The following is a 56400-nucleotide window of genomic DNA, read 5'->3' on the forward strand; positions in this document are numbered from 1 at the left end:
CACCGCTGGGCAGTTCTACTGGCCGTCAGTGGGCAATTACGTGGCCGCCTATGGGCAGTTTTTCATGGCCGCTTACACCCGCTGCGGAACGGTGAATCCTTTGCCACGGCCTCGTTCTTGAAGAGCCCCATCACGGTCTCGGCGGCTGCATTGTCATAAGCATCCCCCACGCTGCCAATGGACGGTTCCAGGCCCTCCAGGGCCAGGGTGTCCGTGTAACGGATGGAGGTGTACTGGCTTCCCGCATCTGAGTGGTGGATCAGTCCCGCCGGTGCCGGACGGCCGGTGTGTTCGCGCCGCCACAGGGCCATCCGCAGGCAGTGCTCAACGAACGCGGTGTCCTTGACGGTTGAGGTTTCCCAGCCGACGATTGCCCTGGAGTACAGGTCGATGACCAGGGCGACGTAGGCGAATCCGGAGTAGACCGGGACGTAGGTGAAATCAGTGACCCAGATCCGGTTCGGGGACGGGGCGGTGAAGTCCCGATTCAGCAGGTCGCCGGCTCGGCGGCCGTCCTTGCCCGGGATGGTGGTGCGGGTCTTGCGGCCTCTGATAAGGCCGTTCATGCCCTCTTCGCGCATGAGCCGGTCCACAGTGTGTTTGGAGGCTTCCGGGAACCCGTTACGGCGCAGCCACTGCGTCATTTTCCGCCGCCCGTAGATGATCTCGGGCCGGGGCGTCCCTGCGCGTCGAGGACTTGCAAGGGCCCGGAGCGCATTCGTGATGCGGGCGTATTCGATGGTGCGCAAGGCCGGCAGGCGTTTCTTCCACGCCCGGTAGGTTCGTGCGGCGACCTGCACGCCCTGCTCCCGCAGGACGGCACAGATCGACTCGACCGCATAACCAACAGCGCGCATTTCGTCGATGAATCGACAAATCAGCGCCGGCGAGGGTCGAGCTCCCTCGCGAAGAAAATCGAAGCCTGTTTCAGGATCTCATTGGACTCTTTCAAGTCCCTCACCTCAGCCCGGAGCCGCTTGATCTCCTCCAGCTCATCACTGCTCGGGCCGGTCTTCTCACCGGCGTCCACCTGGGCCTGGACAACCCACCGGCGCAACGATTCAGCGCCGACCCCGAGCTTCGGCGCCAGTGCCTTGCAAGCAGCATAGACAGACGGGTATTCGGACAACCGATCCATGGTCATGCGAACTGCCCGGTCACGGACTTCGGGCGGGAACTGCTTGGGCACAATCACTATCTTTCTCACAGAAGATAGCGGCATCAAACCCGGGACGGTTCAGGGTGAAGACCTCTTAGGTTGGTGGTTACCACACACAGCCAATGACTAAGAGGTCTTCATGTTCTACCGTAATGCCCGTCTGACCCTGACCGGTAGACGGATCCTCGTCAAACGCGTCCTGGCCGTCCGCCCGATTGCGCATGTGGCTAAGGAGATGGGTATCTCCCGGACCTGTGCCCGCCGTTGGATCAGCCGGTACCGTGCCAACGGCTGGGACGGCCTTCAGGACCGTAGCTCCAGAGCAGAGTCATGCCCGCATGCCACCCCGGCGGAAGTCGTCGCCGACGTCCTGACCCAGCGCGTGAAGCACCGGGAGGGGCCAGCCAATCTGGCAGTGCGCTGCGGCACCAGCGCCCGGACGGTCTCCCGAATCCTCGCCAGGGCCGGCATGCCCAGGCTGTGGGACCTGGACCCGATCACCGGGGCACGGATCCGCGCCGCCCTAGCGACCGGTCGCCGCTATGAACGCCACGCCCCGGGGGACATGATCCTCGTCAGCGTCAAGAAACTCGGCAGGATCGCGGACGGCGGAGGCTGGCGGGCGGACCCGGCCCGGAACCTGGCCAATCACCGCACCTCACACCAAAAGCTGGGCTTCGACTACGTCCACGTCGCCGTGGACGACTACACCCGCTTCGCCTACGAGGAAGTCCTGCCCGATGAAAAAGGCCCGACCTGCGCCGCGTTCCCCACCCAGCACAATCCCGCGTTCATCTGTTTTAGAGACTAGGACCGATTCGCTGGGAACTTTTTCGCTGGTCGTGTCCATCGTCCTTCTTGCGTGCCTACAGCATTATTACTCGTTGGCGCTGATTCTGGTTGCCATACGTTTAACGCAGAGTGCCGAACATCGATCTTTTCAAGTGACTCGTGATTGTCGTTTCTGTAATAGCTGTACGAGTATGCATCCGGGCCCTTGGCCGGTAAGCGGTTCAGTACGATTCCGAGGATATGAGATCCCACCATCTCTAAGGCACTAAGAGATCGTTCAAGCTCCTGGTGACGCAACTTTTGCGAGCCAACAACTACGATGACCCCGCCGACATGCTGGGATAGAACCGCGGCGTCAGTAACCGGAAGCAATGGAGGAGCATCGATAATTATGGTGTCGAAGACTTGCTCCAAGTCTTCAAGCAGCTGTTGCATGGCCATCGAGCCTAGCAACTCACTGGGGTTCGGGGGAATCTGCCCAGAAGCTAAAACGAAGAGCTCGTCATCACCCCACGGCTGTAGCAGTTCCCTCACATCCGCCTGACCTATGAGTGCCGTCGTCAGGCCAGCGTTGCGGTCTAAGCCTAGGTATTCACTCACCATGGGTCGACGTAGATCTGCATCAACCAAGCAGACGGCTTGCCCTGCTTGCGCCAAAGCAATGGCCAGGTTGGTAGCGGTGGTGCTCTTTCCTTCCCCCGGCACTGAAGACGTGACCAGAACGGTCTTCGCCCCTTTTGCGACGTTGGCAAATTGCAGATTTGTGCGTAGCTGGCGGAAGGACTCTGCCCTTGGACTCTGCGCGGGGGTCTGGGTCAGGAGTGGCGTCCGGGTTGCATCGCCATCGAACGCGATTCCGCCTAGGACCGGCGCATCCGTGATATGGCGGATATCAGCTTCACCACGGACCTTGTTATCTAACCGCGTCCGAACTATGGCGGAGGCAAATCCAGTACCAAGGCCGAGCATGAGGCCGAGTATGAGGTTTAGACGAGTATTGGGCGAGGAAGGGCTGGAAGGAGCCACCGCGGGCTTGATTACGGATACGTTGAAGGGCGAACTTCCGCCATTCTTGGGTTTCTCAATGCGTTCAATAGCTTCTATTAGGCTGTTCGCAACGCCTTGGGCGATAGCGGCCGATCTTACCGCCGAGGAATCGCTTGCTTCGATATTGATCAGAACTGTGTTTACGTCTGTTGTGCCCTTTACTGACTTTGCAAGTTCATCAGCGGTCACTTCCAGACCGAGACTGTCAATGACAGGTTGGAGCACAATTGGTGAATTGACTGCCTTCACATATGACTGAACCCGGGCTTGACTGAACGTGTTGCCTTGCTGGAGTTCTTGCACAGAACCGGAATTTTGGATAGCGACAAACAGTTGCGTTTCCGCCGCGTAGGTCGGCTTGGTGGCGATGGAATATCCACCTCCAAAAAGAAGGCCGACCAACGTACAGCCGACGATCAGAAGCCAATTACGGCTAAAAATGCGCAAGTAATCGCGTAGGTCCACCGGGGTCCCCCTGTATAAGTTTCTTGGCAAACGCGCCAATACGGCTGCCGGTGTGGCAAACCATGCTATATGGTCCAGTCTACCGGGCTGTGACCGGCTCAAGTCTCCGCCCCTGTGATGCCCACCGGTACCTGGGACACTCCTTGCCCACAACTAGCATTGACGATCAGTGGGGGGCGTTGAACAAGCCCCAACGGCTTAGCGTCTGGCAACAATTATCGTACTTGCGCCGATACTCCTAAGATGGCTTCATGAAAATCTTGGTTACCGGGGGCGCCGGATTCATAGGGTCTCATACGGTTTTGACACTGCTGGAAGCGGGACATGAAGTCGTTGTGATTGATAACCTCGTCAACTCGGTGGTGGACTCTCTTGAGCGTATCGAGGAGTTGACGGAGAAGAAGATAATGTTCAAGGAGATGGACCTTCTCGACTACGAAGGTCTACTTTCCGTGTTCGCTGAAGGACGTTTCGATTCTGTAGTTCACTTTGCGGGCCTGAAAGCGGTAGGGGAGTCGGCCACGGAGCCTCTTCGCTACTACCGAAATAACGTCGCAGGCACGCTCAATCTCTTGGACTGCATGCAGGAGACTGCAGTCCATCGCCTGGTTTTCAGCTCCTCCGCCACCGTCTATGGAGCGTCTGAGGCCGTACCCTTGACTGAAGATTCGCCGCTTGAGGCGATGAATCCTTATGGTCGGACAAAGCAACAGATCGAAGAGATTCTGTCAGATCTCAGTGCTTCCGATCCGCGGTGGGGTATTGCGGTGCTTCGATACTTCAACCCTGTCGGAGCGCACGAATCTGGCCGCATCGGCGAAGACCCCAAGGGTATCCCCAATAACCTGCTCCCTTACGTTGCGCAGGTTGCAGCGGGCAGGAGGGATAAAGTGACTATCTTCGGTGACGACTACATGACGGAAGATGGTACCGGGATAAGAGACTACATCCATGTCATGGATCTTGCGGCTGGCCACATAGCAGCCCTAGATTTTCTTGTACCGAGAACCGGGATTTTCCGGTGGAACCTCGGCACAGGTCGAGGTTCGTCAGTTATCGAAGTAATTTCTGCTTTCGCCGAAGCTAGCGGCCGTCCAATACCTTACGAGGTTGGTCCCCGGCGCCCCGGAGACGCCGCTGTTAGTTACGCTGATCCAACGGCCGCCTTCACGGATCTAGGCTGGCGTGCTCATCGCAACTTGTCTCAGATGTGCACTGACCACTGGGGCTGGCAAGAAGCCAACCCGGAGGGCTACGCGAAGACAGCAGACCATGCGCCTCCTGCATCTTGCCTTTAGGGCTGCGCTGTTTGCTAGCCGGATTCGAACTCCTAACTCTTGCGAATTTGATGGAGCGCGCCCTTCCGAGAACGATATCTGGGCATGCCTTGATTCGAATTAGAGTTTGGCCGTCCAATGCGACAAATTCTTCAATTTCCAGGGCCATATCGAGGGTGACGTCATGAGGCTCCTCATGCGGGGAAGTAGCGCGCGGACAGCGGGAAGGCACTGTCTACGCTTAGTGGGCAAGCTGAGGCATCACGGTTCTATTGCCAGGGAAGGGTCAACCTATGGCACAGGTGCCTACGCCCAAGGGCCTATTTCGGACGGTGGCGCCCACTGTCAATATGTCCGAATAAGTTTGTTTGCGCATGATCGGTGGCATTGCTGGCCCGGCCCCCTCTCTTGACAAGCCGAAGATGTGCTCTTGAAGTATGACATCTGTCAGCGTTCGAAGTTGCGGCCACTACGAGTTGCACGGCTCGTGGATCGGGACAAAGCGGGACTCGCTTTCGTTCTGCATTGGTGCCCAGGCAGGACGCATACTTTGCTACCTATACGCGGCTACCACGTTGAACCGCCAGCGGCTTTAGTCCATGTGCTGCTGGAGTGCTGTGGGTACAGTCGGTCATCAGGACAGACACACGCTCCATGCCGGAGGTACGGAGAAACAATGCCGAAATGGCTCGAAGTCGGCATGGACAACTATGTACTGGTGACTGAAGGCTCCCTGCTGAACCGGGCCTTATCGTCGGCGCCGAGCGCGCTATGGTCATCGACACCGGTTTGGTCCCCGCCAAGGGCGCGAGATCCTGGACGCGGTCTGGCAGAAGACTGCCCTCCTCCTCGTCGTCGTCAACACCCACGCCGAACTACGACCACTTTTTTGGCAAACCCGTATTCGCCGAAGCCCGGCGTCATGGTATTTGTGGGCCCACCAGACCTGTGCCACAAAGAGATCGACCAGCGGCTGCAGCGCCGGCACGTTGGAACCGGAGATGTCATCCAGTGCGGGTTTTGACGTCGAGCATGTTGTCCCCAATGCCGTCGTCAAGGACCAGCCGGTCCTAGTCGACCTGGGTGGTCTGACGTCAACTCTGTTCTACCTGGGCCGTGGCACACTAACGGTGACCTTTTGGTTGGCACGCCAACCACTCTTTACGTAGGTGTCCTCGTGGAGCGGGGTGCCCACCCTCCAAGGCTCCTACCCGGAAGAGTGGGCGAACGTGCTCCGGCAAATCTCGGCGCTGCGACACCGCTACGAATTCCTTATCCCGTGCACCGGAAAGCCGTGCAGTGACAAGTTCGTCAAAACCATGACCACGGCCGTCCGCCAGGCCCGCCAGTCCATTCGGGATACCCCCAACGACGCCACCACGGCGATTCTCGTCCTGCCATGCGGCCCCCGAGCAGTCCCGGTGGTTCATCAAGCGGCTGCAGGAGAACCGGCTCAGGCCCCAGGAAGCCTCGTAATAATACGTCTTTCTTAAGGAAATCTTGAGGTTTGCCCACCCGCTTTCCAGGCGGTTAGCCCTTGGTGATAGGCGCGCGGGCCAGGATCGGTGAAAGTAAAAGATAAGGCTGCTTTCCTTTGTTTTGCTGATTGTCCTCGCGCGTTAATGCCGATGGGTGCAGTGCTGATTGTCGAAGATCATGGCTCTAGAGGCTTAGGTCGCGCTTTTCGACGTGACTTGTGAATCGATATGTCACGTGATTAGGTTCGAGGCGATGGGGATCACTTGACCAATGGAGGCTGTTGTGGCTTTTTCGGACTACGCACTGGCGCTTAGCGCTTTGCTAGGTACCCTGCTGGTTCCCTTCGCTGTCCTGGACCAGATGCTGCGGCTCAAGCGCCGCGCACTCCGGATCCCCGTCCGGCCCGCACCCCGAGGTAACCAACGCTGACCATGCCCTACGTTGACATTAATCCCCACAAGGTCCGGCCCAAGTGGCAGGGGTATGCGGTTATTGCAGTTCTCCTGGTGCTCACAGCTGCCGTGGTAGGCGCCGCCCTGCTTCGCGTCTGAGCCGGACTTTCTGTTCAAACCCCTAGACTTACTGTTTGAACCAGTGCTGCCGAACTTTTGCCGAACGTCCTGGGGGGACAGACATGCCCGATCCGGCGGATCAGAACGCACGCGCCCATGCAGAGGATGCAGGGCAGCCGCCGCTGCGCCGACGCCGCGACCTTCGTCGCGCCGATGGCGAGCCCAAGGATGCCCGGACAGGAACCATGCCAGCCGTACCACCCACCCCTTCCAGCCCGCCTGACGTTGGACAGGCGGTGACGCACCGGACTTCCTGGGCGGAGGCAGCAGCCGCAGCCGACGCCGCACAGCCTTCCTCCCCTGTGCCCGCTCCAACCCGACCGCCGGCCTCCTCGCGGCCAGCGCTGCCGGACACCATCACCTCCATCCGGGACGCGGCGGCCGCGGAAGCCGCGCCGGCCCCGTCGGCCGCGCCTGCGGAAACCCCCGCCTTCCGCCGCGTCCGGCCTACTGTTGCCGACAGCATCGCCGAAAGCCCCATGCCCGACTTCATCAGCTCACCCGGGCTGTTCGTGAAGGAGCAGAAGCCGCGGCCCGTCGGCGGCATCCGGGGTGCGCTCTACAGCATGACTGGCGGCGCTTGGAACCTGGGCCCCAGCGCCAAGCAGCGCCAGGAGGATGAGCTGGCCCGCCGCATCTCGCGCCAGCTCCAGGGCAGCTACAACACCGCGATCCTGAGCCTAAAAGGCGGCATCGGGAAGACCTCCACCACCGTCGGCGTGGGTCTGACCCTGGCTGAATACCGCGGGGACGCCCCCTGCGCCATCGACGCCAATCCGGACTCCGGAGACTTGGTGGAACGTGCCCTGGGCGAAGGCATTTACCAGCAGTCCAGCCCGCGGACCATTACGGACCTGCTGGAAAACATCGAGTCCATCGAATCGCTCACGGCCCTGGCCCGGTACATGCACCACGCCGGCAGGCTCCACCTGATCGCGGGGGAGCAGGACCCGGAGGTCTCGGACTCACTGACGGCTGCTGAGTACCTTCGGATCCGCAAGCTCATTTCCAGCTACTACTCCGTGGCACTGACGGACTGCGGCACGGGGGTCACCCACAACGCGATGAGCGGGATCCTGCAGTCGGCGGACAACCTGGTGATCGCCGCTGGCTACGCCGTAAGTGGTGCCAAACGCGCCCGCAGCACGCTGCAGTGGCTGGCCAGCCACGGGTATGAGGACCTCGCCCGGAACGCCATCGTCGTGATCACGGACAAGGACGAAGTCTCCTCCCGCGTTGACAAGGACGCCATCGAGGAGCACCTCGCCGGGATCTGCCGGGAACTCATTGCTGTTCCCCATGACCGCGGCGTGGCCGACGGGGACCTCGTCACACTGGATGTGCTCAAGTCCGAGACCCGGCGTGCCTACAAGGAGATCGCTGCGGCGATAGTGGACGGGTACCAGTAGGGGCTGTTGCCCTTGAGCGGTGACGTCGTCCCCAGCCCCTCCTGTCGTGCCCAAATCTTGACCAAACCCTCGCCGTGCCTGCGGCCAATGCTGAGCTTCCGGGCGTAGCTTGGGCCCATCAGGGCAGGACAGCAGGGGAGGGGCAACGGAAATGACGATCACCGAATACGCCGTAGCACTGGGCGGCATGCTGGCATCACTCGCGGGGATGGGGCTCCTGGCCGGAGGACTGATCCGGGCAAGAGCCCGCCACTAGGATCTACCGCGTATCCAAATCCTCGAACACCAAAAACGTCTGGGTATCCAGCACGCCCGGCATGGACTGAAGCTGGTCGAAGATGACCCGCCGCAGGTCGATGTTGTCCACGGCGCGGACCAGGAGGATCACGTCGAAGTCGCCGCCCACCAGGGCCACGTGGTGCACCTCGGGGATCACGGCGAGCTGGTCGCGCAGCTCCCGCCAGGCATCCTGCTTCAGCTTCAGCGTCACGTAGGCGGACGAGCGGAGCCCCGCCTTGATCGGGTCCACCAGCGCCGTGAACTTGGACAGCACCCCTTCAGAAGTGAGCCGGCCGATGCGCGTGTAGGCGTGCGCCCGGGAGATGTGCACATTCTCCGCCACCTGGGTGACGGACATCCGGCCGTCCCGGGTCAGCTCGGCAATGATCCTGCGGTCGATCTCGTCCAGCGGAACGGGTTCCGTCCCGGCATCCCTGGCTGCCACTTGCTCCACGGCCCCCGTCAGTAATCCGGCCCACACTTACAATTCGTCTTCCAGTGTAGGCAGAATCGGGCACGATCGTTGCAGTTCACGGGATGCCGGATGCGAAAACCCGGCCAAAGGCCCGGCTACAGAGACTTGCGGCTATTGGCATCCTGCAGCTGCGACGCGGTGCGGAGGAAGTCGCAGTCACTGGGGGAGAGGGAACTTTCCCCGTGCCTGTCCTGTTCAACCTGCACCCCGGTGGCCTTGGTGATCGCCGCCACGACGGTCCGGGGAAGGATCCTGCATCCGGGATTGTCCACCAGCCACTGCCGCGTTTCCGGTTCGAGCCGGTCCCACAACTTCTCAATGTCCATTACAGTTGCCCCCACTTTTTGTAATTCCTCGGTGTAAGAGATGCCGCCCTGCCCACAGCGGTTCCGGGGCAGAAAGGACTGCACTGTCCCTCCGCACCCTGCGCACCTTCCGAGTGTGGTCCCGCATGAAGGAGAGGTCAAGGGACTTTTGGCACGGGCTATCAGCACCGGACCTGGTCGAGGAAAGAGCGTGGTCACCGGGGCCCGGCGGCCCCGGCTTCCATTTTGTCCACGCACCCTGTCAGTAATCTGGCTCACACTTACAATTTGTCTCCCACAGCAGGCAGAATCGCGCAGCTTCTCCACGATTCCTCCGGGAGCTGGATACGAAACCTGCCCGGGGCGGATACTGGGAAGGAATAGTGGCAACAGAAGGACGGAACAATGACGATCTCCGCAGACCACACCGCGCCGGAACACACCGGCACGGCGCCCGCCGGGAACGACCTCTCGGAAACGGCCAAGAAGTTCGGCATCAGCGCCGAGGACTACATGCTCCCGGCCCGGCACCAGATCCAGATGGTGGACCCGGCCGGGCGGCTCCTGCCGGACAGTGAGCAGGGCACCGAACCCGGCCACGAATACCCCCTGCCCGGCGACGGCGAACTGCTGGCAGCGTACGAACAGCTCGTCGTCGGCCGCCGCGTCAATGACCAGAACTCCGCGCTGGTCCGGCAGGGCCGCATGGCCGTCTACCCGTCCAGCCACGGCCAGGAAGCCTGCCAGGTGGCCGCCGCCCTCTGCCTCTCCGACGGCGACTGGATGTTCCCCACCTACCGCGACGCCGTCGCCGTCATGACCCGCGGCGTGGACCCCGTGCAGGTGATGACCATCTTCCGCGGCGACTGGCACAGCGGGTTCAACCCCCTCCAGCACAAGGTGGGCATCCAGTGCACCCCGCTCACCACCCAGCTGCTGCACGCCGTGGGCGTGGCCCACGCCGCCAAGCTCCGCGGCGAGGACACCGTGGTGCTGGCCATGTGCGGCGACGGCGCCACCAGCGAAGGCGACTTCCACGAGGCCCTGAACTTCGCCGCCGTCTTCCACCTGCCCGTCATCTTCTTCGTTCAGAACAACAAGTACGCCATCTCGGTGCCGCTGGCGCACCAGTCCGTGGCGCCGTCGCTCGCGCACAAGGCCGTGGGCTACGGCATGGCCGGCGAACGCGTGGACGGCAACGACGTCGTGGCCCTCCTCGCCGTCCTGGACCGCGCCGTGAAACTGGCCCGCGAAGGCTCCGGCCCCCTGCTGGTGGAAGCCAACACCTACCGCATGCAGGCCCACACCAACGCCGACGACGACACCCGCTACCGCGAAAGCAGCGAGGTTGCGGAATGGCGCGCCAAGGACCCGGTGAACCGGATGCGGACCTACCTGACGGACCGCGGCCTGCTGGACCCCTCCGTGGAAGCGCGCATCGCCGGGCACGCCGAAGCCGTGGCCACGCAGCTGCGCGACGGCCTCAGCGAGGACGTCCCCGTGGACCCGCAGGAGCTCTTCCGCCACGTCTTCGAAAAGTCCACGCCCCAGCTGAGGGAACAGTCCGCCCTGCTCGCCGACGAACTCGCCCGCGACGCAGCATCATCACAGGAGGCCGGCAAGTGAGCCCCACCATCACCACCTCGTCCGAGGCCAACGGCAACGTCAGCGCCGCCACCGCCCGGGCAGCAGCCTCCGCCGCCGCCACCGCGGAAGCCGCGGGACCGCAGCCGGTCACCATGGCCAAGGCCCTCAACACCGCCCTGGCCGACGCCATGCACGCCGATCCGTCCGTGCTGGTGTTCGGCGAGGACGTGGGCATGCTGGGCGGGGTGTTCCGCATCACCGACGGGCTCACCGCCACCTTCGGGGAGCAGCGCTGCTTCGACACCCCGCTGGCCGAGTCCGGCATCGTGGGCATGGCCGTGGGCATGGCCATCAACGGGATGCGCCCGGTGATCGAGATGCAGTTCGACGCGTTCGCCTACCCGGCCTTCGAGCAGATCGTCAGCCACGTGGCCAAGATGCACAACCGCACCAAGGGCGCCGTGAAGCTGCCCATGGTGATCCGGGTGCCCTACGGCGGCGGCATCGGGGGAGTGGAGCACCACTGCGACTCCTCCGAGTCCTACTACGCCCACACCGCTGGCCTGAAGGTGTTCACCCCGGCCACCGTGGCGGACGGGTACCGGATGCTCCGCGAGGCCATCGACTCCGATGATCCCGTGATGTTCATGGAGCCCAAGAAGCTCTACTGGTCCAAGGACCTGGTGGACCTGGACGAGCTCCGCCGCCTTCACGCGGAAGGCACGACGGCGGGACGCACCACCGAAGGCCGCGCCGCCGTCGCGCGTCCCGGCACGGACGCCACGCTGATCGCCTACGGGCCCTCCGTCCCCACCGCGCTCGCCGCCGCAGAGGCCGCAGCGCTGGAAGGGCGCTCGCTGGAAGTCATCGACGTGCGCACCATTGTCCCGTTCGACGACGAGACGGTCAGCGCGTCGGTGCGGAAGACCGGCCGGGCCGTGGTGATTGCCGAAGCCCACGGCTTCGCGTCCGTGTCCTCCGAGATCGTGGCCCGGGTGCAGGAGCGCTGCTTCCACCACCTGGCCGCCCCCATCCGCCGCGTCACCGGGTTCGACATCCCGTACCCGGCGCCCAAGCTTGAGAAGTACTACCTGCCCGGCGTGGACCGCATCCTCGACGCCGTCGACGACCTTCAGTGGGAGAACTGACCATGAGTGAAACGCGTGTGTTTTTGTTGCCGGACCTGGGTGAGGGCCTCACCGAAGCCGAGCTGGTGTCCTGGCACGTTGCTGTTGGTGACGAGATTTCCGTGGACCAGCCGATTGCCGAGGTGGAGACTGCGAAGTCCACGGTTGAGGTGCCCTCCCCGTACGCCGGGATCGTCGCTGAGCTGCACGGGCAGCCGGGCGAGACGCTGGACGTGGGGAAGCCGCTGATCTCGGTGACGCCTGTCTCCGTGGCTGGCACCGCCGCGGATGATGCCGCCCCCGCCGGGCCTGCCGGGCCGGTGGTGGAGCCTGCGGAAACCGAGCTGGGCGAGCCTGCGGCGGAGCCCGCCAAAGCCCACCCGGAAGCGGAGGCGTACCGCGAGGAGGAGAAGGCCGGGTCCGGCAACGTGCTGATCGGCTACGGAACCCCGGGCGGACACGGCGTTGCCCGGCGCACCCGCGCCCGCAGGTCGTCCGTTGCCTTGGCTGAGCCTGTCGACACCAAGCCCGCCGAAACTCCTACCGAGGACGATCTCTCCCTGCTGCGCACCCGCGTCCCCGGCAAACTGGGAGCCGTCATTTCCCCGCTGGTGCGGCGGATGGCCCGGGAGCACGGCGTGGACCTCGGCGAGCTCCCCGGCTCGGGCGAGGGCGGACTGATCATGCGCCGCGACGTGGAGAAGGCCATCCATGCCCCGGTGGTTGAGCCTGCCGAAACCAGGCCCGTCGAGACCAAGCCTGCCGAACCTGCAGCGGCTCCGGAGGGCGTCGACGCCCGGACCGGGCTGCCCATCGCTGCCCGGACGCCGGTCAGGGGCGTGCGCAAGGCCGTCGCGGCCAACATGGCGCGCAGCCGTTCCGAAATCCCCGAGGCGACCGTCTGGGTGGACGTCGACGCCACCGGTCTGTCGGAGCTTCGCGAAGGGCTCAAGGCCGGCGGCTCCCAGGTGCCGGGCCTGCTCGCGTTCATCGCGCGATTTGTCACAGCCGGGCTAAAAAAGTACCCGGAGCTGAACACGCGGATCGAGACTGCGTCCGATGGGTCCCAGGAGATTGTCTCGTTCGACGGCGTCAACCTCGGCATCGCCGCCCAGACCGACCGCGGCCTGGTGGTCCCGTCCGTCCGCGCCGCCGAGAAGCTGACCGCACGCGAACTGGACGCCGAGATCCGCCGGCTCACCGACGTCGCACGCCAGGGCAAGGCGACCCCCACCGAGCTCGGCAGCGGCACCTTCACGCTCAACAACTACGGCGTGTTCGGCGTGGACGGCTCGGCGGCAATCATCAACCACCCCGAGGTGGCCATCCTGGGCGTCGGCCGGATCATCGACAAGCCGTGGGTGGTGAACGGCGAGCTGGCCGTCCGCAAGGTCACCGAGCTGACCCTGACCTTCGACCACCGGGTCTGCGACGGCGGCACGGCCGCCGGCTTCCTCCGCTTCGTGGCCGACGCAATCGAAAACCCAACCACCCTCCTCGCGGACATGTAGCCCACATCGAGGAGACGTAGGACTCCCACGGAGTGGCTGCCCTACGTCTCCTTCAGTAGTGGGCGTTTATTTTAGGGAGCCTCCTTAGAGTGGTAACCACTCGTTAGCCGAAGACAACGACACTTAACCGGTCTTATTGACCCCTTATCATTGGGGCTAGGTCTCAACAGGGGGAATCTATGTCTTCAACCAGTACGGGCATTCGGCATGCCACAAATTCGAAGCCAAAGAAGGGTCATGGATTGCGCCCTGACATTCAGGGCTTGCGTGCCCTGGCTGTCTCGGCTGTCATCGCTGACCATACCTTTGCTTACCCGCATGGTGGGTTTGTGGGCGTCGATGTCTTCTTCGTCATCTCGGGCTTCCTGATCACCGGATTGCTCCTGCGCGAGCATGAGAGGTCCGGGGGGATCTCGTTCGCGGACTTCTATCGGAAGCGCGCACGCCGCATCCTGCCGCTTGCCGTTCTGGTCCTCATAGCGACCGTGGGCGCGTCGTGGGCCGTGTTCAATAGCGGCCGGGCCATGAAGATCACCGAGGATGGGCTATGGTCGCTCGTGTTCGGGACGAACTGGCACCTTGCCTTGGTCGGCACCGACTACATGCAGGCGGGTGGTGCGGTCTCGCCGCTCCAGCACTTCTGGTCCCTCGCGGTGGAGGAACAGTTCTACGTCGTCTGGCCGTGGCTCATTGTCCTTGTCTTGGGCGCTGCTGTGAAGGCCGGGTGGTCGAAGGGCCTGTCCCGCATCGCGCTCACCGCAACGATGGTGGCCTTGACGGTTGCTGCATTCGCGTTTGCGATGTGGGAGACGGCGAACAACCCAACAGTTGCGTACTTCTCGACGTTCTCCCGCGCATGGGAGTTGGGCATTGGTGCCGTCCTGGCTGCCTCTGCCGGCGCCCTGGCGAAGCTACCGCAAGCGGTCCGCCCGGCGCTCGCGTATGTGGGCTTGGCTGGTATCGTCTGGTCGATCTTCGCGGTCACTCCGGAGATGCCTTTCCCTGCGCCGTGGGCCGTTGTGCCGGTGCTTGCGACGGCGATGGTCATTGGTGCAGGCGTGGGCGGTGAGGCCCGCTTCCTGGCTCCGCTGACGAACCCGGTGTCACGGTACATCGGCGACATCTCGTACTCGCTTTACCTGTGGCACTTCCCGGTCATCGTCCTGTTCGGCGCGATTCTCCCAGTTGAGGGGCCGCTCCTGTTCGGAGCAATAATCGCTGCCGCAGGCGGCTTGTCGGTCTTGTCTTACCACCTGCTGGAAGACCCGATCAGGAAGTCCGGCTGGTTGGAGCCGAAGGGCAAGCGGTCACCGTCACCGGACGCCAAGGAGAAAGCCGCCATCGGTGGGCTCGTCGCTCTCGCGCTTGTGACCACCTGTGTTGCCGGAGCTGCACTGGCGCAGGATGCAAGCCATCGAAACGCTCAGCCTGTCGCCATTCCCGTGCCCTTGGCAACGACAGGCAAGGATGCGCCGAAGACCCCGGAGAGTGAGCACACGGCGCAGATCAATGCCGCCCTCGCCCAGACAGCGTGGCCGGACCTCAACCCCTCGATAGACAACTTGGGTCAGAATGCCAAAGCCAGCGAGTGGGTGAAGGACGGCTGCCTCGGCGGCGACTCGAATAGCCTTGAGGCGGATATCGCCAAAGCCCAGACATGCGTGTATGGCGATGCGTCTGCATCGAAGACCGCCATCGTGATTGGTGACTCCATCGGCATCAGCTACGTCCCAGCTGTCCGGGCCGCGCTGGAACCCAAGGGTTACAAGGTGATGGTCTACACAATGCAGCAGTGCCCGGCCGTCACGGTCAGTGTTTTCCGGGGCGACAAGTCGGAGCACCCCCGCTGCGATCCGTTCCGGCAGTGGGCTCTTGACCAGGTGAAGGCGGTCAAGCCTGACATGGTGATCCTGTCCAGCTCAGAGGACGCGAGCATGCGCCTTGTTTCCAAAGCTGAAGGTACGGCTGTGGTGAGTGAGTGGATCGCGGGCACCAAGGAAACCCTGACTAGTGTGGCCGGTGCAGCCAAGCGCGTAGTTCTGCTGGATCCGCCGCCGGGTGGTAAGGCGTTGCAGGAGTGCGCCACTCGGGTGAGTAAGCCCGGTGACTGCGTGACCTCCCCGGACAACCGCTACGGCGAACTGTACGGTGCGGTGCGTGACGCGGCAGCCGCGGTCCCGGAGGCCAAGGCTGAAGTGATCCGCACCCGTGACTGGTTCTGTTCCGGGAACTTCTGCCCCGGTTTCGTCGGGACCACTCCCGTTTACGCGGACCAGGGCCACATGACGCCGAACTATGCAACGACACTCGCGCCGATCCTCGCCACGGCGCTGAAACTCTAGAGACGCAAAAATGGACCCCCTCATGTCGAGGGGGTCCATTTTGTTTATCGAGCCAGGGCCGAGTTGATGTCCACGGAGCGCCAGAGCCGGTACACGGCAACTGACTTCCACACTTCCCCGGCAGTTACCGTGGCGACGGGGCCAAGCGCACCCTGCCGGGTGGTGTACGCCTTGGACAGGTTGCCAAGGTTCACGTTCGTCGGAACACGGTCTTCGATGGCTGCGTAGATGTCCTGGGAGTTCTCGCCCCAGTTGCCCACAGCCTTTTCGAGGTCCGGCAGGTGCAGGAGCGCCCCGATGGTCCCGGCAGGTTCCCACATATAGATCGTGTCCGAGGGAATCTTGCCGTAGTCGGTTCCGGCGTTCGCCGTCAGTGCGTAGTCGGTGACGGCATAGGTCAAGGACCTACCGTGAAGGTGTCCCCGTTGACCGGAAACATCGCCGGGTAGGACCGCTTGACCTTCGCCCCAGTGACAGCCCACACACAGGACCACTCAACTACCATGCCCGCCGAGCCGAAACGGTAGGTCACCGTCACATCCGCCTGCTTCACGGCCACCGCGTCAGGGTGGTACAGCTCTGACTTGCGGACCACCGTAACGGCGCCGTAGCGCCGTTCAGCGTTCGCCAGGATACCTTCCTCGTTGTCCACGAAAACGCGGAAGGAGGTTTGCTTGTCGTAGCCGTGGACGTTGCCGATGAACTGGTAGTGGACCCATTCGTGGCGCAGTCGTGAGCGTACTCATATGCGGAGTCGAACTGTGAAAGCGTGCGAGTGCCCGGAAGTAGCTCAGCAGTTGCCGTAGTTACGGTCGTCACTGCTGACCTTGGACCCGCTGGGCTACCTGATACTTTGTGGCGCTCACACGCGTAACGGTGGTGTCGGTTGTGGGCTGGGAGAGGCTAAGGAGGTGGTCGCGCTTGCGGCCAGCGGTAGCGTCTGGTCCTGTTGTCAAGGGGTTCTCTCTTTAGTATCCGATCGGCATGTTGCCGACCCATTTGCTGTAGTTCGCTTGGCGTCCGTCCGATGAGACGATCCAGAGTTTCACGCGTGCCATTAAGCCGAGTGCCGTGATCGCGCCCCGACTGGTGGTGTCGATGGTGTCTTCCCAGATGACGTTGAACGTGTAGCCGTCTACGGTTGCGAGTACCTTTGATTTGCCCGTGGAAAGTTCCGGAGCGAACGGGAACAGCGCGGGGGCGTCGTCCCCGGCCCTTTGTGCGCGGAACGGTAGGTGGCCCAGCCACGTCAGTGACGTGGCGTTGTCGAGCCGGTAGGCAATCTCGGGAGTGTATATTCCGGCGTCTTTCCCTGCGGTGCGGGGGATGCGGAGAACACCGTTAGGCTGACCGTCCGAGGCGAACATGACACAGTTGGGCAGCGCCAGGATGCCGACTGCCTGAAAATCGCCCTGTGATGCGGTCGTGGACTGCGCTACTGACCAGTTCGCGCCGAGGTTGTCGGAGTAGATGATCGCTGAGGTGTCGTCTCCGTAGGTCACCCAGATACGGTCCCAGTAGGGGTCGTAGCAGCTGCCGTGGAGGTGGTTACCGGTGCCGGTGCCGAGGTCGTAGATTGTCTTCCATGTCTGCCCGTAGTCGAGGGACATGTAAACGTAGCGGGCATTTCCGCTGCCGCCCGGCTTCGGGCCGTACTCGTTGACCAGCACAATGTTTTTGTGGACGCTGAAAGACCACGAGTTGGAGAAGTATACGCCGGGTGATGCTGCGGTCTTGGTCTTCTTCCACGTCGCGGTCTGTGGGTTGGCCCGAAACCCGGTGGATACCCACAGTTCGGCCAGCGTGTTGACGCCTCCTGAGCTGACCAAGACTTCGCCGTTGTCGAAGTCGCGGACGGCGATGATGTCCTTAATGAGTTTCAGGCCGGGAACGTCGATCCATGTGGCGCCGTCGTCGTCGGTGTAGCGGAGGGTGGTCCGGTATGCGGCGAAGATGCGGGTGCGGGTGGTGTCCATCCAGCAAGCCGTCCTACCGCCGTCGTCTACCGGCGTTGCGCTGAGCGCCGATGTTGCCTGCGCTCTGACCGGTTTCGTGGCATAAGTGGCATTCATTGCCGTTGCCGCCAGCGTATGAGGATCTGGTCCGCACGCGAAGAACGCTTTGTGCTGGAGGTCCGGAGATCCGTCGGCTCACCGACGTCGCGCGCCAGGGCAAGGCGACCCCCACCGAGCTTGGCAGCGGCACCTTCACGCTCAACAACTACGGTGTGTTCGGGGTGGACGGCTCCGCGGCAATCATCAACCACCCCGAGGTGGCCATCCTGGGCGTCGGCCGGATCATCGACAAGCCGTGGGTGGTGGACGGCGAGCTGGCCGTCCGCAAGGTCACCGAGCTGACCCTGACCTTCGACCACCGGGTCTGCGACGGCGGCACGGCAGCCGGCTTCCTCCGCTTCGTGGCCGACACGATCGAAAACCCAACCACCCTCCTCGCCGACGTCTAACCCCCCACCCGACGCTCTCTCACTTGACGTCGGTTAAATTCCAACCGTCTCTCACTTGATGTGGGTGTAACCTAAACCTTCTCTCACTTGATGTGGGTTCAACCCAAACCTTCTCTCACTCGATGCGGGGACCAGCCTCGAAAAGGCAAAGCGAACGACGGCGGCCGCGTGCCGCCGTCGTTCGTGTTCCGTGCAAAGGGCCAAGGACCGCCAGTTCGGCAGCCGATGCGTGCAGGTCCCCCCTACTTCTTATTCAAGCCCCCTATTTCGCCTTTAGTGCTTCACAAGCCCGGAATCAGCGGACTAACATCCTGCCATCTGGTGATCGTCATTCAGTCGATACAGAAGCCGAACTTACTCACTAAGTAAGAAATTATGCGGAGATAACCCCGGCACTTTGCGCCGCGCCCGCAATCCGTCTGCGGAGTCACCTAATGTGGCTGCCGCGGATGCTGAACATTCAACGCCGAGTATCAGCATGGTCCATTGCGCGCATTTGTTTTGAATATATCTTCCCCCTGCGCGCCCACCTGAATTCTTGAATGGAGTTTCCGATGAAGAAACTGCTAGTCCTGTGCGCCCTGTTCTTTGCCTTTTTTGCCAGTGCCAGCCCCGCTACTGCTGCCCCGGGTGGTGACGTCCTCCTGGATGTGACCTTCAAGGCCAACCAGCTTTGCAAGTACCCGGTGCAGTTGGTGGTTACCGGTAAATCAAAGTTTGTTGACCTTCCCGGCGACCGATTCTTCATAGCATCTCCGGGGCAGGAGGTAACCATCACCAACCTGAAGACTGGAGAGGAAGCAACCTTTCTCATTACGGGCAGCACGCATGCACAGGTAGAGGCTGACGGCACAACGGAAGTCACCGTGACCGGATTGAACGTGGTGCTTAATCCGCGGGAGTCAAACTCAGAATTGCCGGGAATCTATCTGTTGGAGGGAAACTTCAATTTTGCCCTCAAAGCGGATGGGACTGAAGAAAGAGTGTTCAGCGGTACTGGAGATGTAACGGACATCTGCGCACTGCTGGCATAAAACCAGGCCAACGGCCCTCCCTACGGCGCCGCCTGGAGGGCCAGCGGTGGTGATCGCACGGGGCAGCAGGGCTCGGGAGGCGCAGGGGCCGACGGCTTCTTTGCGAATCGACGCTGATCCGCCGCCTCCGCCATCGGCCCCGGTCTGTTTTTCAACACTTTGGACCCGGCGGCTCAAGAACAGGCGGGCATTGCGTCAAGAATTCCTCAAGACTGCACCGACACCGCAGCGGCCCCTGCGGTCCCGAGGGGGATGACGTGCGGGCGGCCTTCCGTGGGTTCGGGCACCACATGCGCGTCCAGGCCGAACACCTCCAGCAGGCGGGCCGGCGTGATGACCTCTGCGGGGGTTCCCTGCGCCATGACGGCGCCGTCCTTCATGGCAATGATGTGGTCCGAGTACCGGGCCGCGAGCGAGATGTCGTGCAGGACCATCACCACTGTGCGCCGGTGGTCGCGGTTCAGCCTGCGGACGAGTTCCAGCACGTCCACCTGGTGCGCCAGGTCCAGGTAGGTGGTGGGTTCATCCAGGAGCAGGATCCCCGTTTCCTGCGCCAGGGTCATCGAGATCCAGGCGCGCTGCCGCTGCCCGCCGGAGAGGTCGTCCAGCGGTGTATCGGCCAGCTCCAGGATGTCGGTGGCAGCCAGGGCCGCCTCCACCACTGACTCATCGGACGCCGAAAACTGCTGGTACCACTTCTGCCGGGGGTGCCTGCCCCGGGACACGAGGTCCGCCACCGTGAGCCCCGACGGCGCCGTGGGCGTCTGCGGCAGCAGGCTGATCCGGGTGGCAATATGGCGGGTGGAATGCTGCCTCAGCGGGGCGCCGTCGAGGAACACCTCGCCGCCCCGCGGCGCCAGGAGCCTGCCCAGCCCCCGCAGCAGCGTGGACTTGCCGCAGCCGTTCGGGCCGATGATCGAGGTGACCTGCGCGTTGGGGATCTCAAGCGAGAGGTTGCTGATGATGTTGGCCCCCTCGTAGCCGAGGCTGAGGCCGCTGGCGCGGAGGCCCTCCTGCTGCTCTGTGGACGTGTTCAACTCAGCCTCCGCTGGTACTTGAGGATCAGGTGGATCAGGAAAGGCGCGCCCACCACGGCCGTGGCCACGCCCACGGGCAGGGGAGCGGCAAGGACGTTCGCGGACACCGTGTCAGCCGCGAGCACGAAAATGGCGCCCACCAGGGCGGACACGCCAACGGGCGGAACCACCGTGGCGGCCAGGGCGCGGGCAATCCGTGGGCTGGCCAGCGCGACGAATGCCACCGGCCCGGCTGCCACCGTGGCCACCGAGGCGAGCAGGACGGCGATGGTGAGGACAACCAGCCGGACGGTGCCGATGCGGGCGCCGAGCCCGACGGCGGTGTCCTCACCCAGGCTGGTCAGCAGCAGCCACCTGCCGCAGGCCATGGCCGCCACGAGCAGCACGGCCGCGCTAAGCGCCAAGGGCTGCACGGTCTCCCACTCCTTCCCGTTCAGGGAACCCATCATCCAGGTGAGGGCCTGGGCGGCACTGGTCACGTCGCCCAGCGTGAGGATCCAGGTGGTGAGGCTTGCCGCCAGGCCGGAGATTCCCAGCCCGGCCAGCACCAGCCGGTAGCTGTCCAGGCCCCGCCGGTACGAGAGCACGTACACGGCGATGCCGCTGAGGATGCCCGCACCGAAGGCCGCCGCCGGCATGCCCACCGTTGCCGCCACGCCGCTGAGGCCGGCATGCCCGCCGCCGGCGATCACCAGCACGCTGACGGCGCCCAGGGATGCCCCCGCCGTCACGCCCAGCAGGTCCGGGCTGGCCAGCGGGTTGCGTGCCACCGTTTGGGTGATGGCGCCTGCCGCCGCAAGGCAGGCACCGACGACGACGGCGGCAACCATGCGGGGTGCGCGGAACTCCGTCACGGCAAGGTGGATGCGGGCATTGGAGTCATCGCCGAGCAGGGCCCGCAGGACATCCGGGTATGCCAGGGGAGTGCCGCCGAAGGCGACGTGCAGCGCCATGGCCGCCACGGTGCCGAGGACGAGCAGCCCCGCAACAACCATGGCGCGGACGTTGACGCGGACGGATACCGGCCCGGCGCGCAGCGCCCTGATGCCGGTGGCACCCGGGCCGGGCTTGTGGGGCTGTGTTTCCTGCAGGACGGTCATAGCGTAGCCAGCCTCCGGCGCCGTGCCAGGTAGACGAAGAACGGGGCGCCCGCCACGGCCAGGACCACGGCGACGGACAGTTCCCCGGGGCGGGCGATGAGCCGGCCCGCCGTGTCCGCAAGGAGCACCAGGGTTGCCCCGGTGAACAGGGACAACGGAACGAGCCACCGGTAGTCCGGGCCCGTGATGGCGCGGGTGAGGTGGGGGACCAGCAGTCCAGCGAAGGCGATGGGGCCGGCCAGCGTGACGGCGGTCCCGGCCAGCAGGGTGACGGCGCCGATCCCCACCGCCCGGGCGCGCAGCACGGAGATGCCCAGGGAAACTGCGGTGTCTGATCCCAGGGCGAGGGCGTTCAGGGCGCGGATGTTCGCCAGGGCCAGCGCCACCCCGGCGACGATGAACGGCCAGACCAGGTCAAGGGCGCCTGAGCGCCCCGCCAGGGATCCCACCTGCCAGAACCGCAGGGTGTCCAGCGCCTGGTCGTTGAGCAGCACGATTCCCGCCACCAGCCCGGAACACAGGGCGGTGACGGCGGCGCCGGCCAGGACCAGGGTGACCGGGGTGGCGCCATAGCGGGCCGCCGAACCGATCATGAACACCAGGACACTCGCCGCCAGCGCTCCGGCGAAGGCCAGTCCCGCCTGGGTAAGGGCGGGGAGCTCGCCTGCAACCGCCGTCGCGGCAACAATGGCCAAGGCCGCGCCCTGGTTGATGCCGAGCAGGCCGGGGTCCGCCACCGGATTGCGGGTGTGCCCCTGCACCAGGGTCCCGGCGAGGCCCAGGCAGATCCCGGCGCAGACGCCCAGTACGGTCCGGGGCCAGCGCAGTTCACGGACGGTCACGTCCATCACGTCCCCGGTAGGGGTGAAGACCGCGTGCCAGACCTCCTGCAGGGATGAGGGCTGGCCGCCGATGCACAGGCTGAGTACACAGGCCGCGAACAAGGCGAGGGCCGAAGCCATAAGCCACGCCGTGCGGTTTCGGGGCGGCTTCCTGCCGGGGACGCCTGCGGGGCCGGCGGAGGGATGCGCCTCCCGGGCCACGGGCGGCCCCGGCGCCGGTCCAGCATTAAGCGTTTTCACATGCGGCTTTCTATTACGTCACGGGTTTGTGAGCTAATCCCCGAAGTCCTGCTACAGTCTACGGCAGGCACAGGTAAGCCTTACCTAACGCCCCGCATCCCCCGTAATCTTTCGAAGGCATCCCCGTGAACATTCGCATCACCCGGCAGCTCACCGCTGCCGCCGCAGGTCTGGTGCTCCTGGCCACCGCCGGCTGCGCCTCCCCGGCAGCCAGCACCAGCAGCATCACCTCCACCGCTGCGGAAGCGGCCGGCTTCCCGCTGACCATGGACCACACCATGGGTTCCACCACCATCGAATCCGCCCCCAAGCGCGTCGTTGCGCTGGACCCCAGCTACATCGACGCAGCCCTCCTGCTCGAGGCTGACCTGGTGGGCTACGTGCAGTACCGGCAGGACCCCAAAGCGCCTTTCGCCCCTTACCTCGGCGACGTCGCCGAGGCCACCAAGGACTCCGTGAACGTGGGGACCCTGGCCGAACCCAACCTGGAAAAAATCCTCGAACTGCAGCCGGACCTGATCGTTTCCGCGAAGGTCCGCCACGAGGCCCTGTACACGCAGCTGTCCAAGATCGCGCCCACCATCTTCTCCGTGAGCACCGGCCCCACCTGGAAGGAAAACGTCGTCTTCCTCGGCGAGGCCCTGGGCAAGAAGGCCAAGGCCGAGGAACTGGTCAAGGCCTATGAGGACCGTGCCGCCAAGGTCGGCGCTGAGATCCTGGCCAAGAAACCGGACGCCACCTACTCCCTGGTCCGGTTCACCGGCGGCGACACCGCCCGCCTGTACTCCTCCAAATCCTTCATCGGCGAGATCATGGCCGACATGAACATTCCGCGTCCCAAGGACCAGCCGGACAGCGAGAAGGAAATCTTCGTGCCGCTGTCCGCGGAGCAGATCCTGCAGGGTGACGCCGGCCTGGTCATGGTCAGTGCCTTCACCCCGGCCGGAGCCGAAGGGGACAAGGCCCGCGCCCAGCGGGAGGCCTTCACGTCCAACCCGCTGTGGCAGCGGCTCCAGGGCGAGGTCATCAATGTGGACGACGCCACGTTCCTGGCCTCGGTCAGCATCCAGGGTGCCCACGCGGTGATCACCGATCTGGCCAAGCACTACGGCGTGGACCCGCAGCTGCCCTAATGCTGCGGACGGCTGCTTCACCACCGGTTTCCCGGCACCCTGTCAGGGTCTTCGAGGCAGTAGTGGCGGAAGTGCGGGACCTGGGCCCGCACTTCCGCCGCATCACCCTGGCCGGCCCGGCACTGCGGGACTTCGGAGTGCCCGGCCCCACCCTGGACCTCCGCGTCAAGCTGATCCTGCCCGCCCCGGGTCACCCCCTCACACCCCCCGGTGCCCCTGATGGCACCCTCCAGCCGGGCTGGTACCAGGCCTGGCTCCGGCAGGAGCAGCCAGGCCGGGGCTTCATCCGCAGCTACACCGTCCGTGCCCTCCGCCAGAGCCCCGCCGGGCCGCACATCGACATCGACGTTGTGCTCCATGACGGCCCCGCCGCCCACGCAGGGCCCGGTTCGGCCTGGGCGCTGAACGCCGTACCCGGGCAGCCGGCATGTTTCGTTGGACCCGACGCCGCCGCGGTCACCGCCGCCACGCCCCTGCCGGAGGCCGGCATCAACTGGAAACCGGGCAGTGCCCGGCACGTCCTGCTCGCCGGCGACGAAACCGCCGTCCCGGCCATCAGCTCCATCCTTGAGGCCCTTCCCGAACACCTCTCCGGAAACGCCTACCTGGAAGTCCCTGATGCCCGCGGCGTCCTCCCGATCACTACCCGCAGCGGCGTGGGGGTCACATGGCTGGACCGCGACAGCGGCGCCGTCCCCCGGGGCCGGCGCCTGGAGCAGGCCGTCGGGGACGCCGTCGCCCGTAACGGCGTCGGCCCGGGCACCTACGCCTGGGTGGGCGCCGAAACGGGAACCGTCGGGGCCCTTCGCCGCTGCCTTGTTGGCGCCGGGCTTGATCCCCGAACGTCAGAGTTCCGCGGCTACTGGAGCCGGGGCAAGGCAGGCTCCGGGGCCAACGGCATTCCGCTGGCAGCTACCTAAACAGGTACCCGGGCGGGAGTTGAATCCCAAATATGAGTACTCGGTACTCGTGACCGGCTGCGGCGTCGCACCTAGGCTGGACGGAAGGGGATCAGACCGGGGCGCTGCGTTCTTGCCCGCAGTCCCCTGCGGACCACGCTGGGAGGACACATGGCAAACAGGCCCCGCAACGGCCTTTTCGCCTGGATGGGTGCGCCACGGACGCCGCGGCGTCCTGTCCCTGAGGACGGAACGTCACCGGCGGAGTCGATCAGGCAGCCCGCGCGGACCGGCGGCGCCGTCCTGATGATAGTTTCCCTGGCGCTCACAATCGGCTCGCTCAGCGTTGCCGCGAATACCCCTGGACCCCAGCCTCCAGAAGGGAAAGACGCAGAGCCGGTGACCCAGGCGACTGGCTCGGCGCAGCCCGCTACGGGTGCTGCTTCCCCGGAGCCAACTACTTCTGATCCTGGGCCGCCGCAGCCAATTGCCGAGGCCGGCTCCCCGGAACCCACGGCGGAAACCGCATCCCCGGAGCCCGCCCAGGACGGCGGGTCCGGGCCGGCTGCCAATACCGAGTCCTCGCCCTCCCTTGAGGCCGTGCCGGTGGGCGACCTGCCCGGCTGGAGGCAGGTCTTTGTTGAGGATTTCACGGACGGGGACGTGCCCCTGGGCGGTTTTCCCGGCATCTACGGTTCGAGATGGACCGAGACCTACAAGGACGGCACGCCAGACACCCATGCCAAGACGCAAGAAAAGGCCGCCAGAACGTCCGGCTATTTTCCATCCAAGGTATTGAGCGTCCATGACGGCCTCCTGGATATGTACCTGCACTCGGAAAACGGCGTCTCCATGGGTGCGGCACCCTCCCCGAAATTCGACGGCGCCAGCCAGCCGCCGTACAACAGCCAGCTCTACGGGCGCTACTCGGTGCGTTTCAAGGCAGATGCCGTGCCGGGTTTCAAGGTGGCCTGGCTGCTCTGGCCCGTCAGTAAGCAGTGGCCGCAGGACGGGGAGGTCGATTTCCCGGAAGGGGACCTGTCCAAAGTCATCTATGCTGCCTTGCACGGCATCGGCCCGGACGGGCACACCTTCGACGTCTTCCGTCCCAACGTTCCGTTTACGGACTGGCATGTGGCAACCACCGAGTGGAGCCCCGGGCGCATCGAATTCTTCCTTGACGGCAAGTCCATCGGCGTTGCCACGTCAATGGTCCCGAACACGCCGATGCGATATATCCTGCAGACCGAGTCCTGCCTGACAGGCTGCCCGGCACCCGACGCCAGCGGCCACGTGTACGTCGACTGGGTGGCCATCTGGGCCAGGAACTAGGCACGGCCCGCCCGGGTTTTCCGGCAGGCCCGGCCACCGGCATGCGTGCGGGTCCCGGGAACTTCAAGGGCCGGTAGGTACAATCAACGCCTAGAGGAACGCACACTGCTTTGCCGGAGGTACGGAGAAACAATGTCGGAATGGCTCGAAGTCGGCGCGAACAACTATGTGCTGGTCACCGAAGGATCGCTGCTGAACACCGGACTGGTGGTGGGATCCGAGCGGGCCATGGTGATCGATACCGGCTGCGGCCCCCGGCAGGGCCAGGAAATCCTGGACGCGGTGCGGGACAAGACCCAGCTGCCGCTCGTCGTGGTCAACACCCACGCGCATTACGACCATTTCTTCGGCAACGCGGTGTTTGCGGAGGCCGGCGCCACCGAGTTCTGGGCGCACCAGAACTGCGCCACCGAAATCGAAGAGCGCGGAGACCTCCAGCGCCGCTTCGTGGGGACGCTCGAACCGGAGATGTCCACCGGGGAGGGCGAAAACGTGGAGCTCGTGGTCCCCAACGCCATCGTCAAGGACCGGCCGGTGCTGGTTGACCTCGGCGGCCTGACCGCCACCCTGTTCTACCTGGGCCGCGGCCACACGGACGGCGACCTGCTGGTGGGAACCCCCACCACGCTGTATGTGGGGGACCTGGTGGAGCAGGGCGCGCACCCATCCTTCGAGGACTCGTACCCGGAGGAGTGGGCGGACGTGCTCCGCCACATCTCGGCGCTCCGCCACCGCTACGAGTTCCTGATCCCCGGGCACGGGAAGCCGTGCAGCGACCAGTTCGTCAAGACCATGGCCCACACGCTGACCACCGCGGTCCGCCAGGCGCGCCAGTCCATCCGCGACACCCCGGACGACGCCACCAAGGCCATCCCGGTCCTGCCCTACGGGCCGGAACAGTCGCGCTGGTTCATCAAGCGGCTGCAGGAGACCCGCCGCGAGCACTAGCCAAAGTAGAACGTACGACGGCGGCCGCGTGCCGCCGTCGTTCGCCTTGTGTTTCGCAGGGCGGACCTTCCGCCTGGCAGCCCGGCGTTTTCCCATCCCGCCCCGCCTAGGATGTTCCTCATGAAGGTTGCCCGAGAGGCGAACTCCGCTGCCGTGGTGATAAACGCCGGGGCGCGCCTGGGAGCGGCGGCGCCCGAGCTGGCGGTGGACAACCTGCAGAGGGCCGGCCTGCCCGTTTCCTCCGTGCACCACGTGCTGTCCGGCGCGGAGCTGCCCGGAATCCTGGACCGGGTGGTTGCCGACGGGCATGACCTGGTGGTGGTTGGCGGCGGTGACGGAACGGTGTCCTGTGCCGCCGGCCGGCTCGCCGGGACCGGAATCGTGCTCGGCGTCCTGCCGCTGGGCACCGCCAACGACCTTGCCCGCACGCTGGAGATCCCGGGCGATCTTGCCGGCGCCTGCGCCGCGCTCGCCGGCGGCAAGGTGGTGGACATCGACCTGGGGCGGGCGAACGGCCAGCCCTTCCTGAACGTCGCGTCCGTTGGCCTGTCGGTCGGGGTCACCGAGACCCTCAGCCCCCGCCTGAAGCGGTACCTCGGTCCGGCCGCCTACGCCGTGGCAGCCGTGCGCGCCTACGCCCGCCACCGGCCGTTCCGGGCCCGGCTCGAGTTCCCGGAGGGGGACCATGACACGCTGGAGCTCGAGGACATGCTGCAGGTGGCGGTGGGCAACGGCCGGCACTACGGCGGCGGCAACACGGTCTCGCCGACGGCCGGGATTGATGACCACCTCCTGGATATCTACGCCATCCCCGGGGCGCCGCTCCGCGAGCACATGCGCATCGCACGGCTGCTGAAGGACGGCAGCTTTGTGGAGCGCCACGGCGTGCACCACCTGACCACCCGGCGGGTCCGGCTGGTCACCGAGCCGCCCATGCCGGTGAACCTCGACGGCGAGATCGCCACGGCCACGCCCGCCGACTTCACCATCGAGCGCAATGCCGTGCACGTTGTGGTGCCGGAGAGCAGCACCAGTGCGCGGTTCGATGGCTAGCGGGCCGCGCCGGCCGGCCGGCGGTGCCTTCGGGTCCGGGCGGGACTGGCTCAAGTACGGCGGACTTTTTGTGCTGGCCGTGCTGGCGTTCGGGGTGGCTGCCATTGCCCTGATGGGACCCCCGAACCCGGACGAAGCAGGCCCGGCGGCCGCAACACCTTCGGCCGCAACACCTTCGGCCGCCGCGCCGACAGTTACAGCTTCCGTGGCGCCGACACCCAGCGGTACCGCCGCGCCTGCAACGGGCGGAACGCCGGGAATTGAGCTGCCCGCCGAGCCCGTCCTGCTGATTCTCGGCGATTCGTACACGGCCGGGGTGGGGGCGGACCAGCCGGACCAGGGGTGGGCGTACCTGGTTGCCGCGGAGCTCGGCTACCCCGCCACAGTGGACGGCGCGGGCGGAACCGGGTTCGCCTGGGGCGGCGGGGCGCAGGACGACGGGGGTGAAGAGTACGAAGTCCGGCTGCGGAAGATCGCCGGCAATGCCGCCTTCGTGCCCAACGTCCTGGTGCTGCAGGGCGGACAGAACGACTCCGCCGTCGCCAATCCAGCTGAAGTGGAAGCCGCCACTGCCCAGACCATCGAGGCGGCCCGGAGGTTCTGGCCGGGTGTCCAGGTGGTGGTGCTCGGGCCGTCGGCTCCGCAGCCCCTGGCGGAGGGACTGCGCGGCGTGAACAAAGCCGTCCGCGCCGGTGCCGCGGCAGCGAACGCGCCCTTTATCGACGCCGTCGAGGGCAACTGGTTCACGGGCGCCAACAGTCCGGGCTTCGACGCCGATGGCGCCCACCCCAACACCGCCGGCCACGCCTACATCGCCGGGAAGTTCCTGGAGTCCTGGGCGGGCCTGACGCGGTAAGCCGGGCGGGTGCCCCGCGCTGAAGGCAGGAAGTACGACGGCGGCGCGTGCCGCCGTCGTACGCTTTGCCTGCGCGTCAGTTGCTGAGGGCGGGGATTTTCGCTTCGCGGATGATGGCGTCAGCGTAGCCCAGGGCGTAGCCGGTGGCATTCGGGTGGAAGCTCATGCCGCTGAAGGGGTCGGCCGGATCGAAAAAGAACCAGGAGCCGGGCAGGCCGACGCCGTGTCCCTCGAACTCGTCGGTGACACTGACGTAGACGGTTCCGGGGGACTTCTTGGCCGCGTCCTTGATGGCCTTGTTCAGGGTGTCCGTGCCTTTGTTGAAGACCTTCGCCGCTTCGTTGGTGATGTAGCCGTTGGCCCCGACTTCCGGGGAGAACAGGTGCGGATAGCCCAGTGCCACGATTCTGGCATTCGGTGCCTGGGCGCGGATGGCTGCGTAGGCAGTGGTCAGGGCCGGGAGGACAACGGTCTGGGCAACGGCTTCCGCGGCCTTCACCTCCGCCGCGCAAACCTCCAGGGGGCGCAGCATGCAGGCCCCGAGCAGGTTCCCGAACCCGACGTCGTTCCCTCCGGCGGTGATGGTCACCAGGTCCGTTTCCGCGTTCAGGACGCCGGCGGCGGATGCCACCTGGACCTGCAGGGGCACCATGGCGGCGGTCCAGCCCGCGCAGGCTGCGTTGGCCGTGAGCTGCACGTGGTCCTGGGTGTCCAGCACATCGGCGTAGCCAGGCGATGACTGGTAGCACGGCTGCAGCTCGGCGGGGTAGAGGGGAGAGACGGTGACAGACGGGGAAGCGCCGATGCCGGAGGTGTAGGAATCCCCCAGGGCGACGTAGTCCAGGGGCGCCGCGTCCTGGGCGGCTGCCGGCGCAGCGACGGAGCCGGCCAGCAGTCCGGCGATGACGGCGGCCAGCAGACCCATGCGCCCCGCACTGCCCCTTCGGGTGCGGGCGCGTGGGCTTGCCCCTGGCTCAGACTGCGTGATCCGGATTTCCCTAGCGGATGTGTTCTTCACGGTTCTTCTCCCTGGCGTATTGCCAGGTGCCGTGGCTCCTGGCTTCTGGCTTGTGTGTCGAGCGGTCCGCCCGGCCCTACCTTCCATGGCGTTACTACAGCGTTACGGGCACAGGCATGCCGTCAGGCTATATTGAGTTACTAAACATGTTTGGTAATTGGTCTCCGGGGGGAACCATGGCTCCAGTCAGCAGTGTCCGCTTTTCGACCTTTCAGTCATTCCGGTACGTCTACGGTGCCAAAGCGGGACCGGCCAATCCTGAGGCCGGCACGGGGAAACCCTGAGGTGCCCTGATGCGGAAGCCCCCGCCGGCCGGCAGTCCCCGCCCGGCGAAGAATGATTCTTCCGGCTCCCCGGTCCCCGGCGGGCAGGCACAGTTTCGGCCCTCCCCGTTGCGGCCGTGGATGTTGTACTCCTGCTTCCTGGCCGGCCTGATCCTCGCACTCACCGTTCCGGCGGTCCTGCTGGACGAACCTTGGGGAGCGGTTGTGCTCGCCGTTGTGGCTGTAATGGCAGCCGGTTACTTGCTGTGGGGCCTGCCGCGCATCCGGGGCCGGAAATCCATTGCCGCGTCCACAACGTCCCATCTCCTGGAAGCTGTGCTGGCCACCAGCAGGGAATGGTTGTGGAGTACTGGCCCGGACGGCAGGTTCACTTTCTGCGGCCCAATGTCCCGGGAGCTTCTGGGGTATGACCCCTCCGAACTGCTCGGCCAGCACTTCAGCCAGGTTATGGAACCCGATGACCTGGCCCGGGCACTGCAGGACAGGGCAAGCCTGGAGCGTTCTGACGCCTCATGGTCCGGTCTCGTGACCACCTGCCGGCACCGGGACGGCCGCCGGGTCCTTGTTGAGGTTTCCGGCAGGCCGATCTTTGACGGGCAGGGGCGCGCGTGGGGCTTTGAGGGAACAACGCGAGCCCTGCAGGCACCCCGGCCCATGGCGCTGCGGCCGAAGAAGTCCGCGCAGGGGTGGAAGCGATGCTCTCCTCCCGTACTTTGTTGACGGCCTTCCAGCCCATCCGCGCTTCGGACTCCGGCGCTGTGATCGGGGCGGAGGCGCTGACGAGGTTCCTGAGCGCTGACGATCCCGGGATGTCCCCGGAGGCCTGGTTTGCTGAGGCCGCCTCTGTGGGGCTGGGTGTGGACCTGGAAATCATTACGCTTCAATCGGCGCTGATTGCCGCTGAGTCCCTGCCGGAAGACCTCTACGTGGGCGTCAATCTTTCCCCCGGGGCGTGCCTTGATAATCGGGTGGCCAGTGTCCTGCTGGGCTGCGGCATTCCACTGGGACGCATTGTGCTGGAACTGACGGAGCACCATGAAGTGGCCGACTACGGCCAGCTTGGAGAAGTGCTGGCTCCACTGCGGAGCGCGGGTTTGAGGATTGCTGTGGATGACGCCGGTGCAGGGTTCGCTTCCATGCGCCACATCGTTGAACTCAGGCCAGACCTGATCAAGCTCGACCGGAAGGTCATCACCGGCATCAACGCCGACGCGGGCCTGCAGGCTTTGGGCGCCGCCATGGTCGGCTTCGCCCGGGAGATTGGTGCTTCCCTCGTTGCCGAAGGGATTGAAACCGAGGCTGAACTGGCCGCCGTGCAGAAGCTGGGCATGAGCGCAGGCCAGGGGTACCTGCTGGGCAGGCCCACTGTGGCCACGGAGGAATGGAAACAGTGGTCCAGGGCGGGCTCAAACCGCAACCCCTCCACCCGCCCGGCGGGGCGGGAGGAACGTCCGTAACCTGCGGGGACCACCCATCCCTGAGCCATGGTGGTGCGAATCACAGGAAGGCCACCGAACCTCCTCGGTGGCCCCTGGTAGGGAGCAGAAAATGAACAGAAATTCCAAGCTGGCTATTGGCGGCGCGGCAGCAGCTGTAATCACAGTGGTATCCCTGGGTGCAGGCCCCGTTCTGGCCAATAACGGAAAGTCACCGGACAAGTCCGTCACGCTCACGGCTGTGCTCAGCGAACTGAACGGCTCCGGCGCATCGGGTACCGCAACGGCCGTGGTGAAGAACCAGAAGATCGAACACATCGAGGTCCACGCTGAGGGCCTGACACCGGACGCGCCCCACGCCCAGCACATCCATTACGGCAATGACGCACTGAACGAGTGCCCCACCCTTGCCCAGGACTCGAACCGGGACGGGCGCATCAACACTGTTGAAGGGATACCGGCCTACGGCCCCGTGGTGGTATCGCTGAACACCACGGGGGACACCACCCCGGCCAGCTTCCTCGATGTGGCCCGCTTCCCCGTCTCCCGCGACGGGACCTTCAGCTACAGCCGGGACAATATCGAATTCACCGATGTCGCCGGAACGGGCTACCCCGGTGCCGGCGGACTCGGCACGGCCAAGCAGATCGCGGATTCCATCCGGGAAGGCGAAGGCGTCCTGGTGATCCACGGGCTGGACTACGACGGCAACGGAACCTACAACTTCAGCGACCCCGAAGGCGCAAGCGAGCTGAACGGTGCCTTGCCTGCCGAAGCCACCGATCCGGCGGTATGCGGCGTCCTGCGCTGACCCCCTGACCGGACTGGCCGCTGCTGGGGGCGGCCAGATCCAAAACCCCCGTTCCTTGCGCGCATTCCCCGGGCCGCCGCCGTGGTGCCAACCCCTCAATCCACTAGACCTACTCCAGGCATGGGTCTGGGGAACATACTTGAGATGGGGGGGGACGGCAGGATTTCTCAGTGAGGAGAAGCCATGTTGCAGGCCCTGATGTGCAGATTGAACCTCCGCCACGAGTGGCACGTCGAACACACCGAGGACGGCGGCTTGTACAAACGATGCCTTTGCTGCGGAAAGGATGACGACCGTGGCGGAGGCGGGACCGGCGCTCCCGGCGCCTGGGCGGGGCCCGCGGGAATGGGCTGAGCGCACGGCATGCGTCCTCAATTCCGGATGCCGGAGAAGGCGCGCATAACGTGCGGTCCATTTGCCTGCTGTGACGGCCCATGCCCGGGGGCTCGCGCTTGGCGGTGCCCCCCTGGCACCGCCAAGCGCTGAGACTCATCGGTTGCCCGACTCAAGGCTGCGGTACTCCTGGACCCAGTTCCAGCCGCACCTTCGTGCGCCGCTGCCTTTCACTGACTACTGTGGACTGCCATCCTCAAGGGAAGCGGCAGATAGCGTCAAGAACTTCCCAAGACTTCCTCAAATTCGGGCCCATCGTCCTGCTGAGGCCGGCGTCAGGTGACCGACTGCTCTACGGGGAGCCCTGCCGCCTTCCACTCAGGGAAGCCCTCCTCAAGCCGTGCGGCCGTGCGTCCTTCGTCCGTGAGAATCCGTACGGCCTCGTCCGCAAACAGGCAGTACGGTCCGCGGCAGTAGGCGACCACTTCGCCCCCTCGGGGAACCTCCCGCAACCGAGACTTGACGTCCGAGAGGGGCACGGAGATCGCACCGGGGATATGTCCGGCGTCGTATTCCGGCTGTGGCCGCACGTCCAGCACTACCACGTCGCCCTGCCGCAGCCGCAGCAGCAGATCGTCGCGCGTGATTGTGCTCAGGTCGGCGCGGTCGCCGACGTAGGCGCGGACCAGTTCGCCCAGTTCCCCGGCGTGGGTTTCGGCTGTCTCCCGAAGTGCCCGCCATAGCCGTTCCACGGCCGGGCTGGCGAGCGAGTAGTAGATCCGCGTCCCCGAGCGCCGTGAGGAGGCGAGGCCCGCCCGCAGCAGGCGCTGCAGGTGCTGGGATGTGTTGGCCATGCTCTGGTGGATCTCTGCGGCGAGCTCTTCAACCGGCCGCTCGCCCTGGGCGAGGACATCGACGAGCTGGGCCCTCCGGCCGTTCCCTATCGCCTTGGCAGCTTCCACGAGGACGTCGTAGAGCGCGTCCTTGTCCTGCTGGTCGCCCATGTGTGCCTCCTATTCAAGATATCTCTTGACAAGCGTACCTCCGCGGGTTTCTTATTCAAGTATCTACTTGAATAAGAGAGGGGGCGGTGGCCGTGTCCACCATCCAAACGCCACACCAGCAGGAGTCCCGCCTTCGGACAGGAGCGGGCCTCATGACGCTGGCCGGGCTGGCCTTCGTGGGGTACGCCGTGATCTTTTTGATAATGAACTTCACGGACGCCTTCCTTGAACTGGGCATCGGACCCGAGCAAGTGGACAAGGGGAAGGCAGAGATCGAGGCGTTCAGCCCGCAGCTGTACCACTACATCAGCCATCTGCACATCGCGGTCAGCGGCTTCATCGCGGCAACCGGCCTGGCAGTCGCAGGCCTGTCCTGGTTCGGGGTGCGCCGCGGAGAACGGTGGGCCTTCGCCACCGCAGTCATCGTCCCTGTCGTTGGACTCGCAGTGGCCCTCCCCGCACATTACCCGTGGGGCCTGGCCACGCTGGGGCACCTCGGCCTGATCTACCTCGCCGTCCTCATTTTCCTCGTGGGGGTCGTGGCGGCCTACACCGGAATGCGGAGCGCCGCGGCTTCACACCACTGACGCTGGCCCAAAAGTGAACGTACGACGGCGGCCGCGGGCCGCCGTCGTACGTTTCAGTCCCTTTCCACGCGGCGGCTCACGCGGTGGCGTGCATTTCCCCGGCCGGCATCCTGTCCGAACCGGATTCCTCGGCGGCCGGGGCCGGGCGCCGCTCCTGGCCGTTCGTCGTCACGCTTCCGTCCATGGTGCCGGTTGGCATCTCGACGGTTTGGGGGACGACGCCGGCGGAGGGCATGTCCGCGCCCGTCGCCTCGGTCATGGCCGCGGCACCGGACGAACCCGTGGACTCCTCGGTCAGGAACGGCATGTTTTGCCATTTGTGCCACAGTGCGTTGTCCGTGCCGCGGACGAAGACCTCAAGCCGGCCGTCGGCGTTGCTGCCCACCGTGATGTTGGAGGTGAGGACGCCGCCCAGGGAGTGCCAGCCGGACCAGCCGCTGTTGGGGGCTGTCTGCCACATGTGCCAGAGGGCGTTGTCCGTGCCGCGGACAAACACCTCCAGCCGGCCGCTCGCATTCTTGCCTGCGGCAATCTCGGAGGTGAGCAGGCCGCCCAGGGACTGCCAGCCGGACCAGTTGCCGTTGGGGGCCGTCTGCCACATGTGCCAGAGGGCGTTGTCCGTGCCCCGGACGAAGGCTTCCAGGCGGCCGTCGGCGTTGCTGCCCACCGTGATGTTGGAGGTGAGGACGCCGCCCAGGGAGTTCCAGCCGGACCAGTTGCCGTTGGGGGCTGTCTGCCACAAGTGCCACAGGGCGTTGTCCGTGCCCCGGGCGAACACCTCCAGGCGGCCGTCCTTGTTCTTGCCCACCCCGATTTCCGACGTGATCACGCCGCCCAGGGAATGCCAGCCGGACCAGTTGCCGTTCGGCGCCGTCTGCCAGCGGTGCCACACGGCGCCGTCGGTTCCGCGGGCGAAGACCTCCAGGCGGCCATCGGCGTTGCGGCCTGTGGCCGGCGGCCCGGTGATCACCCCGCCCAGGGAATTCCAGCCGGACCAGCCGCTGTTGGGCGCGGTCTGCCATTTGTGCCACAGGGCGTTGTCCGTGCCCCGGGCGAAGATTTCCAGCCGGCCGTCCAGGTTGCTTGCCGCCGCGATGCCGGTGGTGATGACGCCGCCCAAGGAGTTCCAGCCGGACCAGCTGCCGTTGGGGGTGTTCTGCCATCTGTGCCACACGGCGCCATCGGTGCCCCGGGCAAAGGCTTCCAGCCGGCCGTCCTTGTTGTTGGCCACGGAGGCGTCCGTTGTGATGATCCCGCCCAGGGAATCCCACCCGGACCATGCCTGCGGCGCGGCCGGATACAGAGCCCGGAATCCGTCGAGGTCGTCCTGGGTGAGGGCCCGTTTGGTGAAGTTGGACGCCACGGTGGGGGCCATCACGGCGTTCGCGACGCTGGAGTGGGCCAGCCCCACGATATGGCCAAACTCGTGCAGCGCCACTGTTTCGATATCGAAGGCGTTGGCCGCGGCGCCAACGCTCCACACGTGTTCGCTGTCATCAAAGTGGACCGGCTTGGGCAGCGTGTTGGTGACCACGCTGCAGCCGGGAGGGAAGTCGGCGTGGGCCAGGACGCCGCCCACCATCGAATGGTCCGGGTCCGCCGCCGGGCGCCATCCGATGCGGATGTCCGGACTGGAGCCGAGGGCCACCTCGGTGAAGGTCAGTCCGCCCACGGTCTGCCAGGTCTGGATGGCGCGCCGGATGGCGTCGAATTCGGCGGTGCCCGCGACGTCGTCGGTCCCGGTGTCGAAGGCGTAGGTCAGGGTCCGGTCCGCCCATGCGCACGCGGTGGCGAAGGCGATTTCGCCGGCCCGCATGTCCGGAAGCCCGCAGCGCGGCCGCATCATTGCTTCGCGCGTGGCATCGTCGAAGACGCCGGTGACCGGCAGGTGGAAAAACTCCTGGAAATTCCGGAGCGCCCCTTCGGTGGGATCGTCCAGGACGCCGATTTCCCTGGGGGTGGATTCCCCCAGGTAGCCGAAGCGCTCGAGATACGTTTGCACCTTGCTGAAGCCCGGCGTTCGCCCACCCGGGGCGGTGTTTTCGACTGCGGCAAGGTACGGTGCCGCAGGGTACAGTTCGTCAGTCATTTGGCTCTCCTTGATCGGTTCTGATGCTTCGCAGGATCTGCAGCGCGACGTCCCGCTCGGCGTCCGCAGGCAGATGGACGACGGCGGTGGCGCGCCCTGGAATATTCACGGCGACGGTGCGGATGCCCTCTTCCTCAAACAGCACGAAGTCCGCGATGTGGTTGCCCAGGGCTTCCCGCCAACGCTCGTAGCCAGGTTTGTTTGCATAGCGGGTGAGCGGGTCGGCGAACGGGCTTGCGTCGACGGTCAGGCGCATGCCGCCACCCTCCAGGACGGCAGCGCCGCCCTCGATGCCGTGCTCATGTGAGGGTGCAAGCTGGTCCGGCACGTCCAGCACCAGGCCTGACACTCGGAAGGAATTCCACGGCTGCCCCATAAGACCGTCCTCACATGCGAGGGAACACGGGAACAGTGGACCATTCTCCGCGTTACTGCACCGTTACTGCCGGGCCGGCTATTGACTGCCGGCGCCGTTCTGGTAACGATGAAGTTCCCGTTGACATTGAGAGGGTCTGTCATGAAATCCACGAAAGCACTGGGCGCGGCCGGAGCCGCTGCGGCTGCATCAGCACTGCTGCTGCTTGCTGCCGCCGGGCCGGCAGCAGCTGACCACACCCACGTCAAAGTCGTTGGCAGCGGAGGCTGCGTGGTGATGGCTGAGGGTGCGGGGGAGGAAGCGGTGGACCTTCCCGCTGCCGTCTTCGAGCACAACGTCCACGCCGCCGACCTGCCACAAACGGACGGCCGGACCCACCCCCTCCACGTGCTGGTGCACCAGGGCGTTCCCGGAGAAAACAACACGCTCTACGTCCTCGGAAGCGACGCCGAGAAGGCAGCCTGTGGCGGGGTCTACGTCAACCGGTAACCGACTGACAGCGGTCCAAAAACTGAAGGCGTACGACGGCGGCGCGCACCGCCGTCGTACGCCTTCTGCGTGGCTGCGTGCAGCCTGCGTCCAGCCTGCACCCAGCGCAGTTATGGAAACGTTATATATGCTGGGTGAGTGGTTTTTAGGTCAAGCAGCGGAAATTTGTCAGCCCCCGAACGTAACGCAGTACCAGGAACAAGCCTCATCGCCGGGCGGAAGCATGCCCTGGACGGGCTCCGGACTGTTGCCGTGGCGGGGGTGTTTTTCTTCCACGCGGCAACCGCCCTGGTGCCGGGCGGCTCCATTGGCGTGGACGTCTTCTTCACGCTCAGCGGCTTTGTGATCACCCTCCTGATCATGAAGGAGCACCTGGCCACCGGCCGGCTGCGGCTGGGCATCTTCTACGCCAAGCGGCTGGCCAGGCTGTGGCCGGCGCTGCTGGCGCTGTGCGGGGTGATCGTCGCCGTGGGCCTGGCCTTCCCGGCGTCGAAGTGGGCCGGCCAGGAAGGGTTTGTCCTCCCGGCCGCCGCGTACGTGATGAACCTGGCCCGCTTCGGGATGTTCGGCGACTCCGTGGCGGGGGAAACCCTTGGCCCCACCTGGACCCTGGCCGTCGAGGAGCAGTTCTACCTGGTGTGGCCGCTCCTGCTGCTGGTGCTGCTGCGGTTCTGGAAGGTCCGCACGGTCACCTGGATCACCGCCGGCCTGGCCGCGGCGTTCCTGCTGGAACGGTTCGTCCTGGTGCTGCTCGGGGCGCCGCTGAACCGCCTCTACAACGGGCCGGACACCCGGGCCGACGAGCTGCTGATCGGATGCACCCTGGCGCTCGTGTTCACGGCAGTCACCCCCGGTTCCCGGTTCCACGCAGCCCTCCGGACGGCGGCGCGCCGGGCCGGACCGGCCGCCGGGCTCATCCTCCTGGCCGCCGTGTTCCTGCTGAAGGAGCCGGACACCCCCGGCCCCTGGTTCAGCGCCTTCTGGACCGTTGGGCCCGCCGTGCTTTCCCTGCTGGCGGCCGCCCTGATCGGATCACTGGTCCTGCAGCCCGCCGGCTTCGCCGCCCGAGTCCTCAGCCACCCCTGGCTTGCCGGGCCGGGCCGAGATCTGTCCTACGCCTTCTACCTCTGGCACCTGCCCGTCTACCTGTTGCTGATGCCGCTCGTTCCCTCGCTGTGGCTCCGCGTGCCGCTGGCCGCGGCGTTGACCATCCTGCTGGCCTATGCGTCCCACCGCCTGGTGGAGACGCCCGTCCGCCGCTGGGCAAACAGAAGGCTGGAGCCCGCCGTCGTCCGTTCCACTCCCGAAGCGGCGTCATCTCCGGAAGCGGCGCGAACGTCTGCACCCGCACCTGGCCGCGGGCCCGAATTGGTGTCCGCTCGCCGGGAATCCTAGCGGGCGGCGTCAGTGCGGGCGTTGATGTTGTTCTGGACGATGGTGGCCAAGGTGCGGAGCACCTGCTGGTCCGAGGCGCTGAACGCCCGGGGGCGGTGGTCAATGACGCACAGCGTTCCGATGTTCCAGCCGCGTGGCCCGTGCAGGGGGTAACCGGCGTAGAAGCGGATGAAGGGTTCCCCGACGACTAGCGGATTGGTGGCGAACCGGTCATCGGTGAGGGTGTCGTTGATGATGAGCATCGTGTTCAGCCGCACCGTATGCGTGCAGAGCGCGATCTCCCGGGGCGTCTCCTGGCGAAGGGGGCCGACCACGGACTTGAGGAACTGGGAATTTTCGGCGATCAGGGACAGTGATGCAGCACCGACGCCAAAATAGTCCCTGGCGGTTTCCACCACCTGGTCAAAGATGTCCACTGTGCCTGTGTGGAGCAGGTCGGTCTCCCGAAGCGACTGCAGCCGTTCCTCCTCCGCCCGTTCAGGCGTCAGGAGGAACCTGCCCGCGGCTCCCAGGCCGGCCAGCGCATCCTCGCCGGCACGTCCCCTCCGGTGCTGGCGTCCCTCGCCCTGCGGCTGCGCAGGCATGGGCTCCGTGCCGGCACTGTAACCGCGTTCAAATTCGGGCAAGGCCAGTGCGCCGTGAAGGTAGGCATGCAGCTCAAAATCGGAAAAGCGCGGCCCGCCAAAGTAGGTCGGCCAGATGTCCGCCGGGTCCAGCCCGGCAACAACCATGGCTGCAAGCTCAAGCCGCCGCTCTGACTCGTCGCTCATGATGTCCGCCCGGGCAAGGCATAGGGTGCATCCAGCCCATACGCATGTGCTGATTTACCGGCCATGCTAATCAGTCTACTTACTAATTTCGCCTGCCCCTAACCCGGCGGAGGGTTATTACGTTTGCGGCCGCAGCAGAGAGCGGTTCGCGCCAAGCCGGGACCTGGCAGCGGCACCTGGGAGGTCAGGCCGCGGGCTCAGCCGCCTGCGTCAGCCGCACGGCCTGGTACTGCTCGCTGCAGACCGCCGCTTCGTGGTGCTCAGCACACTGGACCTCGGCAACCAGCGAGCCGCCGACGTCGTCCTTCTTATAGTGCGTCACGTGCTTGGTGCTCCTGCCGCACGTGACGCAAAGGGCCTGGTGCTGTTTAGTCCACATGCATGAATAATACGGTCGGGCCTGTTTCGCGCAAGTAAAAGTTCCGAAACGTGCGGAAATCCGCAGCGGGAGCGCGCGGACTTTAAATTTGGTGTTTACTTCCCGGGCGCAGGTTATTAAAGTCAGGTCTTGTCATAGTCCAGATGGGCGCCGGGGGGCGTCTGGGAGGGGGTAGCGCATCACCACTGACCGTAACTCGAAGACAATTGACCACTACGTTGAAAGCCCCTCCTAGGAGGGGCTTTCCCCTTGCCCGGCCGGCCCGGCCGCTCCGTCTCGCCGGGGGCCCTGCCTCAGGATTCGAACCTGGCCGCCGGAGCGCCGCTGGGCAGCGCTTTGAGGATGTTCTCGGCCACACTGCGGACCTTGAGGTTCCGCTGGCGGGACGCGCTGGCCAGCTTGATGAAGGCTTCGGGGTACGTACAGCGGTTCTGCGCCATGATCACCCCGCACGCCACGTCGATGGAGGTGCGGCTTTCCAGCACAGCCTTGAGGTTGTCCCCGGCGGACCGGACGCTGCGCACCTCAAGGGCCAGCCGCATGCTGTGCGTCGCCACCCCGGCAAACCATTTGGCCTCGGCGAGCAGGCCCTCGAACCCGGGGCCGGTGCGCGCCAGGAACACCAGGGCGCAGGACGTGCCGCCGTTCAACCCCAGCGGAATGGCCACCGCGCCGCCATACCCGGCAGCTGCCAGCCGCCGCTGGTACGTCCGCCACCGCACTGACGTGTCGCCGTCGACCGTCACCGCACCGGCAGTGCTCAGTGCCTGCATCAGGGGCCCGTCCCCGTACCGGTCCTCCGATGCCGCCAGTTCGGATGCCGTGAGGCTGCTGCCGGCAGTGAGCGGGGCAGAGCCTCCGCGCGCCAGGACCGCGGCGCAGTCCGGCCCTGGCCCGTCCGGGCCGATGACCGCCTTCGCAGCGGCCTCGGTCAGCCGCTGCAGGGAGTCCAGTTCTGTTTCGGTCCCGGTGATCAGGTCCAGCAGGAACCCGGGCCGGTCCTGGCGCCTGCCGTCAGTCGCCGGATGTGCTGCCACGCTTTTGCCCCCGTCCACGTACGGCCCGCGCCTTGCCGATGCGCGGGCTTTCCCTGAACTTAATGGAGCGGCGCGGAAAGGGCACGAGTAGCAGGTACTCTACTTTTCCTGCCCGGCGCGGGGACTACTTGCTTGCTTCCAGCCACTGCTGGAACGTTTGGCGTCCGACGGCGGCGCCCGGCGCCGGGATCAGCGCGCCGCTGCGCATGGCTTTGCCCATGCGGCCTGGCAGCACTGCCTCAAGGACCTTCTTGCGTTCACCGGTCTTCGCGAGATAGGTGCGGACCAGGTCTGCGAGCTCTTCGGTCCGCGGCCCGCCGAGGTCATTGATCCGTCCCTGCGGTCCCGCTTCCGCCGCGTCCATCAGGGCCTCGGCCACCTCGCGGGCAGCGACGGGCTGGGTGACCATTTTTGGAACGGCCACCAGCGGGCCCACCGTCCCGATCTTCACCGTCAGCGGGACGAACTCGTGGAACTGGGTGGAGCGCAGCAGGGTCCACGGGACGCCGCCGTGGCGGACCTCGTCCTCCTGCACCAGCTTTCCCGCGTACAGGCCGGACGTGGCGCCGTCGATCCCCACGATGGAGAGTGCCACGTGGTGCCGCACGCCCGCTTCCTGTTCCGCGGCCAGCAGGTTCTGGGTGGCGTTGGTGTAGAAGTCCACGGCCTGCTTGGTGGAGATGGTCTGGATCCCGGAGACATCTATCACGGTATCCAGGCCGGCGAGGGCCTGGGCCAGGCCGCGCCCGTTCACCAGGTCCACACCCTCGGCACGGCTCAGGCTGACAACGTGGTGGCCGCGCTCCTTCGCTACGGCTACCACGTGGCGTCCGACGGTACCGGTTCCTCCTGCGACGGCGATCCTCATGGGCAAATCCTACGTATCCCGGCCGATGCCAGTCCATGACGAAGGCCCGCCGGTGCAGGAGGGGCGGGCCTTCATTGTTCAAATCCCTGCTTGGTTAGCAGGTGAGGGGCACGTCACCGGTCAGCCGGGTACCGGTGGCCTCGCAGGTGAAGATGACTGTTCCTACGGGCTGTTCAATGACCAACTTAACGGAGGTCACGGACAGAACGGGGTTGACGCCCGTCCAGTTGGAGTTGGCGCAGCCAGCTTCAGCGGCAGTGACTGTTCTTGGCGCGGAAAGGACCGCGGGGTCGGTGTGGAGGGTGAGATTTCCGTTCTTGATGGCGTCCTTGGGGACCAATTTAGGCGCCGTCACAGGGCCCACCAGGACCTTGTTCTGCCCGGGCGCGACGTTGCCGCCCTGGTTCTGGCACTGGTAGACGGCGGAACCGGAAACGGTCACCGTAGCGAGCAGATCCTCGCCCCCCAGGCCCGCGAGCACTGTGTGGCAGGTGACTGAAGCTGATGACCCGGTGTAGGTCACGGTACAGACCGGTTCGCCGTTCTTTTTGAAATGCGGGCTGGCGGCCTGCGCTGCAGACAACCCCGTTGTGAAAACGAGCAGCAGGGCCGCGAACAGCATGAGTAATGGGCGGAGATGGGATTTCATGATTTGCCTCTAAAGAGCACTGTCAGTCCATTCGGAGGATGGACACAATATTCCCTTGGCCGCAGCCAACGTTTCCGTTGGCTCGGCGCAGATGGCCGATCCGTTGCCCCAGCTGCGTGGGCCGAAACGGGGCGCGCAGCCCAGTTACGCACGCCCTCACCATGCACAGCCGCAGCAGCCTGATCGCGCGCAGGCCTGCAGTTGCAAGCCCTAGACTACACCTGCAGGGGCCCTCCGTCATGCCTTAGCGGGACCAGCGCGCAGGGCCGGAACGTGCCTTTTAATCGGAAGGATATTTCCGGTTTTGGCCCATCGGTGACTTTGCGGGGGAGACTGCTTTCCTTTCTGCAATATCTTGCGGTTTTCCTTGTTCTGGTGGATTGTGGCAGGAGCAAGCGTGTTAATCGGCAATATCCTGCGGAAAGGGAACGATGGAAGACGTGGCGGCCATTGGGGAGATGATCCGGCGCGCGCGGAAGGAGTCCGGAATTACCCAGGCCACGCTGGCGGACCTTGCGGGTACCTCCGCCCGCACCATCCATGCCATTGAAACAGGCACGGGCAACCCGTCCCTGGTTACGGTGGCCGCCGCCGCCAACGCGGTGGGGCTCCACCTCCGGGCTACCGATGAGTGAGGACCTGCGGCGCCTCAAATTCGTCCGCGGGGCGGATGTGTACAAGGCAGGCATCCTGGCAGGGCACCTGACCCGCACGGAACGCGGCAGCGTGACCTTCTCCTATGCTGAGCACTACCTCCGTGCCGGTGCGCGGCCCGTGGCAACCACCCTGCCCGTCACTGCCGAACCCGTGGAATCGCCCAGCGGCGCACTGCCCGCCTTCTTCTCCGGCCTCCTGCCGGAAGGCCACCGGCTCACCGTGCTCAAGGACGCCGTTAAGACGAGCCTGGGCGATGAGCTGAGCCTGCTCCTCGCCGTCGGCGCGGATGTGCCCGGCGATGTGCAGGTTGTCCCGGCAGGCGAACCCCTGGTGGAGCAGCAGCCGCTGGCGGATACATCCCGGCCGGAGGACCTGGACTTCGCGTACCTGGCGGACGCGGTGGACCCGCACGGACTCCCCGGCGTGCAGCACAAAGCCAGTGCCTCAATGATGACCACGCCGCTGGCCCTCGCCAACCGGCGCTACCTCCTCAAACTGGACCCTCCCCAGTACCCGCACCTTGTGGTGAACGAGGCTGCCCACCTCGCCGGGGCCAAAGCCCTCAAGATACCGGTGGCCAAACACAGCGTGGTCACCGACAGGAAAGGCAGGCCGGGACTCCTTGTGGAGCGGTTCGACCGCGTCCACGCTGACGGGCCGGTCCGGCTGGCGCTCGAGGACGGGGCGCAGGTGCTGAACCTTCCGCCGGCGTCGAAATACGCGGTCAGCTCCGAGCGCCTGGTCCTGGCGCTGGCCGGACTGTGCAAGGCCAAGGCCGTGGCCGCCAGGAACCTCTACCTGCAGTTCGCCTTCGCCTGGCTGACCGGCAACGGGGACCTCCACGCCAAAAACGCCGCCATCCTTGCGGGCCGGAACGGCGGCTGGGCCGTTTCCCCGATGTACGACATCCCGTGCACACTGCTCTACGGCGACGACACCATGGCGCTGCCCATCGCCGGCAAGGTCAAGGGACTCAAAGCCAGGCACTGGCAGGAGTTCGCAGCCGCCATCGCGCTGCCCCCGCGGGCAGCGGCTGCCGCCAATGCCCTTGCCCTCAGAGCAGCCGAGGGCATCGACCTGGACGCCCTGCCCTTTACGGGATCACCGCTCAACGGCGCCCGGAGGGAGCTCCGGTTCCGCAGGGCCCAACTGGTTCCCTGATCCGGCCCGGGAACCCACCCTCCGCGAGGCCCGGCCCCTATCGATTGACTTTCGATAGGTAGTGGTCGAAACTCGATACATGAAAATCACCCGCCTGGCCGTCACTGCTCTTAGGATCGTGCTCGTTGCCGCGTTCCTCCTCTTGGTCCTGTTCCAGGTCATGTCCATTCCCGGCCAGTTCGCCCATATGGCGCAGGAGAACCCTGAACGGGCGTACCTGCAGTGGCCGCTGACCATGTTCTTCATCCTGGAGGTGGCCTGCGTCCAAGTGGTGATCGTGAGCACCTGGAAGCTGCTGACGCTTGTCAGGCAGGACAGGATCTTCAGCCGCGGCGCCCTGGTGTGGGTGAACGCGATCGTGTGGGCCATCACGGCCGGCTGGGCCATGCTCGCCGCGCTCGCCGCCGTGGTGGTCCTCAACGCCGACGATCCCGGACTGCCGCTCCTGCTGCTGCTGGTCCTGGTGGCCGGCGCCGCCCTTGGCCTTGTGGTGGTGGTGCTCCGCGCTCTGCTCCGGCAGGCTGCGGACCTCCGCGCGGACATGGAAGCCGTCATCTGATGCCCATCGTGGTGCGCATCGACGTCGAACTGGCCAAACGGAAGATGAGCGTGGGGGAGTTTGCCGAACGTGTCGGCCTCACGCCCGCCAATGTGGCGGTCCTGAAAAACGGCCGTGCCAAGGCGGTCCGCTTCAGCACGCTGGAAGCGATGTGCCGGGTCCTCGAGTGCCAGCCCGGCGACCTCCTGGAGTTCGTGGAGGACTAGCGCCGCACCGTAATGCCGGCCGCCGGAAACCTAGGATTCCGGGACGTCCCGCCGATAGTATCTGATGCAGGAATAAGGTCAGCCTCCTTACGTTTGGTGAAGAAATGGTCGAAGCGGCACCCGCAACGGTTTCGCCGGTTATCCGCCGGAACAACGTCACCCTCTCCGGCCGCCCTGATGGGCCGGTGATGCTGTTCGCGCATGGTTTCGGCTGCGACCAGGACATGTGGCGCAGGCTCCTGCCGCATTTCGCCGATGACTACCGGCTGGTCCTGTTTGACCACGTCGGCGCCGGGCGCTCGGACGCCTCTGCCTACGACCGCGCCAAATACGGATCCCTGGACGGCTATGCGACTGACCTGCTGGAAATCTGCGCGGCCCTTGACCTGAGGGACGTCACCGTCGTCGGCCACAGCGTCAGCGCCATGATTTCCGTGATTGCGGCGGTCCAGGAGCCCGGCCGCTTCTCGCACCTGGTCCTGGTGGCGCCGTCGCCCCGCTACACCAACGACCCGTCCAGCGGCTACGTGGGCGGGTTCTCGCGGGAGGACATCGAGAGCCTGCTGGACTCCCTGGACAGCAACTACTTTGCCTGGGCCGCAGCCCTCGCGCCGATGGTGATGGGCAACCCGGACGAACCCGAACTGGCCGAGGATCTCCGCGGCAGCTTCTGCCGGACCAACCCCTCCATCGCGCGGCACTTCGCCAGGGTCACCTTCCTCTCCGACACCCGGAACGAACTCGGCAAAGTACGCACCAGCAGCCTGATCCTGCAGTGCTCCGACGATCTGCTCGCGCCGCCCGAAGTGGGAACGTACTTGAACCGGCAGTTGGGACGCAGTTCGCTGGTGCAACTCGAGGCCACCGGACATTGCCCGCACGTCAGCGCACCGGAGGCAACAGCGGCGGCCGTACGGCAGTACCTTGCCGCCGGCCCGTGACAGGCGCCCAGGCCGGCGGGCCGGCGGACTTCGAGTCACTGTTCCACAAGGCGCCGTGCGGCTACCTGGTAACGGACGACGCCGGGAACATCACCGCGGTCAACGACACCTTTGCGAACTGGTCGGGTTATGCCCCGGCGGAACTCCTGGGAAACAGGCTGCAGTCCCTGATGCCCGTCGGCGACCAGATGCTGTACTCCACGCACTGCATCCCGCAGTTGGGTATTGCCGGCGCCATTTCGGAAATAGCCATCGAGATTATTGCCGCTGACGGACAGCGCCGAGCGGCGCTGCTCTCGGCCTCGAGATCTCCCGGCTCCCCGCAGCAGGCCGCGAGTGTCCGCGTCATCATCTTCAGCGCCCACGAACGCCGGATGTACGAAAAAGAACTGGTGTCCGCCCTTCGGGAGGCCGAGGAATCCGAAGCCCGGCGGGTGCAGGCCGAAACCGAACTGCAGCACCTTGCAGCCCACGATGCCTTGACCGGCCTCCCCAACAGGGCGGGGCTGAGAGCCAGGCTCAGTCCGATCCTGGCGCATCGCCCTAACGGCACTGGCACCCTGGCCGCCCTCTTCATTGACCTTGACCATTTCAAGGCGGTCAATGACAGCCTGGGCCATGCCGCCGGGGACGAACTCCTGAAGTCCGTGGCGCAGCGGCTGGTGCCGGCGGCCGGGGAGGCCCGCACCGTGGCCCGGCTTTCCGGGGACGAGTTTCTCGTGGTGGACGTGTTTGGGGCCGCCGAGGAAGCAACAGCGCTCGCGGCCAGGCTCCTGGACGTCCTCAGCGCCCCGATCCTGCTCGAGGGCCTGGAGATCGTGACCTCCGCAAGCATCGGAGTGGCCGTATCCGGGGACGAACCGGAAACCCTGGACGACCTTGTCCGCCGCGCAGACATCGCGATGTTCCGGGCAAAGGCGCTCGGCCGCAACCGCTGGGAGATTCACCGGCACGCGGAATCCGACCCCACCGTGGACCGGCTCCGGTCCCTCGGCGAGCTGCGCCGGGGGATCAGCGACGGCGACCTGCGGGTGCATTACCAGCCCCGCGTGGACCTGCGCACCGGCCTCGCCAGCGGGGTGGAAGCCCTGGTCAGGTGGCAGCACCCGACCCGCGGGCTGCTGCCGCCGTCGGAATTCATCACCATGGCCGAGGAATCAGGCCTGGTGCGGCCCCTGGGCGCGTGGGTCCTGGATGAAACCCTCAGGCAGGCAGCCAGTTGGCGCCGCGAGGGCCGCCGTGCCGCGGAGCTCGAGGTTGCGGTCAACCTGTCAGCCCGGCAGCTGAATGACCCCGGGCTGGTGCCGATGGTGGAAGAGGCCCTCCGGCTTCGGCGGATGGACCCCGCGGTGCTGCTCCTGGAGATCACCGAAACAGCCTTGATGGCGGATCCCGGCGCTGCCCTCGAGTCCCTGACCGCCCTCAAGAACCTGGGCGTGGGCCTTGCTGTCGACGACTTCGGGACGGGATACTCCAGCCTGACTTACCTGAAGAAATTCCCGATTGACGAGTTGAAGATCGACCGTTCCTTCATCGGCGGACTGGACTCGGACAAGGGGGACGCCGCAATCGTGGGCAGCTGCATCGAGCTGGCACACGCGGTGGGCCTGCGGGCCGTTGCCGAAGGCGTGGAAACGTCCGGCCAGCTGCGAACCCTCAAGGAGATGGGCTGCGATCTTGCCCAGGGTTACCACTTCACCCGTCCGCTTCCGGCCCCCCTCCTCAAGGAATGGCTGGAGGCGCACTGCAGCAGTTAGCCCGTTCCAAGGTCGAAAGACTCTGTGGGCCGGGGAGCCCCGGCCGGAAACTGGGGTATGGGCGCTGATGCGGTGGTGCAGCTGGTGGACCTCCGAAAGAGCTTCGGGAAGACCACCGCACTGGACGGCGTGAGCTTCACTATTGGCGAGGGCGAAGTCTTCGGCTACCTCGGGCCCAACGGGGCGGGCAAGACGACGACGATCCGCGTCCTGATGGGCATGCTGCGCCCGACTGCGGGGCGTGCGGAAATCCTGGGTCGGGACTCGTGGCGGCAGTCCGTGGAGGTGCGGCAGCTGGTGGGTTACGTCCCCGGCGAACCGGCACTCTATGACCGGCTCACCGGCCGCGACCACATTGCCTTCTGCTCCCATCTCCGCCGCCACGATGCCTCGGCACGGGCCATAGAGCTGGCCGCCGGGATGGACCTTGACCTGGACCGCCCGGCAAAGACGCTCTCACGGGGGAACCGGCAAAAGCTGGCGGTGGTTCTGGCCATGATGTCCAGCCCACGGCTGCTGGTGCTCGACGAACCCACCAGCGGCATGGACCCCCTGGTACAGCAGGTTTTCCATTCGTTTCTCCGCGAGCACACCGCGGCCGGCGGTTCCGTGCTGCTTTCCTCCCACGTGCTCGGGGAAGTGGAACGGGTTGCGGACCGGATCGGAGTGGTGCGCGAAGGGCGCCTCGTTGCCGTGGAGCGCCTGCAGGAGCTCGCTGCCCGGTCTTTGCACCGGGTCCGCGCCAGTTTCGCCGAAGACATAGCCCACTCGGACTACGAAGACCTGCCCGGCCTTCGCGACCTCGTGGTGAACAAACGGACCATGACCTGCAATGCGCCCCAGGCCTCCCTCGACGCTTTGCTGAAAAGGGTCAGCGCGCACCGGGTAGTGGACTTCGAGTGCGCGGAAGCGCCACTGGAGGATACCTTCCTCACCTATTACGGGCCGCAGCACGCCGGAACAGAAGGTCCCGATGCTCACTAACGTTCTGGCCAAGGCACTCCGGGACCAGGGCCGGGCGCTCCTCGGCTGGTGCATTTCGGTTGCGCTGCTTATTGCCATGTACGTGGCGTTCTGGCCCACAGTGCGGGACCAGCCCTCCATGAGCGACCTCTTGGACCAGATGCCCGAGGCGTTCAGGGCCCTGTTCGCTTCCTCCGGCGCGGACATGTCCACCCCCACGGGCTACGTCCAGGTGGAACTGCTTGCCTTTATGGGACCGGCCGCGGTTTTGATGTACGCCGTCGGCTCGGGTGCCGGGGCAATCGCCGGCGAGGAAGACCGCCACACCCTGGACCTGCTGCTTTCCAACCCGGTCAGCAGGAGCCGTGTGGTCCTGGACAAATTCCTGGCCATGACCGCAGGGACCTTCCTGATCGCTGCCGTCATGGGTGTGGCCCTGGTGGCGGAGGGGAACCTCGTGGACCTCGACCTGCCAGCCGGCAAGGTGGCCGCCGCCATGCTGCACCTGGCCCTCCTGGGCGTGGTCTTTGGAACGTTGGCCCTGATGCTGTCCGCCTCCACGGGGCGGACCGGAATCAGCAAGGGTGTGCCCGCGCTGGTGGCCGTGGTCGCCTACGTTGTCAACGGCCTGGCGCCCCTGGTGGACTGGCTGGCAGACATCCAGGAGTTTTCGCCCTTCTACCAGTACATCGGCCACGATCCCTTGCGGAACGGACTCGACGGCGGAAGCGTGGCAGTTTCTGCCGCGACCGCCGTCGTGCTCCTTGCAATGGCTGTGCTGGGATTCCGGCGGCGCGACGTCGATGCCTGATGGGCTTGCGGCAGGCCCGGAGCGCAGCTACCCGTCCATTCGGATACAACTGCGCTCACAGGCCGTGGAAACCACGAAGAAAAAATGTTGCGGCTGGCTCCCTGGCCCGACGATTGGGCGCTTCGGGTGCCGTTGCCTTGGGTGCCTAGGCGGCGATGAGGGCCGGCGAATAAGCGCGGCGCCCGGCGTCTGCGCGCGGTGCAAGGACGCTGATGGTGCAGGGTGCCTGCTCCGGATCGATCCTGGCCGGCAGGTGGTGTGTTGCAGAGGACGTATGGAGCATTTCCAGCGCTTCCGGGTCCACCCGGGCGTGGGAAATGTCCAGTTCGAGGTCGAGGCCATTCCGCAGGGAATTGGCGCGTTTAACTACTACATAAAGGGCGTTGACGCTGTGGACGGTGACGTGCCCCTTGGCAATCACGAGGGCCCTGGCGTGGTCGAGATCTACACGGACAACAATGTTCAGCTTGGAATTCAAGTTGTAAAGCCTTCCCCGGCATTGGCTGCGACGCTGCAGCTTCTTGCTATGGCCTGTTTCTTAAGCCTCAATCAGAGTAGGGGCTGAATGTGACGGACGCAACATCAGGCCAATTATTACAACGGTTAGGGTTTCCCCGTTGCCGGAAGCTTCGTGCGGCCCTGAAGCCCCGCCAGGCCCAGGGCCGCTTCCTTCAAGGCCCGTGGAAGGAAAGGCTTGGTGATGTAGGCGGCGGCTCCTGACGCCATTCCGGAAAGGACGTCCTCTTCCTCAGACCTGGCGGTGAGGAACAGCAGCGGAGTCTGGGTCACTTCCCGCAGTGCCCGGGCAACCTCATGACCGTCCATGTCCGGCAGGCCGAGGTCAAGGGTGATCAGGGACAGGGAGGAGCCGGCGGCTGTGCACGCGGCAATTCCCTCGGCCCCGGATTCTGCGGTCAGCACCTTGAATCCTGCACGGCCCAGCACGACAGTAATCAATCCACGGATGTCCGGGTCATCTTCTATGACCAGGCAAACGCCTTGTTCTTCCACTTGGCCCCCCGGCTCTTGCACCTGCCAAAAGTCTAAGGCTGGCACGCAGGTCACGGCCAAAAAGAAGGGATATTTCTTTCCTGCCACCGCCCTTGCCGGGCTGCTATTCAGTGTTACTATGTACCGGTAGTCAGTACTACTAGGTAGCTGGAGGGCGGCCACATGGGCAAGCAGATGACCGAGATGCTCAAGGGAACACTCGAGGGCATCATCCTGGCCATCCTGGCCGTGCAGCCGGCCTATGGCTACGACATCACGGCGCGGCTGCGGGAGCAGGGCTTCGCCGATATTGCCGAGGGGACTGTCTACGCCCTGCTGGTCAGGATCGAGCAGCGCGGCCTGGTGGACGTGGCAAAAGTCCCGTCCGAGAAGGGGCCGCCGCGCAAGGTCTATTCGCTGAACGCGCAGGGCAGGGAGTACCTCGAAGAGTTCTGGAGGTCCTGGAGCTTCCTCGAAAAGCGGATCGGACAACTTCACCGTCACGTCAATAACCCCCAGGAACAAGGAGAGTAACCATGGCCCCAGGATGGATCGAGCGGGTTACAGGCCCTTTCGAGGACAAAAAGCGCTGGCGCCGGTACAAGGCCCGCAAGGAAGAACTCCCCAAGAGCTACCGGACGGCGATCGATGGACTTGAACGCTACTTCATGTATGCCGGGTCAATCGTCAAGGGTGATGTCCTCATGCAGATGCTTGAGGACCTCGCAGACCTGATTGAGCGGGCGGCCGTTGACGGCACGCCCATCCGCGACATCGTGGGGGAGGACCCCGTGGAGTTCGCCGACACCTTTATCCAGAACTACGCGGACGGGCAATGGATCAACAAGGAACGCAAGCGCCTGGCTGACTCCATTGACGAAGCATCCGGGGACGGCGCGTAACCGCGCCGCTAAGGAAGGAACGGAAATGACCGCAGACCAGGCCGTGCAACCCGCCATCCGGGTGCACGGCATCGAGAAGTCGTTCAAGGACCTGCACGTGCTGCGGGGCGTCGACTTCGACGTGAAGGCGGGAAGTATCTTCGCGCTGCTCGGCTCGAACGGAGCCGGAAAGACCACCCTCGTGCGGATCCTGTCAACGCTGCTGAAGGCCGACGCAGGCACTGCCACCGTGCACGGTTTCGACGTCGCCACGCACCCCGGCGACGTGCGCGGGGCGATCAGCCTGACAGGCCAGTTCGCCGCCGTCGACGAAGTGCTTACCGGCCGGGAGAACCTGGTGCTGGTGGCCAGGTTGCGCCACCTGAAGGACCCCGGAGCTATCGCCGACGACCTGCTGGCCCGGTTCTCGCTCACCGAAGCCGGAAACCGGAAAGCATCAACATACTCCGGTGGCATGCGCCGCCGGCTGGACATTGCCATGAGCCTGATCGGCAACCCGCCGGTCATCTTCCTCGACGAACCGACCACCGGGCTGGACCCGCAGGCGCGCCTCGAGGTCTGGCAGACCGTCAAGAGGCTGGCAGGCCAGGGCACCACAGTCCTGCTCACCACGCAGCACCTCGAGGAAGCCGAACAACTCGCCGACCGCATTGCGATCCTGCACGAGGGGACCATCATCCAGAACGGAACCCTCGCCGAACTCAAGCAACTCCTCCCGCCCGCCCGGGTGGAATACATCGAGAAGCAGCCCTCCCTGGAGGATGTCTTCCTCACCCTGGTCGGCGGGGCACGAAAGGACCTCCGATGACAACCCACGTCCTCGGCGACACCGGCGTCCTCACCGGCCGCTCGCTGCGCCACATCCTGCGCAGCCCGGACACCATCATGACCACCGCGGTCACCCCGATCGCGCTGATGCTGCTGTTCGTGTACGTGTTCGGCGGCGCCATCAACACCGGATCCGACGAGTCCTACGTCAACTACATGCTCCCCGGCATCCTCCTCATCACCATCGCATCCGGCGTCGCGTACACTGCCTACCGGCTGTTCCTCGACTTGCAGGGCGGCATCTTCGAGCGCTTCCAGTCGATGCCGATCGCGAGGCCGAGCGTCCTCTGGGCCCACGTGCTCACCTCCCTGGTGGCGAACCTGGCCTCCGTGGCGATCGTCATCGGCGTCGCGCTCATCATGGGTTTCCGCACCGGGGCCTCCCCGGCCGCCTGGCTCGCCGTCGCCGGCATCCTGGTCCTTTTCACCCTCGCACTGACCTGGATCGCCGTGATCGCCGGCCTTTCCGCGAGGACCGTGGACGGGGCGAGCGCGTTCAGCTACCCGCTGATCTTCCTTCCGTTCATCAGCTCGGCGTTCGTGCCTACCGGATCCATGCCCGGCCCGGTCGCGTGGTTCGCAGAGAACCAGCCCGTGACCTCCGTCGTGGATACCCTCCGGGCCCTGCTGGCCCAGGAACCCGTGGGCAGTGAAGCCTGGACCGCCGTCGCCTGGCTGGCAGGCCTCCTCGCCCTGGCCTACGGCTTCGCCATCGCAGCCTACCGGCGCCGGATCCGCTGAGCAGGGTTCCCTGAAGCAGGGTTCCCTGAAGCAGGGTTCCCTGCGGACGGGCCCGTCGCGGCGGAACGCCTTTGTACCGGCCCTGGCGGATGTCAGCCGATGATGGGCCGTTCCTCCGGCAGCCGGAAGAGGCGCGGGCGGGCCGCCAGGGCGAGTGCTGACGCCACCGCCACCGTTCCGATGCGGCCGGTGAACATGAGCGCCATAAGCACCCATTTCGCTGCCGGGGGGAGGTCGTACGTGATGCCGGTGCTCATGCCCACCGTGGCGAATGCGGAGATGGATTCGAAAAGGACCTTTTCCAGGCTGTAGTCCGTGAACATCAGCAGGAGCATGGTTCCAATGACGACGGCGGCGATCCCCAGCAGTGCGACGGACAGGGCCTGCCGCTGGGAGGACGAGCTGATGGAGCGGTGGGCGATGGTCACCTGGTCGCGGCCGCGGACCTCATTCCAGATGGCGAAGCCCAGCACCAGGAACGTCGTGATCTTGATACCACCGGCGGTGCCGGCGCTGCCGCCGCCGATGAACATCAGGATGTTGGTGACCATCAGCGTTTCGGGGGCAGCGGCACCGTAGTCAATGCTGTTGAAGCCGGCGGTGCGGGGAAAGACGCTGCCGGCGAAGGAGCCCAGGATTTTGCCCGTCAGGGAAAGCGGGCCCAGGGTTTGGTGCCTGTTCCACTCGAAGGCCGCGAACAGTGCGAAGCCGGCCACCAGGAGCAGCAGCGTTCCGTAGACGGTCAGGCGCAGGTGGACGGTCCAGTTCTTCGGCGCCACCTCAGCGCGGGTGAGCTGGATGAGCACCGGGAAACCGAGCCCGCCGGCAATCACGGCGAGGCAGATCGGAACGATGATCCACGGGTCTTCGGCGAAGCCGATCAGGTTGTCGCTGAAGAGGGAAAAGCCCGCGTTGTTGAACGCTGAGATGGCATGGAACAGCCCGTGCCACAGGGCGGTGGCAGGGTTCTGGTCGTAAGCGATCCAGAACCGGGCGGTCAGGATCAAGGCTGTTGCTGCCTCGAAGCCGAGCATGATCTTGGCCACCCGGAGCAGCACTGCCCGGACGTCCCCCAGGTTCAGGGTGTGGGTCTCGGACTGGGCCACAAGCTGGCCGCGAAGGCCGATGCTCTTGCGGACCAGCAGCGCCAGCAGCGTTGCCAGGGTCATGATTCCGAACCCGCCCACCTGGATGAGGCCCAGGATGATTCCCTGCCCGAACGGTGTCCAGTAGGTGGCGGTGTCTACGGTGATCAGACCCGTGACGCAGACGGCGGAGACGGAGGTGAACAGCGCATCGATGAACTCCGCGGAGCCCCCGTCCTGCCGGGCTGCCGGGATCATCAGCAGGGCGCCGCCCGTGATGATGACCAGCAGGAAGGCCACCGGGACGGCCCTGACGGGGTGGGTCAGCAGGCGGCGGACAAAGTTGTCCTTTTTGCTTTCCTTCCCGCTTTTGGCGTCCCGGAGCATCTTCTGGATTGCGGCGACATTGGCCGGTTCCGTGCCGGGGTTCCCGGCATTCGGCGAATCCGACGGCGGCGGGCCGCTCCTGCGCAGGCTCATCCCACGTGGATGCCCGGGCGGCGGTCCGGGTCGGGTTCGTTTTCGCGGATGATTTCCCGGACCACCGGGGCAGTGTCGCCGCGGCCCAGGAGAAGGTAGCGCATCAGGTGGGCCAGCGGGTTACCTTCGGACCACTCGAAGTAGGCGTGCGGTTTGACACCCGTGCCGTCCCGCAGCGCAAGGAGGATCGCGGCGATGGCGTTGGGTGCCGCCGGGCTGTTGGCGCGCAGGATCCTGTGGCCGTCCACTTCCACGCCCCGGACTTCCAGGGTCTCGCTGAACTCGGAGGGGTCGGTGATGTCGATTTCCAGGAAGATGACATCCGCGGTGCCGGGCACGGGGTTGTTTTCCCGCTGCACCGCTTCCTTGTCCCTGTACTCGGCGCCGTCCCGGTCCTGCGGACGGTTGGCGATCAGGTTGATCCGGCCGTCGTACTCCAGCGTGTCCCTGATGAAGCGGCGTGCGCCGTCGTCGAACTCTATTTTGTCCACGCGCAGCTCAGTGGTGCGGCTGACGCGGGAGACGAGGGAGATGGCAATGATGCCAAGGATGAAGAACGCGGAGATGGTGATGCCGTCCGGTTTTTCGATCACGTTGGCGGCCAGCGCGTAGAGCATCACCAGCGTGAGCACGGTGAAGCCGATGGACGCCGCGCGCTGCTTCCGGCGGATGGCGGAAATGGTGACGGCGATGGCGCCGGAAACCATCATGGCCAGGACGCCTGTGGCGTAGGCACCGGCCTGGGCGTTGACGTCGGCGTTGAAGCCGATGGTGATCAGGACGCTGATGGCCGTGTAGACCAGCACCACCGGGCGGACGGCGCGGGACCAGTCCGGGGCCATGCCGTAGGAGGGCAGGTAGCGCGGCACGATGTTGATCAGGCCGGCCATCGCCGAGGCGCCGGCGAACCAGAGGATGAGGATGCTGCTGATGTCATAGACGGAGCCGAAGCCGTTGCCGAGCTTTTCGTGGGCAAGGTATGCCAGGGCGCGGCCGTTCGCTTCGCCGCCGTCCTGGAACTGTTCAGCAGGGATCAGGACCGTGGTGACGAAGCTGCTGCCGATCAGGTACACGCTCATGATGACCGCGGCTGCGGTCAGGAGTTTGCGGGTGTTCTTGATCTTGGCGGCGAGCTTCTCCTCGGCAGTGGCGCCTTCGGAGGCCACCAGGGGCATCATGCTGACGCCGGTCTCGAAGCCTGACAGCCCCAGCACCAGCAGGGGGAAAGCCATCAGGGCCGGGCCGACGACCCCGCCCAAGCCTCCGCCGGAGGACGTGAGGGCGGAGGTCCAGCCGTTCAGGGCGCCGGGGGTAGTGAAGATCTCCATGACTCCTGCCCCGATGATCACCGCATTCATCAGCAGGAAGACCGCTACCAGCGGGATGGCCACGGCCACGGCTTCGGAGAAGCCCATCAGGAACACCCCGCCCAGGATCAGGAGCAGGACCACGGTGATCGTGACGGCCTGGCCTTCCAGGAAGTGCGGCAGGAACGGGTTCTCGAGCAGGTGCACGGAGGCGTCGGCGGCTGACAGGGTGATGGTGACGATCCAGGACGTGGCCACGAAGCCGAGCAGGATCAGCACGAAGACCTTGCCTCGCCAGAACGGCAGGAGCCGTTCGAGCATGGCCACGGACCCCTGCCCGTGGGGGCTTTCCTTGGCCACCCGCCGGTACATGGGCAGCATTCCGAGCAGCGTCAGGGCCACGATCAGCAGGGTGGCGAGCGGGGACAGCGCACCGGCGGCCAGGGCCGCGATGCCCGGAAGATAGGACAGGGTTGAGAAGTAGTCCACCCCGGTGAGGCACATGACCTTCCACCAGCTCTGCTGCGGGGCATGGGCTTCGGCGGCTTCCGGGCCGACGGGCTGGTGCACCCGGTGTTCAAGCAGCCACCGGGTGAAGGCGCTGCCGGGCACTATTTCACGTTCAGGGTTGGGAACGGTGGCGGGAAGGGAGAACTGGGCGGGAGCCGTCAAGGGACGTGTCTTTCTTTTCTGCCGGATGAGGACACACCGGCCCCCGTTTCC

57 protein-coding genes and 2 pseudogenes are annotated in these 56400 nt (G+C 65.4%); 35 read left to right on the top strand and 24 right to left on the bottom strand.

From position 1 onward, the window contains the following. Nucleotides 1-62 precede the first annotated feature (62 nt). Together PV768_RS04375 and PV768_RS04380 are read right to left on the bottom strand one after the other, a co-directional pair. Complete coding sequence (locus PV768_RS04375) at nt 63-857, bottom strand: IS3 family transposase (protein WP_421092357.1); 795 nt, start codon at nt 855-857, stop codon at nt 63-65. Between the two features lie 20 nt (nt 858-877). Then, complete coding sequence (locus tag PV768_RS04380; protein WP_421092358.1) at nt 878-1189, bottom strand: transposase; 312 nt, start codon at nt 1187-1189, stop codon at nt 878-880. A 109-nt stretch (nt 1190-1298) separates the two neighbouring features. Here PV768_RS04380 and PV768_RS04385 point away from each other — a divergent pair, with 109 nt between their 5' ends. Then, entirely contained in the window at nt 1299-1970 is a 672-nt protein-coding gene (locus PV768_RS04385; protein ID WP_421092359.1) for a helix-turn-helix domain-containing protein, read from the top strand. Here the strand turns inward: PV768_RS04385 and PV768_RS04390 are convergent. After that, nucleotides 1967-3463, bottom strand: a complete 1497-nt coding sequence (locus PV768_RS04390) for a polysaccharide biosynthesis tyrosine autokinase (RefSeq protein WP_421092360.1) — start codon at nt 3461-3463, stop codon at nt 1967-1969. The two genes, PV768_RS04385 and PV768_RS04390, sit on opposite strands and share 4 nt — an antisense overlap. 251 nt (nt 3464-3714) lie before the next feature. Between PV768_RS04390 and galE the strand changes: the two genes are divergently transcribed. The 4 genes and pseudogenes from galE to PV768_RS04410 all read left to right on the top strand — a co-directional run bounded on the left by galE (nt 3715) and on the right by PV768_RS04410 (nt 8200). Continuing rightward, the gene (gene galE, locus PV768_RS04395; RefSeq protein WP_421092361.1) at nt 3715-4761 is read left to right on the top strand and encodes a UDP-glucose 4-epimerase GalE; all 1047 of its coding nucleotides are present in this window, start codon (nt 3715-3717) and stop codon (nt 4759-4761) included. Nucleotides 4762-5416: 655 nt separating this feature from the next. Continuing rightward, nucleotides 5417-6216, top strand: a pseudogene (locus PV768_RS04400) (MBL fold metallo-hydrolase). Between the two features lie 285 nt (nt 6217-6501). Continuing rightward, nucleotides 6502-6648: a hypothetical protein gene (locus PV768_RS04405; RefSeq protein WP_421092362.1), complete on the top strand. Its 147-nt coding sequence runs from the start codon at nt 6502-6504 to the stop codon at nt 6646-6648. Nucleotides 6649-6976: 328 nt separating this feature from the next. Beyond that, a complete protein-coding gene (locus tag PV768_RS04410) occupies nt 6977-8200 on the top strand; it encodes a MinD/ParA family ATP-binding protein (protein ID WP_421092363.1) in 1224 nt (407 codons plus the stop codon). A gap of 259 nt (nt 8201-8459) precedes the next feature. Here PV768_RS04410 and PV768_RS04415 read toward each other — a convergent pair whose 3' ends face one another. Both PV768_RS04415 and PV768_RS04420 read right to left on the bottom strand, forming a co-directional pair. After that, nucleotides 8460-8924 carry an Lrp/AsnC family transcriptional regulator gene (locus PV768_RS04415; protein ID WP_321214217.1) on the bottom strand — a complete coding sequence of 155 codons (465 nt, stop codon included), beginning with the start codon at nt 8922-8924 and terminating at the stop codon, nt 8460-8462. 125 nt (nt 8925-9049) lie between these two features. Beyond that, nucleotides 9050-9295, bottom strand: coding sequence for a hypothetical protein (locus PV768_RS04420; protein ID WP_421092364.1), 246 nt, complete (start codon nt 9293-9295; stop codon nt 9050-9052). A 369-nt stretch (nt 9296-9664) separates the two neighbouring features. Here PV768_RS04420 and PV768_RS04425 point away from each other — a divergent pair, with 369 nt between their 5' ends. From PV768_RS04425 to PV768_RS04440, 4 genes are all read left to right on the top strand, one after another. Beyond that, on the top strand, nt 9665-10885 hold the full coding sequence (locus tag PV768_RS04425; RefSeq protein WP_421092365.1) for a thiamine pyrophosphate-dependent enzyme: 1221 nt from the start codon (nt 9665-9667) through the stop codon (nt 10883-10885). Then, the gene (locus tag PV768_RS04430) at nt 10882-11994 is read left to right on the top strand and encodes an alpha-ketoacid dehydrogenase subunit beta (RefSeq protein WP_321214214.1); all 1113 of its coding nucleotides are present in this window, start codon (nt 10882-10884) and stop codon (nt 11992-11994) included. Before PV768_RS04425 ends, PV768_RS04430 begins: the two co-directional genes overlap by 4 nt. A 2-nt stretch (nt 11995-11996) precedes the next feature. After that, complete coding sequence (locus PV768_RS04435) at nt 11997-13484, top strand: dihydrolipoamide acetyltransferase family protein (protein ID WP_421092366.1); 1488 nt, start codon at nt 11997-11999, stop codon at nt 13482-13484. A 242-nt stretch (nt 13485-13726) separates the two neighbouring features. Next, entirely contained in the window at nt 13727-15826 is a 2100-nt protein-coding gene (locus tag PV768_RS04440) for an acyltransferase family protein (protein ID WP_421092367.1), read from the top strand. A 44-nt stretch (nt 15827-15870) separates the two neighbouring features. Here the strand turns inward: PV768_RS04440 and PV768_RS04445 are convergent, their stop codons facing one another. From PV768_RS04445 to PV768_RS04455, 3 genes are all read right to left on the bottom strand, one after another. Next, the gene (locus tag PV768_RS04445; RefSeq protein ID WP_421092368.1) at nt 15871-16227 is read right to left on the bottom strand and encodes a hypothetical protein; all 357 of its coding nucleotides are present in this window, start codon (nt 16225-16227) and stop codon (nt 15871-15873) included. After that, entirely contained in the window at nt 16224-16478 is a 255-nt protein-coding gene (locus PV768_RS04450) for a hypothetical protein (protein WP_421092369.1), read from the bottom strand. The genes PV768_RS04445 and PV768_RS04450 overlap by 4 nt, the downstream gene beginning before the upstream one ends. 316 nt (nt 16479-16794) lie before the next feature. Beyond that, the gene (locus PV768_RS04455) at nt 16795-17802 is read right to left on the bottom strand and encodes a hypothetical protein (RefSeq protein WP_421092370.1); all 1008 of its coding nucleotides are present in this window, start codon (nt 17800-17802) and stop codon (nt 16795-16797) included. Nucleotides 17803-17963: 161 nt separating this feature from the next. Between PV768_RS04455 and PV768_RS04460 the strand changes: the two are divergent. Next, nucleotides 17964-18290 (top strand): annotated as a pseudogene (locus PV768_RS04460) (2-oxo acid dehydrogenase subunit E2); the annotation flags it as partial. 554 nt (nt 18291-18844) lie between these two features. Next, nucleotides 18845-19324: a hypothetical protein gene (locus PV768_RS04465; RefSeq protein WP_421092371.1), complete on the top strand. Its 480-nt coding sequence runs from the start codon at nt 18845-18847 to the stop codon at nt 19322-19324. Between the two features lie 206 nt (nt 19325-19530). Here the strand turns inward: PV768_RS04465 and PV768_RS04470 are convergent, their stop codons facing one another. Genes PV768_RS04470 through PV768_RS04480 form a run of 3 tightly spaced genes read right to left on the bottom strand, consistent with a single transcriptional unit; the run spans nt 19531 to nt 22543 of the window. Continuing rightward, a complete protein-coding gene (locus PV768_RS04470; RefSeq protein WP_421092372.1) occupies nt 19531-20361 on the bottom strand; it encodes an ABC transporter ATP-binding protein in 831 nt (276 codons plus the stop codon). Next, nucleotides 20358-21461 (bottom strand): FecCD family ABC transporter permease, encoded by a 1104-nt coding sequence (locus PV768_RS04475; RefSeq protein WP_421092373.1) that lies wholly within the window; start codon nt 21459-21461, stop codon nt 20358-20360. The genes PV768_RS04470 and PV768_RS04475 overlap by 4 nt, the downstream gene beginning before the upstream one ends. Further along, nucleotides 21458-22543, bottom strand: a complete 1086-nt coding sequence (locus PV768_RS04480) for a FecCD family ABC transporter permease (protein ID WP_421092374.1) — start codon at nt 22541-22543, stop codon at nt 21458-21460. The genes PV768_RS04475 and PV768_RS04480 overlap by 4 nt, the downstream gene beginning before the upstream one ends. Nucleotides 22544-22668: 125 nt before the next feature. Between PV768_RS04480 and PV768_RS04485 the strand changes: the two genes are divergently transcribed. From PV768_RS04485 to PV768_RS04510, 6 genes are all read left to right on the top strand, one after another. Further along, nucleotides 22669-23676: an ABC transporter substrate-binding protein gene (locus PV768_RS04485; protein WP_421092375.1), complete on the top strand. Its 1008-nt coding sequence runs from the start codon at nt 22669-22671 to the stop codon at nt 23674-23676. Further along, nucleotides 23676-24596: a siderophore-interacting protein gene (locus tag PV768_RS04490; protein WP_421092376.1), complete on the top strand. Its 921-nt coding sequence runs from the start codon at nt 23676-23678 to the stop codon at nt 24594-24596. The genes PV768_RS04485 and PV768_RS04490 overlap by 1 nt, the downstream gene beginning before the upstream one ends. A 150-nt stretch (nt 24597-24746) precedes the next feature. Then, the gene (locus tag PV768_RS04495) at nt 24747-25907 is read left to right on the top strand and encodes a family 16 glycosylhydrolase (protein ID WP_421092377.1); all 1161 of its coding nucleotides are present in this window, start codon (nt 24747-24749) and stop codon (nt 25905-25907) included. Nucleotides 25908-26039: 132 nt separating this feature from the next. Beyond that, nucleotides 26040-26855: an MBL fold metallo-hydrolase gene (locus PV768_RS04500; RefSeq protein ID WP_321214211.1), complete on the top strand. Its 816-nt coding sequence runs from the start codon at nt 26040-26042 to the stop codon at nt 26853-26855. A gap of 120 nt (nt 26856-26975) precedes the next feature. Next, nucleotides 26976-27908 carry a lipid kinase gene (locus tag PV768_RS04505; RefSeq protein ID WP_421092378.1) on the top strand — a complete coding sequence of 311 codons (933 nt, stop codon included), beginning with the start codon at nt 26976-26978 and terminating at the stop codon, nt 27906-27908. Further along, the gene (locus PV768_RS04510) at nt 27901-28764 is read left to right on the top strand and encodes an SGNH/GDSL hydrolase family protein (RefSeq protein WP_421092379.1); all 864 of its coding nucleotides are present in this window, start codon (nt 27901-27903) and stop codon (nt 28762-28764) included. Before PV768_RS04505 ends, PV768_RS04510 begins: the two co-directional genes overlap by 8 nt. Nucleotides 28765-28840: 76 nt before the next feature. On the opposite strand, the gene PV768_RS04515 is transcribed toward PV768_RS04510, so the two are convergent. Further along, the gene (locus tag PV768_RS04515) at nt 28841-29689 is read right to left on the bottom strand and encodes an SGNH/GDSL hydrolase family protein (protein ID WP_421092380.1); all 849 of its coding nucleotides are present in this window, start codon (nt 29687-29689) and stop codon (nt 28841-28843) included. A gap of 497 nt (nt 29690-30186) precedes the next feature. Here PV768_RS04515 and PV768_RS04520 point away from each other — a divergent pair, with 497 nt between their 5' ends. The 3 genes from PV768_RS04520 (at nt 30187) to PV768_RS04530 (ending at nt 32313) form a co-directional block, all read left to right on the top strand. Further along, entirely contained in the window at nt 30187-30786 is a 600-nt protein-coding gene (locus PV768_RS04520) for a PAS domain-containing protein (protein ID WP_421092381.1), read from the top strand. Then, the gene (locus PV768_RS04525; RefSeq protein ID WP_421092470.1) at nt 30762-31523 is read left to right on the top strand and encodes an EAL domain-containing protein; all 762 of its coding nucleotides are present in this window, start codon (nt 30762-30764) and stop codon (nt 31521-31523) included. Before PV768_RS04520 ends, PV768_RS04525 begins: the two co-directional genes overlap by 25 nt. A gap of 91 nt (nt 31524-31614) precedes the next feature. Continuing rightward, nucleotides 31615-32313: a hypothetical protein gene (locus PV768_RS04530; RefSeq protein ID WP_421092382.1), complete on the top strand. Its 699-nt coding sequence runs from the start codon at nt 31615-31617 to the stop codon at nt 32311-32313. A gap of 668 nt (nt 32314-32981) precedes the next feature. On the opposite strand, the gene PV768_RS04535 is transcribed toward PV768_RS04530, so the two are convergent. Beyond that, nucleotides 32982-33650: an ArsR/SmtB family transcription factor gene (locus PV768_RS04535; protein WP_421092383.1), complete on the bottom strand. Its 669-nt coding sequence runs from the start codon at nt 33648-33650 to the stop codon at nt 32982-32984. 92 nt (nt 33651-33742) lie between these two features. Between PV768_RS04535 and PV768_RS04540 the strand changes: the two genes are divergently transcribed. After that, the gene (locus PV768_RS04540; protein ID WP_421092384.1) at nt 33743-34237 is read left to right on the top strand and encodes a hypothetical protein; all 495 of its coding nucleotides are present in this window, start codon (nt 33743-33745) and stop codon (nt 34235-34237) included. A gap of 76 nt (nt 34238-34313) precedes the next feature. Here the strand turns inward: PV768_RS04540 and PV768_RS04545 are convergent, their stop codons facing one another. Next, nucleotides 34314-36326, bottom strand: coding sequence for a matrixin family metalloprotease (locus PV768_RS04545; RefSeq protein WP_421092385.1), 2013 nt, complete (start codon nt 36324-36326; stop codon nt 34314-34316). Beyond that, entirely contained in the window at nt 36319-36702 is a 384-nt protein-coding gene (locus tag PV768_RS04550) for a hypothetical protein (RefSeq protein ID WP_323056887.1), read from the bottom strand. Before PV768_RS04550 ends, PV768_RS04545 begins: the two co-directional genes overlap by 8 nt. Nucleotides 36703-36843: 141 nt before the next feature. Between PV768_RS04550 and PV768_RS04555 the strand changes: the two genes are divergently transcribed. Together PV768_RS04555 and PV768_RS04560 are read left to right on the top strand one after the other, a co-directional pair. Next, the gene (locus PV768_RS04555; RefSeq protein ID WP_157241469.1) at nt 36844-37191 is read left to right on the top strand and encodes a hypothetical protein; all 348 of its coding nucleotides are present in this window, start codon (nt 36844-36846) and stop codon (nt 37189-37191) included. Between the two features lie 165 nt (nt 37192-37356). Then, nucleotides 37357-38586 (top strand): acyltransferase family protein, encoded by a 1230-nt coding sequence (locus PV768_RS04560; protein WP_421092386.1) that lies wholly within the window; start codon nt 37357-37359, stop codon nt 38584-38586. Here PV768_RS04560 and PV768_RS04565 read toward each other — a convergent pair. The 5 genes from PV768_RS04565 to PV768_RS04585 form a co-directional block, all read right to left on the bottom strand. Beyond that, nucleotides 38583-39356: a GAF domain-containing protein gene (locus tag PV768_RS04565; RefSeq protein ID WP_157241471.1), complete on the bottom strand. Its 774-nt coding sequence runs from the start codon at nt 39354-39356 to the stop codon at nt 38583-38585. The genes PV768_RS04560 and PV768_RS04565 overlap by 4 nt on opposite strands. A 184-nt stretch (nt 39357-39540) precedes the next feature. Then, nucleotides 39541-39735, bottom strand: coding sequence for a hypothetical protein (locus tag PV768_RS04570; protein WP_157241472.1), 195 nt, complete (start codon nt 39733-39735; stop codon nt 39541-39543). Nucleotides 39736-40028: 293 nt separating this feature from the next. Then, on the bottom strand, nt 40029-40772 hold the full coding sequence (locus tag PV768_RS04575) for an ANTAR domain-containing protein (protein ID WP_421092387.1): 744 nt from the start codon (nt 40770-40772) through the stop codon (nt 40029-40031). A 124-nt stretch (nt 40773-40896) separates the two neighbouring features. Further along, the gene (locus PV768_RS04580; RefSeq protein ID WP_421092388.1) at nt 40897-41640 is read right to left on the bottom strand and encodes an SDR family oxidoreductase; all 744 of its coding nucleotides are present in this window, start codon (nt 41638-41640) and stop codon (nt 40897-40899) included. A gap of 94 nt (nt 41641-41734) precedes the next feature. Further along, nucleotides 41735-42289: a hypothetical protein gene (locus PV768_RS04585; RefSeq protein ID WP_157241474.1), complete on the bottom strand. Its 555-nt coding sequence runs from the start codon at nt 42287-42289 to the stop codon at nt 41735-41737. Between the two features lie 431 nt (nt 42290-42720). Between PV768_RS04585 and PV768_RS04590 the strand changes: the two genes are divergently transcribed. From PV768_RS04590 to PV768_RS04625, 8 genes are all read left to right on the top strand, one after another. Further along, nucleotides 42721-42924, top strand: coding sequence for a helix-turn-helix transcriptional regulator (locus PV768_RS04590; protein ID WP_157241475.1), 204 nt, complete (start codon nt 42721-42723; stop codon nt 42922-42924). Then, on the top strand, nt 42917-44107 hold the full coding sequence (locus PV768_RS04595) for a type II toxin-antitoxin system HipA family toxin (RefSeq protein WP_421092389.1): 1191 nt from the start codon (nt 42917-42919) through the stop codon (nt 44105-44107). Before PV768_RS04590 ends, PV768_RS04595 begins: the two co-directional genes overlap by 8 nt. Before the next feature lie 79 nt (nt 44108-44186). Then, nucleotides 44187-44666, top strand: coding sequence for a DUF2975 domain-containing protein (locus PV768_RS04600; protein WP_421092390.1), 480 nt, complete (start codon nt 44187-44189; stop codon nt 44664-44666). Further along, a complete protein-coding gene (locus tag PV768_RS04605; protein ID WP_104998778.1) occupies nt 44666-44872 on the top strand; it encodes a helix-turn-helix domain-containing protein in 207 nt (68 codons plus the stop codon). Before PV768_RS04600 ends, PV768_RS04605 begins: the two co-directional genes overlap by 1 nt. A gap of 104 nt (nt 44873-44976) precedes the next feature. After that, nucleotides 44977-45813, top strand: coding sequence for an alpha/beta fold hydrolase (locus PV768_RS04610; RefSeq protein WP_421092391.1), 837 nt, complete (start codon nt 44977-44979; stop codon nt 45811-45813). Beyond that, nucleotides 45810-47570 (top strand): EAL domain-containing protein, encoded by a 1761-nt coding sequence (locus PV768_RS04615; RefSeq protein WP_421092392.1) that lies wholly within the window; start codon nt 45810-45812, stop codon nt 47568-47570. The genes PV768_RS04610 and PV768_RS04615 overlap by 4 nt, the downstream gene beginning before the upstream one ends. Nucleotides 47571-47627: 57 nt before the next feature. Beyond that, nucleotides 47628-48554, top strand: coding sequence for an ABC transporter ATP-binding protein (locus PV768_RS04620; protein ID WP_421092393.1), 927 nt, complete (start codon nt 47628-47630; stop codon nt 48552-48554). Then, nucleotides 48544-49344: an ABC transporter permease subunit gene (locus PV768_RS04625; RefSeq protein ID WP_421092394.1), complete on the top strand. Its 801-nt coding sequence runs from the start codon at nt 48544-48546 to the stop codon at nt 49342-49344. The genes PV768_RS04620 and PV768_RS04625 overlap by 11 nt, the downstream gene beginning before the upstream one ends. 145 nt (nt 49345-49489) lie before the next feature. Here PV768_RS04625 and PV768_RS04630 read toward each other — a convergent pair whose 3' ends face one another. Together PV768_RS04630 and PV768_RS04635 are read right to left on the bottom strand one after the other, a co-directional pair. Further along, entirely contained in the window at nt 49490-49822 is a 333-nt protein-coding gene (locus PV768_RS04630; protein ID WP_157241482.1) for a hypothetical protein, read from the bottom strand. Between the two features lie 125 nt (nt 49823-49947). Then, complete coding sequence (locus PV768_RS04635) at nt 49948-50409, bottom strand: response regulator transcription factor (RefSeq protein WP_421092395.1); 462 nt, start codon at nt 50407-50409, stop codon at nt 49948-49950. A 108-nt stretch (nt 50410-50517) separates the two neighbouring features. Here PV768_RS04635 and PV768_RS04640 point away from each other — a divergent pair, with 108 nt between their 5' ends. Genes PV768_RS04640 through PV768_RS04655 form a run of 4 tightly spaced genes read left to right on the top strand, consistent with a single transcriptional unit; the run spans nt 50518 to nt 52805 of the window. Then, entirely contained in the window at nt 50518-50868 is a 351-nt protein-coding gene (locus PV768_RS04640) for a PadR family transcriptional regulator (protein ID WP_421092396.1), read from the top strand. A 2-nt stretch (nt 50869-50870) separates the two neighbouring features. Beyond that, nucleotides 50871-51236 carry a DUF1048 domain-containing protein gene (locus tag PV768_RS04645; RefSeq protein WP_421092397.1) on the top strand — a complete coding sequence of 122 codons (366 nt, stop codon included), beginning with the start codon at nt 50871-50873 and terminating at the stop codon, nt 51234-51236. 25 nt (nt 51237-51261) lie between these two features. Beyond that, nucleotides 51262-52044: an ABC transporter ATP-binding protein gene (locus PV768_RS04650; RefSeq protein WP_421092398.1), complete on the top strand. Its 783-nt coding sequence runs from the start codon at nt 51262-51264 to the stop codon at nt 52042-52044. Next, nucleotides 52041-52805 carry an ABC transporter permease gene (locus PV768_RS04655; RefSeq protein WP_421092399.1) on the top strand — a complete coding sequence of 255 codons (765 nt, stop codon included), beginning with the start codon at nt 52041-52043 and terminating at the stop codon, nt 52803-52805. The genes PV768_RS04650 and PV768_RS04655 overlap by 4 nt, the downstream gene beginning before the upstream one ends. Nucleotides 52806-52897: 92 nt before the next feature. On the opposite strand, the gene PV768_RS04660 is transcribed toward PV768_RS04655, so the two are convergent. Both PV768_RS04660 and PV768_RS04665 read right to left on the bottom strand, forming a co-directional pair. Beyond that, complete coding sequence (locus PV768_RS04660) at nt 52898-54277, bottom strand: TrkH family potassium uptake protein (RefSeq protein ID WP_157242990.1); 1380 nt, start codon at nt 54275-54277, stop codon at nt 52898-52900. A gap of 89 nt (nt 54278-54366) precedes the next feature. Then, the gene (locus PV768_RS04665; RefSeq protein ID WP_157241487.1) at nt 54367-56349 is read right to left on the bottom strand and encodes an amino acid transporter; all 1983 of its coding nucleotides are present in this window, start codon (nt 56347-56349) and stop codon (nt 54367-54369) included. Nucleotides 56350-56400 lie beyond the last annotated feature (51 nt).

Origin of the sequence: Pseudarthrobacter sp. CC4 (genome assembly GCF_048957775.1) — a bacterium.
Classification (GTDB): domain Bacteria; phylum Actinomycetota; class Actinomycetes; order Actinomycetales; family Micrococcaceae; genus Arthrobacter.

Excerpts from the sequence above, each read along its gene's own strand:
- PV768_RS04550 (WP_323056887.1), bottom strand. The coding sequence starts at position 36,702 with ATGGGGCAGCCGTGGAATTCCTTCCGAGTGTCAGGCCTGGTGCTGGAC.
- PV768_RS04655 (WP_421092399.1), top strand. The coding sequence starts at position 52,041 with ATGACAACCCACGTCCTCGGCGACACCGGCGTCCTCACCGGCCGCTCG.
- PV768_RS04570 (WP_157241472.1), bottom strand. The coding sequence starts at position 39,735 with ATGTGGACTAAACAGCACCAGGCCCTTTGCGTCACGTGCGGCAGGAGC.
- PV768_RS04585 (WP_157241474.1), bottom strand. The coding sequence starts at position 42,289 with ATGAAATCCCATCTCCGCCCATTACTCATGCTGTTCGCGGCCCTGCTG.
- PV768_RS04435 (WP_421092366.1), top strand. The coding sequence starts at position 11,997 with ATGAGTGAAACGCGTGTGTTTTTGTTGCCGGACCTGGGTGAGGGCCTC.
- PV768_RS04660 (WP_157242990.1), bottom strand. The coding sequence starts at position 54,277 with ATGCTCCGGGACGCCAAAAGCGGGAAGGAAAGCAAAAAGGACAACTTT.
- PV768_RS04590 (WP_157241475.1), top strand. The coding sequence starts at position 42,721 with ATGGAAGACGTGGCGGCCATTGGGGAGATGATCCGGCGCGCGCGGAAG.
- PV768_RS04650 (WP_421092398.1), top strand. The coding sequence starts at position 51,262 with ATGACCGCAGACCAGGCCGTGCAACCCGCCATCCGGGTGCACGGCATC.
- PV768_RS04625 (WP_421092394.1), top strand. The coding sequence starts at position 48,544 with ATGCTCACTAACGTTCTGGCCAAGGCACTCCGGGACCAGGGCCGGGCG.
- PV768_RS04605 (WP_104998778.1), top strand. The coding sequence starts at position 44,666 with ATGCCCATCGTGGTGCGCATCGACGTCGAACTGGCCAAACGGAAGATG.
- PV768_RS04500 (WP_321214211.1), top strand. The coding sequence starts at position 26,040 with ATGTCGGAATGGCTCGAAGTCGGCGCGAACAACTATGTGCTGGTCACC.
- PV768_RS04490 (WP_421092376.1), top strand. The coding sequence starts at position 23,676 with ATGCTGCGGACGGCTGCTTCACCACCGGTTTCCCGGCACCCTGTCAGG.
- PV768_RS04465 (WP_421092371.1), top strand. The coding sequence starts at position 18,845 with ATGAAGAAACTGCTAGTCCTGTGCGCCCTGTTCTTTGCCTTTTTTGCC.
- PV768_RS04545 (WP_421092385.1), bottom strand. The coding sequence starts at position 36,326 with ATGACTGACGAACTGTACCCTGCGGCACCGTACCTTGCCGCAGTCGAA.
- PV768_RS04555 (WP_157241469.1), top strand. The coding sequence starts at position 36,844 with ATGAAATCCACGAAAGCACTGGGCGCGGCCGGAGCCGCTGCGGCTGCA.
- PV768_RS04475 (WP_421092373.1), bottom strand. The coding sequence starts at position 21,461 with ATGACCGTCCTGCAGGAAACACAGCCCCACAAGCCCGGCCCGGGTGCC.
- PV768_RS04600 (WP_421092390.1), top strand. The coding sequence starts at position 44,187 with ATGAAAATCACCCGCCTGGCCGTCACTGCTCTTAGGATCGTGCTCGTT.
- PV768_RS04610 (WP_421092391.1), top strand. The coding sequence starts at position 44,977 with ATGGTCGAAGCGGCACCCGCAACGGTTTCGCCGGTTATCCGCCGGAAC.
- PV768_RS04410 (WP_421092363.1), top strand. The coding sequence starts at position 6,977 with ATGCCAGCCGTACCACCCACCCCTTCCAGCCCGCCTGACGTTGGACAG.
- PV768_RS04525 (WP_421092470.1), top strand. The coding sequence starts at position 30,762 with ATGCTCTCCTCCCGTACTTTGTTGACGGCCTTCCAGCCCATCCGCGCT.
- PV768_RS04595 (WP_421092389.1), top strand. The coding sequence starts at position 42,917 with ATGAGTGAGGACCTGCGGCGCCTCAAATTCGTCCGCGGGGCGGATGTG.
- PV768_RS04535 (WP_421092383.1), bottom strand. The coding sequence starts at position 33,650 with ATGGGCGACCAGCAGGACAAGGACGCGCTCTACGACGTCCTCGTGGAA.
- PV768_RS04580 (WP_421092388.1), bottom strand. The coding sequence starts at position 41,640 with ATGAGGATCGCCGTCGCAGGAGGAACCGGTACCGTCGGACGCCACGTG.
- PV768_RS04515 (WP_421092380.1), bottom strand. The coding sequence starts at position 29,689 with ATGGGTCTGCTGGCCGCCGTCATCGCCGGACTGCTGGCCGGCTCCGTC.
- PV768_RS04520 (WP_421092381.1), top strand. The coding sequence starts at position 30,187 with ATGTTGTACTCCTGCTTCCTGGCCGGCCTGATCCTCGCACTCACCGTT.
- PV768_RS04385 (WP_421092359.1), top strand. The coding sequence starts at position 1,299 with ATGTTCTACCGTAATGCCCGTCTGACCCTGACCGGTAGACGGATCCTC.
- PV768_RS04530 (WP_421092382.1), top strand. The coding sequence starts at position 31,615 with ATGAACAGAAATTCCAAGCTGGCTATTGGCGGCGCGGCAGCAGCTGTA.
- galE (WP_421092361.1), top strand. The coding sequence starts at position 3,715 with ATGAAAATCTTGGTTACCGGGGGCGCCGGATTCATAGGGTCTCATACG.
- PV768_RS04505 (WP_421092378.1), top strand. The coding sequence starts at position 26,976 with ATGAAGGTTGCCCGAGAGGCGAACTCCGCTGCCGTGGTGATAAACGCC.
- PV768_RS04645 (WP_421092397.1), top strand. The coding sequence starts at position 50,871 with ATGGCCCCAGGATGGATCGAGCGGGTTACAGGCCCTTTCGAGGACAAA.
- PV768_RS04375 (WP_421092357.1), bottom strand. The coding sequence starts at position 857 with ATGCGCGCTGTTGGTTATGCGGTCGAGTCGATCTGTGCCGTCCTGCGG.
- PV768_RS04565 (WP_157241471.1), bottom strand. The coding sequence starts at position 39,356 with ATGAGCGACGAGTCAGAGCGGCGGCTTGAGCTTGCAGCCATGGTTGTT.
- PV768_RS04455 (WP_421092370.1), bottom strand. The coding sequence starts at position 17,802 with ATGGACACCACCCGCACCCGCATCTTCGCCGCATACCGGACCACCCTC.
- PV768_RS04495 (WP_421092377.1), top strand. The coding sequence starts at position 24,747 with ATGGCAAACAGGCCCCGCAACGGCCTTTTCGCCTGGATGGGTGCGCCA.
- PV768_RS04510 (WP_421092379.1), top strand. The coding sequence starts at position 27,901 with ATGGCTAGCGGGCCGCGCCGGCCGGCCGGCGGTGCCTTCGGGTCCGGG.
- PV768_RS04620 (WP_421092393.1), top strand. The coding sequence starts at position 47,628 with ATGGGCGCTGATGCGGTGGTGCAGCTGGTGGACCTCCGAAAGAGCTTC.
- PV768_RS04425 (WP_421092365.1), top strand. The coding sequence starts at position 9,665 with ATGACGATCTCCGCAGACCACACCGCGCCGGAACACACCGGCACGGCG.
- PV768_RS04640 (WP_421092396.1), top strand. The coding sequence starts at position 50,518 with ATGGGCAAGCAGATGACCGAGATGCTCAAGGGAACACTCGAGGGCATC.